We start from the raw sequence: 57,671 nt of genomic DNA on the forward strand, positions 1-57,671 counted from the left end.
CTTGTGGTAATTCAGAAAGCCAGCTAATAATGTCATTAGTATTAATCGATTCATCGTCAATTTTAATTATATCCATTTTATCCTCCCGTTACGGGCGGGAAAAATGCAATTTCATCGCCTGATTGAATAATATAGTTAACATCCGCAAATGTTTGATTCACTGCACATAATACTGTTTTTTCTTTTAATGCCAATGCCCACTTATCACCGCGTTGACTAAGATGCTCAATAAGTTCGGAAATAGACCAGTGTTCGGCATTCAATTCAATAGTATCTATTCCAATTAACTCTCTGGTTTGAGCAAAAAAAATAATTTTATTCATGATGTTCTTTTTCTATGTTTGTGCAACAAAATCCCCAGATTTACCACCTGTTTTTGATAGCAACCTTACTTGTGTTATTACCATATCTTTTTGTACTGCTTTACACATATCATAAATGGTTAATGCGGCAACCGAGGCAGCAACCAGCGCTTCCATTTCAACGCCTGTTTGCCCATTTAATCGGCAAAAAGATTCAATTCTTATACAACTATTATCAATATCTGCTTGAATATTGATTTCAATTTTAGTTAATAATAATGGATGACATAAAGGGATCAGTTCCCAAGTCTTTTTTGCTGCTTGAATCCCGGCAATTCGTGCTGTTGCAAACACATCCCCTTTTTGATGCTTTTCTTCAAGAATCATATTTAATGTTTTTTCACTCATTAGAATTATTGACTCTGCTTTCGCTTCTCGCGTTGTTATTTTTTTTTCTGAGACATCAACCATGTGCGCATCACCACGCTGATTTATATGTGAAAAAAATTCTGACATCTTTTATCCCTTTCATAGTCATCAAAAATCCGATAAGATCAAGATAGCAAATTTTACAACTTGAAACCACTTTTCACATCTTAAAATTAGATTTCATGGCGTAGCTTTTGCGAGTTCATTTGATTTTACGTACAATACGAGTTTAATTTAACCATTGATGTGATTTTTCATGCTTATCGCTCATGTAGCTTTACCTGTACCATTACACCAACTTTATGATTATCAATTAACTATGCCTGCTCAAATTGGTATGCGGGTGAAGGTTCCTTTTGGTCATCGTGATGCAATAGGCATAATTGTTAATATCGATAAACATACCGATGTTGATATTAGTCATTTGAAATCCATAAAATCAATTGTTGATGAAACACCCGTATTTAATGATGCAATATGGCAATTATTAAATTGGGCAGCAAGTTATTATCATTACCCAATAGGTGAGGTGTTATTCCATGCCTTACCCATTTTATTAAGACAAGGACGAGCAGCAAGTAAGGATGAAATTAAAAGATGGCAATTAACTGAGCTTGGTAAGCAGTTCAATATAGACTCAATGCCTCGTGCAACCAAACAAAAACAACTATTATTAGCATTAAAAAACAATACACTACAAGAAACCGACTTCAATTCAGCTGTCTATCTTGCATTACAGAAAAAACAGTTAATCGAACAAGTCCGTTGTTTACCAGACAGTACTGAATGGCAAACTTGCTATTCAACAAATACAACCTCAATTGAACTCAATGCACAACAATCAAATGCTATTCAAAGCGTCAATAAACAGATTGATAATTTTAATGTGTTTCTGTTAGAAGGAGTAACTGGTTCAGGTAAAACCGAAGTCTATTTAAATATTTTATCTCACGTGTTATCAATGGGAAAACAAGCGTTAGTATTAGTACCTGAAATCAGTCTCACACCACAAACCATTACCCGTTTTAAACAACGTTTTAATGCACCGATTGACATTTTACACTCAGGATTGACGGTCAAAGAAAGACTGGGGGTATGGTTAAGAAGTCGTAATGGCGAAACAGCTATTGTCGTTGGAACACGCTCTTCACTTTTTACACCATTTAAAAATTTAGGTATCATTATTATCGATGAAGAACATGATAGCTCTTATAAACAACAAGAAGGTTGGCGCTATCATGCCCGAGATTTGGCAATAATCCGAGCCAAAATTGAAAATGTTCCGATTTTGTTGGGTTCTGCAACGCCTTCACTAGAAACGCTCAAAAATGCTATCTACCATAAATATCAGTTACTCCAGCTTACTGAAAGAGCGGGTAATGCAACGCTGGCTAAACAGTCTATTTTAGATATTCGAGGTTTAATTCTCGATGCAGGGCTATCACAACCATTAATTGAGCAAATCCAGAAACACTTATCTGATAATAATCAAGTCATGCTCTTTTTAAACCGACGAGGGTTTTCACCATTACTGATCTGCCATGACTGTGGTTGGATTGCAGAATGTCCTCGTTGTGACAGACCCTATACTTATCATCACAAACAGCATAAATTGAGTTGTCACCATTGTGATACACCACGAGCTGTTCCTCAACAATGCCCTAAATGTGGATCGACTCACCTTGTGCCAATTGGATTTGGGACTGAACAGTTGGAAAAAAGACTCGAAGTTTTATTCCCCAATATTAAAATTAGTCGTATTGATCGCGATACAGTCAGTAAAAAAGGCGCATTGAATAATTATTTACAGGATATTCAACAAGGCGGAGCCCATATCTTAGTTGGCACTCAAATTTTAGCGAAAGGGCATCATTTTCCAGATGTTACTTTAGTTGGAATTATCGATGTAGATGGAGCGCTATTTTCAAGTGATTTTAGAGCAACAGAGCGATTTGCACAAATTTATACTCAAGTTTCTGGTCGGGCAGGTCGGGCAACCAAAGCTGGCGAAGTTATTTTGCAAACCTATCATCCAGATCATCCACTTCTTAATATTTTATTGAATGAGGGATATCAAAAATTTGCAAGCGTAACATTACAAGAACGTCAATTAACGCAGTTACCCCCTTTTAGCTATCAAGTACTGATCCGTGCAGCAGATCGTAATAATCATTATGCTCCCATTTTTCTACAAAAAATTCATGACTGGTTAAAAGCAAACTGTGATTTAGGTTTATGGCAACTTGGTCCGATGCCGGCAAATCAAGCCAAAAAAGCGGACTACCATCGGTGGCAATTACTTTTACAACATACTAATCGCAAATTGTTACAAGAAATATTGGATAAACTTATCCTCAACATTGAAAAGTGGGGAGAAAGTTCTCGAGTACGTTGGAATATAGATGTCGATCCTGTGGATTATTAAGGTTATAAGCATTTTCCACCAATATGAATTGGTGGAAAATAATATCACAATGCTATTTTCCCGATATTTTTATCAAGAGTAGCTTGTCCGATACCAGAGACTTCTTTAAGTTGTTCAACCGATACAAATGGTCCAAATTTTTCACGATATTCAACAATTTTTTGAGCTTTACTTAATCCAATTCCTGTTAATATTTTTGTCAGCTCTTGCGCTGAAGCAGTATTAATATTAACTTGAATGGTCTGTTTTTGTTCTTGCTTAGTGGGTGATATTGGCGTTGGTTCCGCTAAACTGATTGACGAAAAGATAAAAGACGATAGTAAAATACCAAATAGTGAAATTCGTTTCATATAATTAACCTCTAAAATAGTTACGCAATAAAATTTGCGTTAGCACTATCTCATTTAATTTAATGAAACGATTTAACTTATTATAAAAATGAGAAAAGCCACACAAGTGGCTTTTAGTTTTAACAGTGTCTCTATCAAATTTTCGATGTATATCACAAATTTGAGTTTGGCATGATTTCAATTTTTGCTCTTGAACGCATATCCGTAGCTAAAGAATTATAGGTATTTTGCAAATAATAACGCAGTAAATAAGATGAAACATCTTGCCACTCACCATCTTTAACTTGTGTCAACACCGTGATATAAGCATCATGTTTATTGATATATTCAACCCCATAGACACGTTTATCGGTTGCAGAAGGAACTAAATTAAACACCATATCGACCACTTTCCTATCAAGTTCATTTGAATCTCTTTTCAAGGTATAATTGGTAGAAAATTGTACTTGTTTTGATGTTCCTTTTTCATTCAACTCTTTCACAATATCATCCACTGTTGATTTAAAACGGCTATCAACAATATCATCATAAAGTTTTTGATGTATTTCGTTTTTTACCTCTTCAAATGGTGCAATTCCTTCGGGTTTGTAATCGACAACTTGAATGATAAAATCTGACATGTCTAAATCCCGTCCTACAGGTATTATTTCTGAAATTTTACCCGTCACTTTATCATCAGCAATCATGTCGCTACTAAATATGACATCTCGCACTTCTGGATAACGAGCAATTGAACTTGCATCATTATAATAAGTCCAATCAGTTTCTTTAACGTCTAAACCTGCCTCTTTAGCTATCGCATCGAAATCGTTAGAATGGTTAACTAGCGCTGACTTCATTTTATCTTCTGCATTTTCAAAATGTTGTTGAATTTTATTTTCTTGAAGCTTGGTCTTAATTTGGTATTTTGCATAATCATAATCCATAGATTTAGCTTTTTGTAAATCATCTAGTTTGACAATGACATAACCACCTTCGACTTGTATTGGTTTAGAAACTTCACCAATATTATGTAAATTTGCCTCTTTAAAAGGTTGTGGTAAGTCATCATTATCAGCAAACCAACCTAGTGAACCATTTTTGCCATAAGGAGAAACATCTTCATTCTGATTAATATTCTTCAATACTGTTGAAAATTCGGTACCCGATGATAGGTCTTTGACGATATCTTCAGCTTGGTTATAGTCTTTTACAAAAATCACACTAAACGATTTTTTGGCAGGATAGGTATATTCCTTTAGGTTATCATTAAATTCTTTTTTAATGTCTTTATCATCAATAGTGATAGTGTTTAGATAATCTTGCTTAGCATTTGCTATGTATTTAAATTTAACTCTTTCCTTTCTAAAAAAAGAATTTTTATGCTCATCATAGTATTTTTGCTCATCTTCAGTCGTTATATTGACATCATCCATTTTAACAATAGAAGAACTGATTGGCGCAGCATAAATCGTTCTTGTTTGATCAAGTAATTTTGAAAAATCAGAATCATTTGGTACCACAAAGTCACTATAGATTAATGAACTGATAAGCTGTTGTCGTTGTGCAGCTGCTCGAATAGACTCCGCATAAGCCTCTGGTGTAAAGTTATTTGCCGCAAGAAGATTTAAATATTTTTGATTACTAAACTTTCCGTTTTCAAAAAATTCCTTCTGCTTGCTAATCATTTCTTTTAAACGATCGTCACTAATATTAAGGTTGAGGTCTTTAGATAATTGGTAAGCAAGATAGTTATTAATTTGATCAGCAAGAACATCTCGACGAATTTGTTTAATAAAAGTGCTATCCCCCATCGCTCTTGATGATTCTGCACTAGCCTGAGCCTCAAACTGCGCTCGACTAATCCCTTCACCATCCACTTTCGCTATATATATTTGTTCATCACGTGCACTATTACCGCCACTGAACACACCGGTAAAAATAAAACTTATAATAATTATAGCGAATATAATTTTAACAGCTATATGGTTTGCAGCTGCTCGGATTGTTTCCATCATTTCTAAAGATTCTCCATAAAACCAATAATTAATTTGGCAAGTATAGCATATTTACTAAAATAGGCTATTGTCAGAATGTTAAGCAAAAAAAAGATCAACATGTGTTGATCTTTTTGAAATTAAGATAATTAATTTAATCGAGCTGGCACTTCAACATTTCCTTTTACTTTTTTAATCGCCTTTTTAGTCGGTTGTTTTAAAGTAACTTTTTTGGTAACGGGTTCCATTCCAAATGGGTTGTTTTGAAGTGCAACGGTTATAACATCATCAATCCATTTTACAGGTATAATTTCAACTTCAGATTTAACATTGTCTGGGATGTCTTCCAGATCTTTGACATTATCCATTGGAATTAACACGGTTTTAATGCCACCACGATGTGCTGCAAGAAGTTTTTCTTTCAAACCACCAATTGGTAACACCTCTCCACGCAATGTGATCTCGCCTGTCATTGCAACATCAGAACGAACAGGATTACCCGTTAATGTTGATATTAATGAAGTACACATAGCAATGCCTGCACTTGGACCATCTTTTGGTGTCGCACCATCTGGCACGTGTACATGAATATCACGTTTTTCATAAAAATCACTATTGATACCCAATTTCTCCGCTCGAGAACGAACAACTGTTAATGCAGTTTGAATGGACTCTTGCATAACATCACCTAATGATCCAGTATAGGTAAGTTTTCCTTTACCCGGAACACTGACTGATTCAATAGTTAACAAATCACCACCGACCTCTGTCCAGGCAAGTCCAATAACTTGTCCTATTCGGTTTTCATTATCAGTTTTACCATAATCAAATCGTTGCACGCCTAGGAACTCTGCTAAATTAGCTTGCGTGACTTTCACTTTTTTCAATTTACTATTTAGCGCTAATTGTTTCACAACTTTGCGACAAATTTTGGCTATTTCACGCTCTAAACTTCGCACACCAGCTTCACGTGTATAATAACGAATAATACCGATAATGGCAGAATCTTCAATTTCAATTTCTTTTGATTTCAAGCCATTATTTTCAATCTGTTTAGCAATTAGATGTTGTTTAGCAATATTCAATTTTTCGTCTTCTGTGTAACCAGAAAGTCGAATCACTTCCATTCTATCAAGTAATGGAGCAGGAATATTCATTGAATTTGCCGTTGCAACAAACATCACATCGGATAAATCATAGTCAACTTCCAAATAGTGATCACTAAATGCATTATTTTGCTCTGGGTCAAGAACTTCCAATAAGGCAGAAGCAGGATCACCACGCATATCAGATGCCATTTTATCAATCTCATCTAATAAGAATAATGGATTTTTAACCCCAACTTTAACCATACGTTGAATTAATTTACCTGGCATAGAACCAATATAGGTACGTCGATGTCCACGTATTTCTGCTTCATCACGTACACCACCTAAAGCCATTCGGACATATTCTCGCCCTGTTGCTTTAGCTATTGACTGACCAAGCGAAGTTTTACCAACACCTGGAGGCCCAACTAAACATAAAATAGGGCCTTTTACTTTATTGACTCGTCCTTGCACAGCTAAATACTCTAAAATTCGGTCTTTGACTCTCTCAAGTCCATAATGATCCTTATCTAGAATCTTTTGAGCGGCTTCAATATCTTTTTTAACTTTACTTCGTTTATGCCAAGGAACTTGTAACATCCAATCAATATAACCACGTACTACGGTCGCTTCCGCAGACATTGCTGGCATCATCTTAAGTTTATTAAGTTCAGCCATAGCTTTTTCTGTGGCTTCTTTTGGCATTTTTGCTTTAGTGATTTTGGTTTTTAACTCTTCAAACTCATCAGGTTTATTATCAATATCACCTAATTCTTTATGAATAGCTTTGATTTGTTCATTTAAGTAATATTCTTTTTGCGCTTTTTCCATTTGTTGTTTAACACGCTGACGAATATTTTTTTCAACTTGCAACAAATCAATTTCAGCTTCCATCATGGCAATAAGCAATTCGAAACGTTTTTCTAAATCAGCTGTGACTAAAATTTGTTGTTTTTGATCTACTTTCAAAAATAACGTTGCTGCAATAGAATCTGATAATTGTGAAGGTTCTTTAATTAAACGAATGGAATCAACCACTTCTTGTGTGATTTTTTTGTTGAGTTTTGAATATTCTTCAAAATTAGACAATACAACGCGGACAAGCGCTTCATTGAGATCTTGAGCACGTTTTTTCTCACTAAGTGGTTTAATATTAGCAATTAAAAAGTCATCATCATTTTGATCGACAATATCAACTATTTTAGCCCGCTCTACGCCTTCGACTAAAACTTTCACTGTGCCATCTGGTAATTGGAGTAATTGTAGAATATTGGCTATCGTGCCAATTTCATATAAATCTTCAATATCTGGATCATCTTGCGATGGATTTTTTTGGGTAACAAGAAAAACTTGTTTATCCATTTCCATTGCACTTTCAAGGCAACGTATAGATTTATTTCGTCCAACAAAGAGAGGGATCACCATGTGTGGGAACACAACAACATCACGTAATGGTAAAATAGGCATAATCATTGATTTAGTTTGTTTTGTTTTCATATTGTTCTCTCTGGTAATACAAACTTATTAGGTAGATATTGGGATTGTTTTGAGATATTCAAGCCTATTTTATTATTGTTTAAAACATATTATTCCTTAAAAGCCTTGACGAATTCAATCACTCATAATTTTTAATTTGACTTATACAATTTTTTCATCAGTATACTGCCACTTTCATGGCAGTTTATTACTATCGTTAAGCTAAAAGCGCAGTGTTATCTCGATACACTAGCTTAGGTGCTTGAGATTTTTCAACCGTGTCTTGTTCAACAATCACTTGTTTAATATTTTTTTCTGATGGTAAATCATACATCGTATCTAATAAAATATTTTCAACAATTGAGCGTAAACCACGCGCCCCTGTTTTGCGTTGCATCGCTTTGACGGCTATAGCGTCTAATGCTTCTTTAGAAAACTCAAGATCAACACCATCTAAATCAAACAATGCTTGATATTGTTTAGTTAATGCATTTTTAGGTTCAGTCAATATACTGATTAGCGCATCTTTATCTAGTTCAGATAATGTACCAATCACAGGTAACCGTCCAATAAATTCTGGAATTAAGCCAAATTTCACTAAATCTTCAGCTTCAATTTGAGCTAACAGTTCAGATTCAGAAGCTTGTTGCTTGGTACTTTTAACATCAGCGCCAAAACCGATTCCTGTATTAGTTGAAACACGATTTTCAATGACTTTATCCAAGCCACTAAATGCGCCACCACAAATAAATAGGATTTTTGATGTATCAACTTGTAAAAATTCTTGTTGAGGATGTTTACGTCCCCCTTTAGGTGGAACGGATGCAACCGTACCTTCAATAATTTTTAACAATGCTTGTTGAACACCTTCGCCCGACACATCCCGTGTGATTGATGGATTATCTGATTTTCGTGAAATTTTATCAATTTCATCTACATAAATAATACCACGTTGCGCTTTTTCAACATCGTAATCGCAATTTTGTAGTAATTTTTGAATAATATTCTCAACATCTTCGCCCACATAACCCGCTTCAGTTAGCGTTGTAGCATCGGTCATTGCAAAAGGAACATCTAGATATCGAGCCAATGTTTCAGCTAATAATGTCTTTCCACTACCTGTTGGTCCAATTAATAAAATATTACTTTTACCTAATTCAACATCTCTCGGATTAGAATAGTTGCGTAACCGTTTATAATGATTGTAAACCGCTACAGATAATACTTTTTTGGCGCGATCTTGACCAATAACATATTCATCGAGATGTGCACGAATTTCATGAGGGGTTGGTAAAGGTTTACTGATAAACTCTTCATGAGAAAGAAAGTTTTTAGTTTCTTCTTTTAAGATATCATTACACAAACCAATACATTCGTTGCAAATATAAATAGATGATGGCCCTGCAATGAGTTTACGAACTTCATGCTGACTCTTACCACAAAAAGTACAATAAAGTAATTTTTCGGAATTTGTTTTATTCACTTTAATCACCTACCTAGTCTGTTATTAAGATCGTTTACTGTATATGGCATCCACTAAACCATATTCAACCGCTTTTTCAGCAGACATAAAGTTATCACGATCTGTATCTCTTTCAATCACGCTAATATCTTGACCTGTATGCATCGCCATAATTTTATTTAATCGACTTTTAACCTGCAAAATTTCTTGAGCATGAATTTGTATATCAGAAGCTTGACCTTGAAAACCACCTAATGGTTGATGGATCATCACTCGAGCATTAGGCAAGCAGTAACGTTTTCCTTTTGTACCAGCAGTTAGAAGTAAAGACCCCATTGAACAAGCTTGGCCTAAACAAATTGTACTTACATCAGGTTTGATAAATTGCATCGTATCATAGATTGCCATTCCTGCTGTAACCACACCACCTGGTGAATTGATATAGAGATGAATATCTTTTTCAGGATTTTCGGCTTCTAAAAATAGCATTTGAGCAATAATTAAATTAGCCATGTTATCTTCAACTTGACCCGTTAAAAATATAATACGCTCTTTCAATAAACGTGAATATATATCATAAGCCCTCTCACCCCGAGAACTTTGCTCAACAACCATTGGTATAACACTCATAAATGGTTCTAACGGCATTTTTATCTCCTAATTAAACAAAATAGCCCAAACAGATAATCCTTATTTGGGCTTTAAAGTAATTTTTTTAAACTGAATAAAACTGCTAATTAAGCCATTTGCTGATTCATTAATTCAGAAAATGAAGAATTTTTATCAGTTACTTTTGCACTAGCTAATAACAGATCAACAACTTGATCTTCTAGTGCTACAGAACGGATATTGTCCATCGCTTTTTTATCTTTGCGGTAATATTCTATCACTTCTTTAGGATCTTCATAAGCCGTTGCTATTTCATCAATCAATGTTTGCACACGAGCCTCATCAGCTTTAAGTTTATTACTTTCAATGATTTCACTGAATAATAATCCAATACTGACACGTCGTTTTGCTTCAGCTTCAAATAACTCTTTTGGTAGTTCCATTGGTTGTTTAATGTTGCCACCAAAACGTGATAAAGCCTGCTGACGTAATACATCAACTTCACGATCGATTAACGCAGTTGGAACTTCAATTTCATTATTTTTAACCAATCCGTCGATAACTTGTGATTTGATTTTGTTACGAATTGTCGCATTAAGTTCACGTGTCATATTTTTACGAACTTCAGCGCGTAAACTTTCGATTGTTCCATCAGCAATACCAAACCGTTTAATAACATCTTCAGTCAGCTCAGGAAGTTCAAGCTCTTCAACTTTTGTCAATGTTGCAGCAAATACAGCTGGTTTACCTTTCAAGTTTTCAGCGTGATAATCTTCCGGGAAGGTTACATTAATATCAAACGAATCACCCGCTTTATGCCCAATAATTGCATCTTCAAAACCTGGGATCATTCGACCTTGTCCTAAAACTAATGCAAAATCATTAGCTTTTCCACCTTCAAACTCTTCTCCATCTACTTTACCCACAAAATCTAAAGTCACTCGATTTTGTTCACCTGCAGCTTGTTCTGTTACTTTCCAAGTACCTTGTTGTTTACGTAGTGTTTCAATCATAGTTTCAACATCTGCATCAACAACTTCTGCAACAGGTTTTTCGACTTCAATTTTATCTAAATCTTTAACTTTAACGTCAGGATAAACTTCGAATTCAACGTCAAATGTGTAATCTTCTCCATTTTTATATTCTTTAGGAGTATAAGTTGGAGCACCAGCTGGATTTAATTTTTCTTGAATAATTGCATCAACAAAACTTTTTTGCATTAAATCACTTAATGCTTCTTGTAAAATTGAAGCACCATAACGCTGTTCAACAAGTTTTAAAGGCACTTTTCCTTTACGGAAACCATCAATCCGAACTTTTTTAGCCGTATTAACTAATTCTTTATCAATAGCTTTTTTAATATTTTCAGCTTTAATAGTAATTGACAAACGTCGACCTAAACCTTGTGTTGTTTCTACCGAAACTTGCATCTTTATACCTCGGAATTATTGAATATATTCAGCCCATAAATAAATCATCAATGATATTTGGGCTTAAAAAAATTATAAAATAGGTTGGCATTATACCGACCGAAACTGGCTACGTCGAGCTATTTAATAGTTTCTTCTCAAGTGATTTCAAACGTTTATTTATTTCATCAATATGTAAAACTAATGAAGCGGTTTTTCGCCATATTTTGTTCTCTTGCAATGGAATACCTGATGAATAGACTCCTGGTTTAGTGATCGGGCGCATAACCATGCCCATTCCAGTCACAGTGACTTGATCACAAATTTCCATATGTCCATTGATTACACTTGCGCCACCAATTAAACAATGACGTCCTATAGTCAGACTTCCTGCCATTATTACACCACCAGCAACGGCAGTATGGTCACCTATAATATCATTATGGGCAATTTGACATTGATTATCAATAATCACCCCATTACCAATCACGGTATCATCAAGTGCACCACGATCTATCGTAGTTGATGCCCCAATTTCGACATTATCACCAATAATAACACGTCCAAGTTGAGGGATTTTAATCCATTTACCTTTGTCGTTCGCATAACCAAATCCATCAGAGCCTATAACGGTTCCAGATTGAATCAGGCAATTTTTACCAATAACGCAATTATGATAAACGGTGACATTAGCCCACAATTTAGTGTCGGCACCAATAGTCGTATTTTTTCCTATAAAACAACCTGCTCCAATAATACAACCATCCCCTAAATGTACACCGCTTTCAATAACGGCATTGGCACCAATCGAAACATTAGCACCTAATTGAGCGGTAGGGTCGATTACAGCGGAAGGTGCGATGTCTTTAGCAGGATCAGGTGTTGTATCAAGATATTGTGCTAATTTTGCATAGGCAAGATAAGGATTTTTAACAATCAATGCAGCACCGTGCCAATACTTAAGGCTATCTTCAGTCATCACAATAGCAGAAGCTTTACATTCTGCTAATTTGCTTTGCAATTTTTGATCCGCCAAAAAAGTGATTTGCCCAGATACAGCGCTTTTCATTGAAGCTATACCGGTAATGAGTATATCTGCATTACCGTGTAATTGTGCGTCAAGATAGTTTGCTAGTTGCTCTAAACGACAAGCCAACATTATTTTTTGACCTTTTCCAATACTTTTTCAGTGATATCAACTGCATCAGAGGCAGAAAGTGCTGCTTCGGCTTTCAAAATAAGGTCATATTTTTCAGTAGCAACAATCTCCTTAACTGCATTTTGAATTTGTTTCAATAATTTTTCTGCTTCTTCATTTTCACGTTTACGATATTTTATTGAAAAATCTTTCGCTTTACTTTCAAAATCAGCAATTGTTTTATTCAATTTGCTTTTTTCCGATGCAGATAGTGTTGGGCCATCTTTTTTCAAACGAGCACTTGCGTTCTTCGCTTTTTCTTCTTGATCTTGTAAAGATTTGATTTGTGATTCAAATTCCTTATCTAATGCTTTACCAACGGCTTCCCGTTGAGGCATTTGTTGTAATACAGACATCACATCTATAACACCAATTTTTATTTCTGCATTAGCTATACCTGTAAAGAGAAGCGCTGCACTAAGACTAATAATAGATATAATTTTTTTCACTTTTTTCACCTATGTGTATTTCATTTAATTACAACATGGTTTTACCATGTTGAACCTATGTTAAACTGGAATTGTTGAGACGAATCGCCGTCATATTTCTTAAGCGGTATTGCGTAAGAAAATACTAATGGTCCAAGTGGTGACATCCACTGTACTGCAAGACCTAGCGAAACTCGTATATTTGAAGGAGAACTGTAATCATGCAAATGATTACCTTTTAAGTTCCATTCGGTATCCCAAACCGTACCTGCATCAACAAAGAACGATGTTCGAATACTATCGGAATACTTTTCACTAATAAATGGCGTTGGAACAATTAATTCAGCACTTGCAAACGCTAATGCATTACCGCCTACCGCATCTTTAGATTCTACACATCCTGAAGTATTATTTAAATTACTACAGTTTGCTCTATTAAAATAGACTGCTTTAGGCCCAACAGTATTGGATTTAAATCCACGAAGAACGGTCGAACCACCTGCATAGAAGTTTTCATAAAATGGTAGCTGTTTTCCACCAAAACCATTTCCATAACCTAATCGACCACGCGTTAAGAATACCCAATTATGATCACTATCAAGAGGATAATAAAAAGATGCATCTGCAACCACTTTATAGAAGCGGTTATCAAATATTGGAGCCGTAATTTTTGCGTTAGCCGATACTTTTAAACCTTCTGTAGGGAAATAACCACGATTTAATGAATTATATGTCCAATTCGCATTTAATAATAAATCATTGGTATTATAGGTCATGGAGTGTTTATTTTTAGTGTTTTCCCCCATTGAATGGAAGTAACGCCACATACCATATTGTGGTTTCATATCGGATAATTTCCGATTAGCATACTCACTACCAAAACGAATAAAATTATTTTCACTAATTGGGAAACCTAAATTAGCTGATGCACCCCATAACTTACTTGAATAAACAGATTCATCATCATCATCATCTGCTTTATAAGTATTGTAATAAATACTTCCGCCTAAGCTCACCCCATCAATCGTAAAGTAAGGATTTACAACTGATATCGATGCAGTTTTATCGGTATTTGTCGTATTTACATCGAATGAAACACTATTACCCGTACCTAACCAGTTATCTTGCGAAATACCAGCATTAAAACTAATACCACTATCAGAACCAATACCCACACCAAGTTTGATGCTTCCTGTGTTACGCTCCGTGACTTTATAAGTAATATCAACTTGATCTTCAGCTCCTGGAACACGCTCAGTTTCAACATCTACTGATTCAAAAAATCCTAATCGACTTAAGCGATCTTTACCTAGTTCTACAAGTCCATTACTCAGCCAAGAACCTTCCATTTGACGAAGTTCACGACGGATAACACCTTCACTTGTTATGGTATTACCTTCTATGTTGATATTACGGACATAATAACGTGGCCCAACATCAACAAACATAATTAATTTTACGGTATGCGTTGAATCATCCATTTCAGGTTGAATACTGACTTTTGGATAAGCATAACCAAAATTTGCAAGTAGCTGTTTTACATTATCTTCAATATCAGTAATTTTTTTACCATTATACAAATCACCTGTCGAAACACGTTCTTTTGCTATTTTAGTAATCGCATCCTTATGTCCGGCAAAATCCCCTTTGAAGTCAAAATCAGATAATTTATATTGTTCACCTTCATGAATATTGATAGTGACATAAATACCTTTTTTATCTGGCGTTAAACTGACTTGAGTGGATTCAATATTGAAACGTGCATAGCCTCGATTTAAGTAGAAGCTTTGTAATTCATCTAAATCAGAAGCTAATTTTTGTTTTTGATATTTGCGATCGCCAAGCATGTTCCACCACGGCACTTCATCTCGCAGTGAAAAGCGTGAAATTAGCTCTTCGGACGAAAATGCCTTAGCCCCGACAATGTTGATTTGATCGATTAACGCTGATTTACCTTCTGCGACAACTAGCTTTAAATCAACGCGGTTACGAGATAATGGTGTGACAACAGCTTTAATTCGAGCATTATATTTACCGACGCTATAATAAAAATCTTCTAGCCCTTTTTCCATGGCAGAAAGCATGGTTCTATCAAGTGCGTCGCCTTCCCGAATACCAGAGCTATCTAAATTCTTTTTCAGCATATCATCTTTAATTGATTTATTACCTGAAAAAGTAATACTCGCAATGGTTGGACGCTCTTCAACATGAATGATTAAGCTATTACCATCTCTAGAAATAGTAATATTATCGAAGTTTCCACTCGAATAAAGTGATTTAACAATATGCCCCAAATCAGACTCACTGACATAATCACCAACTTGGATTGGCATATCAAGCAATGCTGCCCCTTGAGTTACCCGTTGTAATCCTTCAAATTTGATTTCTTTTACTACAAAATCATCAACACAAAATGCATTGGAACTATATACTGCTGTTGTGCTAAACAGCAAAGATGCTATAAGTAATTTATTTATTTTTTTCATTGTAAATGTTTATAACCTCATTCCATCACAATCGTAAAACATCATTAAATAGTGCAATCCCCATTATTACCAGTAAAAAAGCAAATCCGAAACGATAAAAACGTTCTTTTGCTTTAATTGATAGACTTTTACCTTTTATTTTCTCAAACAATAAAAAAATAAGGTGCCCACCATCTAGCATTGGTAATGGAACAAGATTGATTACCCCCAGACTTATACTAATAAATGCCAGAAAATATAAGTAAGGCGTGAAACCATAACTTGCTGTTTGCCCTGCGCTTTTTGCTATTGTTATTGGTCCTGATAAATGATTAAGTCCAATAACACCTGTTACTAACTGATAAAAAGAACGAATTGTTAACTGAGTGGTTAACACTGTTTGTTCTAATCCTTTGCCAAACCCTTCTAAACATCCATACTGCTTAATGACTGCTTCCGAGGTAGGATATAGCCCCGCAATACCTTCACCATTTGCCTGTATTGACGGCATTAAATCAAGGTAAAGATTTTTATTTTCACGCTCAATTTTTAATCTTATTAGATCACCTTTCTTTATTATAGCTGAAAAATCATTCCAATCTACATAAGGGTGTTCATTATAACTTAGAATCTTATCACCAACTTGTAAACCCGCTTTTTCGGCAGCTGAATTTGGTATAATTTTACTCACAATTGGATAAATTTCCAGTGTTTTAGGTAACAATCCAAAGGTCTTTATTGCTGATTCTTTTTCAATATCGAAATACCAATGACGAATATCAACACGTTGACTAACTTCTTTTTGATGATTATTACCAGCATTAATCAAATAGGTAATCGTCACATCATCTTGTCCTAAAATAGACATTAATGCAAAATTTACATCATTCCAACTTTCAATCTGTATATTATTAATCTTTTTTAACTCTGCTCCAGAAGGGATATTCACTGTCGCAACAGGTGTATCGGGTATTGTACTGCCTATTTTAACCGGATAGGTAACAACACCAAGCATAAAAATTATCCAATATAGAATGAAAGCTAAAATAAAGTTAGCAAATGGGCCTGCAAATATAATTGCTGCTCGTTGCCATATCTTTTTTTTATCAAAAACCTGTTTTTCTTCGTCGGTTGATAAGTTTTTTGCATTTCCGTCCAGCATTCTAACATAACCACCTAGTGGAATCATAGCAATGACAAATTCTGTTCCACCTGAAAACTTATGTGACCATATTTTTTTTCCAAATCCAATGGAAAAACATTCAACCCGAACGCCACATAGCCTTGCCACGAAAAAATGCCCAAATTCGTGTACTGTAACTAATATACTAATGGTAATGATAAATAACAACAGAGACCAAAGCAAAGTTAATTACCTTATTTAAAATAAATTGAAAGATAATGCTGCAAAAATAGGCACTGCAGCAGTCAAACTATCAATACGATCTAAAATACCGCCATGTCCAGGGATTAAATTTCCACTATCTTTGATGCCTGCTTCACGTTTGAACATGCTTTCAGTTAAATCACCTAATGCTGATGCAAAAATAGCGAATAAAGAACTCATAATAAAACTGGTCAAATTAATTGAAATAAATCCAGTAAAATAGGCAATAAAACTAATAACAATGGCAACAATCACACCGCCAATAAATCCCTCTAAAGTTTTACCGGGTGAAACTTTTGGTGCTAATTTGCGTTTCCCCATACTGCGCCCAACAAAATAAGCGCCAGTATCTGTTGCCCAGACTAAAATAAAGACATATAACAGACAATAAGCGCCGGTATAAGTATTCGCATTATAATTAATCATTCTAAGTTCGATCATCCCAATAAAAAAAGGAACGATAGTAAAAAAAGCAAATACTAATTTTGCAGTGATAGAACCACGCCAATATTTAGCCGTATTTGGGTAGGTAAGAACTAAAAATAGTGCAACCAACCACCAACATAACGAAAGTAATAATAATCCTGAATATAACTTCAATTTTGCAACAATCGGAATGGGTAATAGATAGAGTAAACTTAATAAAATAATAACGACCAAAGCAAATATAACCCTTTGCTGTTTTTGGGTTATTGCTAAAAACTGCGACCACTCAAACGCTGCAAGACCACAAACAAAAATCATAATATAGGTAAAGAGTGATAATGGCGCGAAAAAAAGTGTAATTATAACAATAGGTATTAGAATAATAGCAGCTAAAATACGGTGAATTAACATGATTGCTCCTCCGCTAAAATACCCCCAAAACGACGATCTCGGGTATTAAAATCACTGATTGCTTGATCAAATAACGCCTGATCGAAATCCGGCCATAAGGTATCAGTAAAATAAAGTTCAGCATAAGCAATTTGCCATAATAAAAAATTACTTATTCTGTATTCACCACCAGTACGAATAACTAAATCAACATCAGGAAAATCACCCATTGACATTTCTAACCCCAAACGTTCCTCAGTAATATCATCTATCATCAACTCACCATGTTTTACTTGTATAGCTATATTGCGGGCTGATTGTAATATATCCCAGCGTCCGCCATAGTTAGCGGCAATATTTAATACCAGTCCCGAATTATTTTTAGTTAATGCCTCTGCATTAACTATCATCGTTTGAAGTTGCTCATTAAAACGCGAAATATCCCCAATGATATTCAAACGAATATTATTTTTATGTAAACTTTTTGTTTCTCGGTTTAATGCATAAATAAAAAGCGAAAGTAAAGATGACACTTCATTGGATGAGCGTTTCCAATTTTCACTACTAAACGCATATAAGGTTAGTACTTTGATACCAATGGTTGCGGCATAACTCACAATTTTACGCACAGCTTTCAAACCGGCACGATGACCAAATGCTCGTAATTGATTTTGTTTTTTTGCCCAGCGACCATTTCCATCCATAATTATAGCCACATGACTTGGAATACATCTTTCTTGTGTCATGTAATATCTCGCGTTATATCAATCATGTTTTGACTAAATTTCGTAATATTTTTCAATTATCGTGTACCATAAACGACAATCGTTTTACCGTGTGCAGAGATGAGATGCTGATCTTCAAGCATTTTTAAAATTCGTCCTACTGTTTCTCGTGAACAACCAACTATCTGACCTATTTCTTGACGAGTAATTTTGATTTGCATGCCATCCGGATGCGTCATCGCATCGGGCTGTTTTGCTAAATTTAACAAAGTTTGTGCAATACGACCAGCAACATCAAGAAAAGCTAAATTACTGACTTTTTCTGAAGTCACTTGTAAACGACTTGCCATTTGGCTTGCCAATCGCATCAAAATATCAGGATTAACTTGTACAAGTTGTCTAAATTTTTTGTACGATATTTCAGCCACTTCGCAACTTGTTTTCGCTTTAACCCAAGCACTTCGTTCTGTGCCTTCTTCAAAAAGTCCTAATTCGCCCAAAAACTGACCTTGATTTAAGTAAGACAAAATCATTTCATTGCCTTCATCATCTTTGATTAAAACCGCAACAGAACCTTTAACAATGTAATAGAGAGTTTCGGCTTTTTCACCTTGGTGAATCAGGGTACTTTTAGCTGGATATTTATGAATATGGCAATGAGACAAAAACCATTCCAACGTTGTATCCGATTGTTGCTTACCGATAATCATTCAGTCCTCTCTATACTATTTTGCAATTTACAACTTGTACACTATAACAAAATTACACAATAAATTATATACTCACAATTAAGATAATCCGTTTTTTATTATTGATAAATCGTTGTTATATCACTTATTATATCTACAATATCAGGACTAAATATTTAAGTTTAATTTTTACACAATTTTTGGAAGACAACGATGAAAAATGGATTCGTGAATTTAATTTAAACAACAATTAAATAGTTATGAAAAATTAATTAGTCAAAAAGTATATTGATTGAATTCTAATTATAATCTAACCAACGTGATGATAAAGTAAGTCATCGTAAGCAATATCAATAACCAATGAAACAACCTAAGCATCAAAATTGCTGTGATTGATCTGTGATTCGCTTTAAATGTTCTGAAATCTCTTTTTGCGTTTTTAGTGTCCTAATTTGACTGAGTAAATCTGATGCAGGTGCATAGTATTGCCGAAAATAAGCAAGCCACTGTTTAATGCGTGCTGAGTGATATAACGGTTTCACATCCTCTATCGTCGTTGTTGCGTAACGCATTAATATTTGTAATACATTTTTCCAGCTTAATGGCGCTTCATTAAAACGTATTATATTCGCTAAATTTGGTATCGTTAATATTCCGCGACCTAGCATAATATCGCTTGTTTGGCTCTGTCTTACACAATCTTGCGCATGTTGTATAGAGAAAATCTCACCATTGGCTATGATCGGAATATTGACCCGCTGCTTAATATTTCCTATTGTCTGCCAATCAATTTTATCGGCTTGATAACCGTCCACTTTAGTTCGACCATGAATAACCAACTCATTTGCACCAGCAAGTGCAATGGCGTCAGCAATTTCATAACAGAAAGATTTATCCGCCCAACCTAAACGAATCTTAACGGATAATATTTCGGATGTCCCCATTGCCTGTCTGACTTGCTGAACAATGTTGAAAATTTGATCCGGATATTGCAATAGATATGCGCCACCATGACTACCAACGACGGTTTTAGCAGGACAGCCAAAATTAATATCTATCCCATGCGAGCCTAATTCAATTGCTTTAACGGCATTTTCTGCCATCCACTCAGGTGATTGCCCAAGAATCTGCACACGAACTGGAGTACCGGATGCCGTTTTTCCGCCATGATGTAGCTCGGGACAAAGTCGATAAAAAGTTCGATTGGATAATTTATGATGGGTGATGCGCACAAATTCGGTCACGCAATAATCTAATACATTTATTTCAGTCAAAATTTGCCGAACATGATAATCAAGTACCCCTTCCATTGGCGCTAAAATAATACGATCGATGTTCATTGTGTTACCTATATTTTATTACTGTTACCACAAACCTGACAATCTGGCTGTTTAGACAAAGATACGTGATTAAATTGCATACTTTTTGCATCAATCATCAGTACACGTCCAACCAAAGGTTGACCATAATCAGTCAAAACTTTAATTGCCTCTAATGCCTGCATTGAACCAAACATGCCAACTAAAGGCGCCATCACCCCTGCTTCAATACAAGTCAGTTGATCCTGCCCAAACAATCGACTTAAACAGTGATAACAAGGCTCATTTGCTTGATAAGTAAAAGTCGTTAATATGCCCTCCATTCGAATTGCAGCACCTGACACTAACGGTTTTTTTACTTGGAAACAGCAGCGGTTTATCTGTTCTCTGGAAGATAAATTATCGGTACAATCAATGACAAGATTATGTTGTTTTATAAGGGAAGTTAACGAAACATCATCTAGTTTTTGATTGATAGTATCGATTTCAATATCAGAATTCATTTTGATTAATGTTTGTTTCGCTACATCTACTTTGAGTTGCTTAATATCTTGATGCGTATATAAAATTTGACGATTTAAATTGGATTCTGATACGGTATCAAAATCAACTAGCGTCAATTTACCTATACCTGCACGGCTCAAATAAAGCGAAGCTGTGCACCCCAAACCGCCTAGCCCGATGATCAATACCGCACTATTTTTTAACATTTGCTGTTTATCGATATCAAAGCCTAGTAAGGAAATTTGCCTGTCATAACGAAGTAATTCTTGATCGGTTAGTGCTAGCATAGGGAATCATCATCGTGATTAATCATAAAGAATCTATTATAGCAGAAACTTGGCACAGCAATGTGCCAAGTCATTAACATTATTTATCAAAACTCGCTAAAAAGCTTAAATACTCGTCTTTAGTCATAAGAGGTTTATAGTTTGATAATAATGTTTGGGCTGGTTTTGCATCATCATAAAGCAAATCAATAATGGTACATGCCATCATCTGAGCAGGACGAATATAGGCCATCTCTTCATCAAAAACCGTATAATCTTTCCCATGTAACACACCTCTAACCGATCCTATCCACGGATGACTAACAGGCATAATATGCGATAAATCGCCCGTATCTGTGCTACCGGTCATATGGGGTGCAACGGACACATTTTCTTCGCCAATTAACGCTTCAGCATTTGCTTTCAAAAAGGCATTTAAGGTTGGATCATTTTGCAATGGAAGATAACCCGGTAAATCTTTAATTTCGCAAGTTGCCCCCACAGCCATTGCCCCAGCTTTTAAAGCCTGATTAATTCGTTCATTAGCATCAATCATTGCCGGAACATTACCCGCTCGAACATAGCTTTCCATTCTGACATCACTTGGTACAACATTCACCAAATCACCGCCTTGGGTAATGATTGGATGAAAACGAATATAATCTTTTTCCTGAAACGTTTCACGTATAGCATGAACGCCCATCATCCCCATCATTGCTGCATTTAACGCATTGACGCCAGCATGAGGAGCCGCCGCCGCATGAGCGGCTTCACCTTTATACTTGATTAATTTACCGATAAATCCATTACTTGTGGTTGAAATCTCAATAAATCCGTCTTGGCGATCGTTTGGAACACTGGTTAAATGAATTTGAAGTGCCATATCCACATCATCAAATTCACCCCGTGAAATAAGTTCGGGTTTACCGCCAATATACTTAATTTTACCTTCTTCAATCAGACGATTACGATACGTAATTTCAACATATTCTTCGGCTGGTACCGCAAAAGGAACAACATCACCGGCTAAAAATTGCATGGCGCCAGAATCGATTAATCCCATGGTGACAGCCATCATATTTGCAATTTGTGCATTATGACCACAACAGTGAGCAGCGCCAGAGGTATCATCGGCAGCTGGATGGTCAGCACAGATAATGGCATCAAGTTCACCAATAATTGCGACACTGCATTGGCTCCCTTTTCCCCCTTTTAAACGCCCTTTCACCCCTGTTAACGCCAATTTATTTTTATAGGGCACACCAAGTTTTTCAAAAGCATCTTCAACTTTTTTTGCGGTTTTGTGTTCTTTATAGCCCAGTTCAGGTTCAGCCCAAATTGCCTCAGCAATCGCTTTTATATCCGCTTTACGATTAGCGATGGCACTGCAAACTTGTCGTTTTAGTTCTTCTTTTGTCATATATTAAATCCTACCTAATATTAAATCACACCTTCCCACTTTAAGGTTATTTGTGCAATGATGGCGGCAAAAAGGAAAGTACCGGAAAACACCGCTAATGAAACGGGAATAATTCGCCAAGAGATACTTTTGAATAAAGCAAGATCTTTACCAATGGCTAATCCAGCGTAAGCAAGCACTGGCGTACAAACAGCAAGTAAAGAGACATGATCAGTTATCGCAACAACTTGCTCATGAAATGGAAATATTGGTGAAGAAGCCATGGCCGCCACGACAGATACCCACAAAATAACAGGAAGTTTATTAAATAAAGGCACTTTGCTTATAAAAAAACCAACAATCGATATTGCAACCAGCACAGCTAAAGCTTGTAATGACAGCATAAAATCGACATGATAACCGACTGTATTGCCGGCAGCCATGATAATTGCGACTAAAATCAATAAAAAAACCGTTTCTAAAATCTTCATGATAGTGAACTCCTTTTACTGCTTTGAAAACGAGCAAAAACATTATAGAGAAAAGAAGCAAACGGTAGTGAGAATAACGTATAAATATAAATACCAACTATACTAGACATTAAATTAGCCGTTGTTGCATAAGCTTTGATGTCACTCGCCATATTAGGATAAAGGTCACTTATCGGCGCAAGTGATGCCGCCATCATACTACCACTACCAACCCCTGCCCCCATGGCTAATGCATAAGGATGAAGAATGTCTAATTTTGCCATTATACTAGCCAAGATACTCATCCAAATCGCCCCATAGAGCGTACCACAAACATACATTGCCATGACACCACGACCTTCGGGCGAATCAAGTCCATATTTATCTGCCACAATGGCAATATTGGGTTCACGTGCAACAGAATAGGTTGCCCCGACCGCTTCTCGCTTCATTCCTAACATCATTGCCAACGGTAAACCGAGTAAAATGGTACCTGCAAAATGCCCTAATTCTTGGAAAATCAATGCCAACTTAGCATCATGCAAAATCATATCAATTTTAGGCCCCACCGCAACACCTAACTTGGCAATCAGTAACATTAACGTCACAATCATCACCGAACTAGCATGAAGCATATTTTTATGTTTTAAGATTTTTAATTTAGGAAGACTGATAAGACCACCAATAATCATGGCAAATAGCATAGGATACAACATGATAATCCAGATAGACTGCTTACCAACAAACTCACATACTAAAACAACTATCAGCGCAAGCAAGTGCACTCTATAGTCTTTTAAAATTTCCATCCTTTCACGCCTCTTTACATAAATTTCCGGTCAATAAAACTATCCATGACAGCTATTATCATAATAATTATTATCTTGCACAGCTAATATACATAACCCAGATTACTTGCGTCAACAGGCATCTACCATTAAATACACATAACCAAACAATATATTTCAATGACGCAAAAATAATTAAAGAATAAATCTCAACAAATGCCTTTATAAGGACACTATTTGATTTATAATACCTCATATTTTTTTATAAGATTGGTATTTAAACAGGATATTTTATGCGTTCAATTTATTGTGGTCATTTAACAGCATCTCATATTAATCAAGAAGTCACATTATGCGGTTGGGTCAATAAGCGTCGAGATTTTGGCGGTATGATATTTATTGATATGCGTGATCGCGAAGGGATTGTACAAGTGTTTTTTGATCCTGAATATCAACAAGCTTATCAACTTGCCAGTGAACTACGTAATGAATTTTGCATTCAAATTAAAGGAAAAGTAAGAGCAAGACCAGAAGGACAAGCAAATAAAGACATGGCTACGGGTGAAGTAGAAATCTTAGCCACCGAACTGACAATTTTCAATCGCAGTGATGTGCTGCCACTTGATTTTAACCAAAACAACAGTGAAGAACAGCGTTTAAAATATCGTTATATCGATTTACGTCGTCCTGAAATGACAAACATCTTTAAAACCCGCGCTCAAATTACTGCATTTGTACGTAACTTTATGAATGAGCATGGTTTTCTTGATATTGAAACCCCTATGTTAACCAAAGCCACGCCAGAAGGTGCACGTGACTACCTTGTACCAAGTCGAATTCACAATGGTGAGTTTTATGCACTGCCACAATCACCGCAATTATTTAAACAACTATTAATGATGTCTGGCTTTGACCGCTATTATCAAATTGTAAAATGTTTTCGTGATGAAGATTTACGTGCAGATCGCCAACCAGAATTTACTCAAATTGATGTTGAAACTTCGTTTATGACCGCAGAGCAAGTCCGTGATGTCATGGAGCAAATGATCCGTGAACTTTGGTTACATGTTAAAAATGTGGATTTAGGTCAATTCCCTATCATGACATTTGCCGAAGCGATGCGCCGTTACGGTAGCGATAAGCCTGATTTACGAAATCCATTAGAAATAATAGATGTTGCCGATTTAGTAAAAGATGTCAATTTTAACGTATTCTCAACCCCAGCAAATGATCCAAAAGGTCGGGTAGCACTACTTTGCGTACCAAACGGAGCCCAGTTAACCCGTAAACAGTTAGATGATTACACACAATTTATTTCGGTCTATGGTGCAAAAGGTATGGCATGGATTAAAGTCAATGACCGCAATAAAGGGCTTGAAGGGGTCCAAAGTCCGGTTGCTAAATTCTTTAATGAAACGCAAATGGAAGCACTATTGAATCGAGCTAATGCCAAAGATGGTGATATTTTATTATTTGGGGCAGATAGTTATAAAGTTGTGAGCGATGCATTAGGTGCACTACGATTAAAAGTAGGTAAAGATTTGAATCTGACTGATGAAAATCAGTGGGCTGTGCTTTGGGTAGTGGATTTTCCAATGTTTGAAGAAACGGATGAAGGACTTAGTGCGATGCACCATCCATTTACATCACCAAAAGACTTGACGCCAGAACAGCTTAAAGAAAATCCTGAAAATGCGATAGCTAACGCTTATGACATGGTTATCAATGGATATGAAGTAGGTGGAGGGTCAGTACGTATCCACCGTAGTGAAATGCAACAAGCTGTCTTTTCTATTTTAGGTATTAATGAACACGATCAACGCGAAAAATTTGGCTTTTTACTTGATGCGCTAAAATATGGTACACCGCCACATGCAGGACTTGCATTTGGTTTAGATAGATTAAGTATGCTATTAACGGGTACCGATAATATCCGGGATGTTATAGCATTTCCTAAAACAACAGCGGCAACCTGTTTAATGACCGATGCACCAAGCCCGGCAAATCCTAATGCATTAGCTGAGCTGGGCATTGAAGTTAGCAAAAAATAGTGATGTTTTAATGCAAAAGTTCAAAAAACCTGAATCTGTTTTAGTTGTTATTTACTGTCAAAAAACTTTGCGCTGTCTCATGCTACAACGCAAAGATGATCCCCATTTTTGGCAGTCAGTAACAGGTAGCATGGAAGATAACGAATTGCCTGTTGAAACTGCCATTCGTGAGGTTTTTGAAGAAACCGGCATTGATATTCTGGGTAAAAATCTTAATTTAATCGATACTAACCATACGGTTGAATTCAAGATTTTTCCACAATTTAGGCACCGATATGCACCTGAAGTTGAAATAAATAAAGAACATTGGTTTTATTTACCGCTCGAAAATGAAATAACACCAACGCTTACTGAACATTTAGCTTATCAATGGTTGACAATTAGTGATGCAGCTAAAATAACAGCATCACCAAATAATCAAGAAGCAATTAATAACATTATTCAATTTAACGAGATTAATTAAGGAGTAGGAAATGAAATTAAATCAGTATGCCATTGTGTTATCAAGCTTATTGTTTTTCATACCTAATAGTTATGCTGAAATAAACATTAAAACATGCCAAACCAACAAAACTGATTATATCATTTTCGATGAAATCGATTCGCAAATCGCCGAAAATATTATCGAACACAAATTACATAATCAACCTGAAATAAGAGAAAATACCATCATCAAAGTTTTTGCTAATGAAAACAATGATGACAGAAACTATTGGATTGCTTCTTTTGAGTTTGAAGATCAAACGACCCAATATCTTTTTTATCAAGTAGATGAAAATAAATTTATTGATATCGACCAACAACAATTTGAAACATTATTACCTAAAATTGTGAAATGCAATCAAAATCAACAAGTGCCTATTTATAGTGAAAATTTTGACGCTGACTAGTTGATAATAAAATAACGTTAACATATAGGATGTTGGACTACCTTAAATTAGTGTAAACAAAGGCAGATTAATAGGGAGTAATTATTTTTATGAACTTTACCAATTTTCGTGATTTTTTAAGTTATCTTGAAGAACAAGGTGAATTAAAACGAATTCCCTATCCTGTTAATCCTTATCTGGAAATGACCGAAATTGCAGATCGTGTTTTACGAGCTAAAGGTCCAGCCTTATTGTTTGAAAATCCTATTGGTTATGACATGCCCGTACTTTGTAACTTATTTGGAACCCCCAAACGTGTTGCGATAGGAATGGGGTTAGAAGATACATCACAATTACGTGAAATTGGTGAATTATTAGCTTTCTTACGTGAGCCTGAACCACCAAAAGGCATTAAGCAATTTTTTCATGTGTTACCCAAATATAAGCAAATATTAAATATGCCTGTTAAGCGACGATCGTCTGCGCCTTGTCAGGAATTGATTTTTAAAAATGAAGAGGTTGATTTAACACGTCTGCCGATCATGCATTGTTGGCCCGATGATGTCGCACCACTATTAACCTGGGGACTAACGATAACAAAAGGACCTTATAAAGAAAGGCAAAATGTCGGCGTTTATCGCTTACAATTATTAGGTAAAAATAAGTTAATCATGCGCTGGCTATCTCATCGAGGTGGAGCGCTCGATTTTGCAGAATGGCAACAAGCGCATCCTAATGAAAAATTTCCTGTTAGCGTTGCCATTGGTGCCGATCCTGCGACCATATTAAGTGCAGTCACTCCCGTACCTGATACGTTACCCGAATACGCCTTTGCAGGTCTATTACGAAATAGTCGAACTGAAGTGGTAAAATCGCTATCTAATGATTTAGATGTACCCACTACCGCCGAAATTATTTTAGAAGGCTATATTGATCCGAATGAATTAGCGCCTGAAGGTCCGTATGGTGATCATACTGGTTACTACAACGAAGTCGAAAAATTTGCAGTCTTCACGGTAACGCATTTAACTCGTCGAAAAGATGCGATTTATCACTCTACCTATACTGGTCGTCCACCCGATGAACCGGCCGTAATGGGACTGGCATTAAATGAGGTATTTATCCCTATTTTACAAAAACAATTTCCTGAAATTGTCGATTTTTATTTACCGCCCGAAGGATGTTCCTACCGGATTGCCATAGTCACCATCAAAAAACAGTATCCTGGTCATGCTAAACGTGTCATGATGGGCGTTTGGTCTTACTTACGTCAATTTATGTATACTAAATTTGTTATTGTATGTGATGATGATATCAATGCCCGAGACTGGAAAGATGTTATGTGGGCTATTTCAACGCGCATGGATCCTCATCGTGATACCACATTTATTGACAATACGCCGATTGATTATTTAGATTTTGCTTCGCCGGTTTCTGGGTTAGGCTCAAAAATGGGATTAGATGCGACCAATAAATGGCAAGGCGAAACTCAGCGAGAATGGGGAAAAATCATCAAAAAAGATCCAAAAGTTGTGGCTTATATCGATGAAATTTGGGATAAACTTGGCTTAGAGTAAACAGACTTAATAAGTTCAATTAAACACTCTAAATTGGGTCAATAGCATCGATATTTAGCATTAATGACAAATAGGAATAAATAATTAGCCGTTATAACAAATAAGTAAGCTTATATTGAACGGTAACAACTTATTGAAATATCGATGATTTTGCATTGAACATAACTTAAAATTGATAAAAACTCAAAACAGATTTAATTATCATCTATAAAGTTATTAGTATATAATTAGTAATAGTTTATTTTTTCCATTTTTAGAAATAAGGGGTTATAGATGGACAAGGAAAAAAATGCCGCACCATCATTTCAAGATGTATTAGAATATATTCGTTTATCACGTCGTTTAAACAAATTAAAACGTGAAATATCCGATAATGAGAAAAAAATTCGAGATAACCAAAAACGAGTATTATTACTTGAAAATTTGAGTGATTATATAAAACCAGATATGACTTATGACGAACTTCAAGCTATTATTGCTAATATGAAAAGTGATTATGATGATCGTGTTGATGATTATATTATCAAAAATGCTGAAATTTCAAAAGAACGCCGTGAAATCAGCAACAAAATGCGTAGCTATCGTTCTCACTAACAAATAGCAGATTTACTCCCATTCAATAATGGGAGTAAAGACAATTACCCTAACTCAACCACCGGCTAACTTTACTTTAAAGCCTTTTTCTTCCAGCAAAGATTTGAGTAAATCACGTTTATCGCCTTGAATTTCAATGCTACCATTTTTAACTGCGCCACCACAACCACAACGTTTTTTGAGTTCCGCTGCTATTTTTTGGAGTTGAGCATCATCAAAATCAAATCCTGAAATGACGCACACACCTTTACCTTTACGTCCGGATGTTTGGCGTTGAATTCGAATAATCCCATCCCCTTTTGGTCGAGATTCTTTTACTTCAACCGATTTAATACGACCTTGATCGGTAGAATAAACAAGTGGATTATCAGACATCATGAAATTAACTCTTACTCAAATCAAGGGTTGATAAAATAGTTCGCAATGCTAAAGAAGGATCATCTGCTTGCGTAATCGGACGCCCAATAACCAAATAATCCGACCCTGCGGCTTGCGCACGTTGTGGCGTCATAATTCGACGCTGATCATCTGCATTTGCACCAGCAGGTCTAATACCTGGGGTCACCAGCTTGAAATCACTCCCTAAGCGAGTTCTAAAACTTTGCACTTCTTTAGCGGAGCATACAACGCCATCAAGCCCACAATTTTTGGCTAACAAAGCTAATTTAGTTGCTTGTTCCAAAGGCGAAATAGGGATACCGATTTCTTGAAGATCAACCGACTCCATGCTGGTTAAAACAGTTACCGCGATTAAAAGAGGTGCATCTTTACCATATGGATAGAGTGCGTCTTTCGCCGCTTGCATCATTCGAGACCCACCACTAGCATGAACATTGGTCATCCAAACACCTAAATCAGCAGCAGCTACGATAGCTTTAGCAACCGTATTTGGAATATCATGAAATTTAAGATCCAAAAAAACATCAAAGCCTTTATTCATAATCTGCTTAATAAAATCGGGGCCAGCATGTGTAAAAAGCTCTTTGCCAATTTTCAAACGACAATCGTTTGGCTCAACACGATCAATAAAATTCCAAGCTGATTTAACATCAGCAAAATCAACAGCAACGATAATAGGTGAAGACATAACAGATTTATTCCTTTTATTAATAACTAATCGCTATTTTTTTTAACAAATTCATTTAAATCATTATAAAAGATTTTGGCACTTTCTTTATAGCCTTGCAAGGTTTGATGTACTAAATCTGACCGAGCCAATCCATACTTAGTCCAAAGCTTAACCGAATGACTTCCCCCCATTGCGGCTTGCCAATCCCAAAACAGTGTTCTTTCTGATTTAGCCACTTGTTTTTGAATTGTTTTTACCAAATGATAGGACTTTGGAATTTCAGTTTGATTAATCATTGTATCAGGCGGTGATATCAATAAAATGGCAGCATTCGGCAATAATTTTCGAATTTTACGAATGTTATAGACTAAATTTTTCCGATATTCATTTGCATCTAACGTTTCATCGAAACTCTCGTTTGTGCCATACTCCAAAATAACCAAATCGCTTTTAGATAACAATAATTCCTGAAACCACTGAGGGCGCCATTTTTGCCAAATTGTTTGCTTAGCCCCATTCGAACCAATCGCAGATACAATAACACCCGACTTGTTGGCACGAGTTAACCAAAATCCGCCAATTTCAGTACTGTCTTTACTTTTAATGGTAATAGGAAGCGTTGAAGTAACCGTTGTCGTTTGCCAACCACCAAATTTATCCTTGAAACTAAAGGCAATTTTATCTTTATTATAAATACTTAATGGATTTTTAGTCATTTTCTTTGTTTTAAAAATAAGGCTAATTTTCCATATATCTCTATCGTCTGCTTTAAGAGCCAACTCAATAGAAGCTTGAGAATTAATAGGTTTAGCGATAAAACCGCCCATAGGAAAATCGAGATTACTTAATACTCGACTACTTAACAATTCCCAATTAGAATCTTTCAAACTTACTCGAGTATGGTTTTGCCCCTTAATCCAAACAGGAGGAATCCAGCCGATACCTGCATCACCATATTTATCTTGCATCAACGTTCTAAATTCGCCTGTAAAAAAATCTGCAGCTGTATGAGAATCACCAAATTGGGTGATATTGACAACTTTATGGGTGGAGTCTTGATTATTGACTAATGAATTTAAGCGTAAAACGAATTGTTTAGCATTTGGATCGCCAAAATCAACAATCACAGACTTAGACGTTGGAATACCTTCAGCCATAGTACTAAAACTGACAGTAAACACCACCGAAAAAACAGCAACCATAGTCTTAATGCATTTATTCAATGTGGGATTCCTCTGATAAAGTGGATGTGATATGGTTCAAAATTGCTTGAGCTAAAAGCTTTTGTCCAGTTATTGTAAAATGAATACCATCGTCTATTCTCACTTTAATTTTTTGCTTATTAGTCTCAATATAGCTGTTAAATTGATCGTAAGAACAACCTAATAAGGTATTGGTTTCCATAAAATGTTGATGCGCCTTTTCAACTTCGGATTCATATAAATGGCTTAAATAATTCATTCCGTCATTCAACTTTGGTTTACGCATACAAGGTGGTGAAAGCCAAAGTACTTTTACATTATGTTGATTCGCTATATCTAATATTGATGCAACACGTAAACGGTACTGTTCTTCCCACAATTGCGATTTAAACTTAGCATATTTAGCATATCCCTTAACAGGAAAATCCCAAGGATCATTAGGGCCTAAAAAAATGACGATTAATCTAATAGAGGGATCAGCACTGATTGCATCATTAATTGTTTTTGGCCAATCAAAAGCTTTTGGATAAGCAAGTCCGGTACTTTGTTTACTCAGATTAATACTTTCTATCTTATATTGTTTAAATAACATTTTTTTAACATATGGTGCAACCCCTTGCATTAATGAATCCCCCGCAAAAAGGACTTTATCATTATTAGTTAAAACAATCGGTGAAAGTTCAGTAAAATCTGTATCATTGCTAAGTGTTGGGTTACGTGATTCATCTAATGTTACCGTATTACCTAACGCTTTATTAGTACGAGTACTGTTTAATTGACTTTCAGAATGAGTTTGACTTTTATTAGTAGTTAGCAGGCTATCCCCCTTAATTAACGGTAATTTTTGTTTATTATTTTCAGTTGTGTGATTGGATTTTATTGTTTTGTTTTGCGGGTTATTTTGTTGTAACTGTTTATCAGCAATTGCGTTTGCGGTCACGACATTAGGATGTGTTTGATTATCCTTTTCAATATTCGTGTTTTCTAATTGCTCTGATTCATCCGATTCATTAGTCCATTTTGTCTGATCACTCTCAGTGACATTAGCATCATCAACCATTAACGCCATATCAAAAAACTCAAAATGGTAAGATTGCTGGCAATAAACCAATATTGATTTATGAAACAAAACCATTAAAGCAATAGCTGTCACGACTAACACTATCACAATATAAAATGCTGATAATGTTTTGTTAGTTGGCATTGATAGCATATTACTTAACTTCATAAAATCCTTCAAATTACTGTTCCTTGTTGAAAACTGATCTTAAAAATTTATAAAACACAATTAAAAACTGGCATAAATAAAATCGGGCATACCTGACGGCGCAAAATAAATGACGCACCACAAAATCATTATTATTATTACGGGTAAATATAATTTATTAACTTTAGATAACAGTACCGTTGCCAAATTAGAAAGATTTTTACACATTGGATAAACTAAATAAGCAACCATGATAATTAAAAAAGCCAGCCAATATTGTGGTTTTATCATCAAATTATGCGTTAATGCCATTAAATAGTCCAAAGCATCAGATAAATTTTCACAATAAAAAAACAACCAAGTAAAACAGACATAATGCCAAGTTAATAAACGCGCAATAAAAGGTGAGCGTTGACTAATCACATCACGACCGAAAAAGCGATCACCAATATTTAGTGCCACAATACCAATACCATGACAAATCCCCCAAATAATAAAATTGAGACCTGCACCATGCCATAATCCCGATAAAAACATTGCCAATAAAACATTGATTTGTGTTCGGGTAAATCCCTTACGGTTACCACCAAGCGGAATATAAATATAATCCCGAATCCATTGAGATAAACTTATGTGCCAACGCGCCCAAAAATGCCTTAAGTTCAAAGATAAATAAGGTTGGTTAAAATTAATTGGCAGACGGAATCCTAACAACAATGCAATACCTGTCACCAAATCCGTATAACCTGAAAAATTGAGATAAATTTGCATTGCATAAGCATATAGCCCCACTAATAAATCAATCACACTAAATTCTAATGGGTTGGCAAAAATGGGGTTAACCCATGCATCATTTATCCAGCCACCTAAACAATAAACTTTAATGATTGACATCATGATTAATATAAAAGCCCGATATGGCTCTAAAATTTGGCGAGGTTGGCAAACTGAAATTTGAGGCAAAAAATCTTTAGCCCGATTGATCGGTCCTGCGACAATACTGGGGAAAAAAGATAAAAAAAGCGCAAAATCCCAAAATTTAGCTACGTCAATCTCTTTTCTTTTAACAGAAACTAAATAACTGACAGAATGGAAAGTATAAAATGAAATACCAATAGGGATTAGCACAGAAAATAATGGTAATAAAATAGGGATATGAAAGACGTTAAGTAAAGCTTGAAGTTCTTGTCGGAAAAAATCAAAATATTTAAATAATGCTAAATTACTGATCGATATAACTAAACCAAAAATTAACCATCTTTTAGCATGATGTTTTGAAACCGATATCATCATCGAAATAAGATAAGTAACACAGGTATAAACACCAAGAATTAACGCAAATTGCCAACTATAACTGCTTACAATTAAATAACTTGAAACAAGTAATAAGGCATTTTGTAATTTAGGTAATAAGTTAAATGCCCAATATACAGCAAAAAAAACGATAAACAACAGACCAAATTCAATAGATAAATAACTCACTATAATCCTTCGTTAAAACGTTTACATCTAAAATAATATCCCTCAATACGCCCATAAAAACGATTTAATCGCAAATCAACTCTGATTGAGAAAGAACATAATAAACCAATAATTCTTTATTCAATCCAGTTATTGACAATAACTGACGTCTGGCATTCAACCATAGTTCATAAAGAGCAGTAATTTTTTCATAACTTAATGTTGCCAATAATCTTACCAATGGCACTTGATCACGATTAATAATATACCGTCCAGCTTTTTGTTTTGCTTTTAATGCATCACTTAATAAAGCACAAAACCAACTAATGCGATCAATAAAATGGTCATGCTCAAATGTTACGCCAAGCGTCCAAAAATCATGATTAGGAATAACACTCAATAAATTTTCACAAAATACTTTACGTTGTTGCCATTTTGTAGGATCCAATAAAGTTTTTGCTGTTAATGGCGCATTTTCGCTTAATAACAAGGCTGACGCAAGTTCATTATCACTATAATGTAAACCCTGTTTATTTTTCAACCAATCCATAGACTGCTCAAGCTTAGGTATCGGTAAAAAATAAGAAAAACAACGACTATAAATAGTTGGTAATAAATGACTATTATGATCGTCACTTAAAATAAAATAAGTATTTGCCGGTGGCTCTTCTAACGTTTTCAATAATGCATTTGCGGCGGCTTCGGTCATTAAGGCAGCATGTTTAATCCAAATCACTTTATTACCGCCTTGCTGTGATTTTTCGTAAACTTTAGCGGTAATACTTCGAATCTGATCGATACCGATCGATTGCTTACCTTGTTCGTTAGTTATCTGATAAAAATCAGGATGATGATGAGACAAAAATAGCTGGCAGCTATGACATTTTAAACAAGGGGCTAGATCGCTTGATGCTTGGCATAATAAACGATTTGCTAATTGCTCGATTAGCTCATCTTCACCACTGCCTTGAATATAATTAATCAATAAAGCATGATGGGCACGATCATGTAAAATACTTGTCGCTAATTGCTGATAGGGCTGTATAAGCCAACTATATCCATTCTTGATCATGCGTTATTAACCTGTATTGATGATAACCATGCAGTTAACACGTCTTCAATTTGCTGTGTTACCGCATCCATTGATTGACTAGCATCAATAGTAATTATGGTAGCATCTTGATTAGCAAGCTCTAAATAACACTGACGTATACGTTTAAAAAAGGCTATAGCTTGCTGTTCAATCCGATCTAATTGTCCACGTGATTTAGCTCGCATTAAGCCAATTTCTGGATCAATATCTAAATATAATGTTAAATCGGGTTTAAAATCCCCTAAAACTTGTTTTTTTAAAGTTTCAATAAAGTGCCTGTCAAGCTGGCGCCCACCACCTTGATACGCCTGTGTTGATAAATCATGGCGATCACCTATAACCCAATTACCTTTGTTTAGCGCAGGTTTAATCACGTTTTCAATAAGTTGAATACGGGCAGCATATAACATCAATAATTCGGCTTTATCGGTTAGTGGTTCATGTTGTAAACCATTTTTAATAATATTACGTAACGCTTCAGCAATCGGGGTTCCACCCGGCTCACGAGTAAACTGTAAATTCTTCACATCGTGTTGCTGTAATACATGAGCAACAGTATTAATTGCTGTGGTTTTTCCTGCACCTTCAAGTCCTTCAATGACAATAAATTTGCCGGTCATACTTATTTCCTAAATTAATTAAGCTGATGAACGAGTGAACATAACGCTATTGTACGCTATTTTTAACGATTATTTTAGTTCGTATCGCAAATACCTTGTTAATACTTACCAAGAATGAATCCTATTTAATAGACCGACAGAGTAGAACATACTATTTACTAATTCGCGATTCGTTTATAACATCAAAATAAATCAAAATAAAAATAGTTTGATGTTGTTCATTAATGGAAAATTTTTGTGTATGTGAACTTTATATTTATTACCTTGTCAAAAAAAATACTGATTGTTTTTTTTGCTACTTATCATTTGTTTAATAAATAATTCATCGTAGTATTAATGAGCAATCAAAGCAGTGTTGAGAAAGAAAAAACGTTTTTAGATAACATAAAATCATTAGGCGTACTTTCAACCATATCTGAACAAGAATATAAAACAAAATTAATCTGGAATAGCAAGGAATGAAAAAAATACTTCTACTATTAGTCACATTTATGTCACTAGTAACATTAACTAGTTGCAACAAAACACCTTTAGAAAAGGTTTTAAAAGATGTAAAAAACAATCATCCTAAAACCATAACACTCTCTGATTATACTAATTTTAAATGGGATGAAGTTTGGTTAATCAGTGGCAGTATTGGTGGAAGGTATATCATATTAATGCGAGAAAAAAATATTGATGTTAAGAAAGTAGAATCTTTTCCAAATTCTAGATATGGAATAGCTCAAGAATTCTCTAATACAGCTGTGTATGTATATAATAACAAAGTAGTTTATTACGAGTTCCCTCCAGATGCCAGAGATTATGTGGCTTTGGCTTCAGAGGGAGCATTAGCTCTTTTAGATTTTAAACTAGAAAGAGGACAGATTATGGTTGTTTCAAGTAATAATTCCGAATGTGAAGTAAAAGATGGAGATTTAGTTCCCATTAAGCCGATTAAGCTCTATGAAAACATGGATGAAAAATTGAAATGATTCCTAATGCATTAATCAATGAATTAGCCATACTAAGTATTAGATTATGATCGTGAAAAATGTGTATAGAATCAAGCAACCTATTCTCTCACTGTTAGAACACATTTTAGCAACAGTTTATCCCTATGTGTATAGGGAACACTTTAGCTAATTCGGATTGTGTTAAATTTAATTCGGTTTATCCCTATGTGTATAGGGAACACATCAACCATAATATTGGTTGTTAACGATTTAACGGTTTATCCCTATGTGCATAGGGAACACAATATGGAGACATAAACAATGGCAATCATTCGCGGTTTATCCCTATGTGCATAGGGAACACATTTATTGTTAGCGTCTGTGGAATGGCAGACCCGGTTTATCCCTATGTGCATAGGGAACACCTCGATAATTCGCCCTCTGCATCGTTTAAACGCGGTTTATCCCTATGTGCATAGGGAACACTTGAGGCCGATCGTATTTGTAATCCGAATGATCGGTTTATCCCTATGTGCATAGGGAACACAGTGATATCGTTCATTAGAATATTGTTTCCATCGGTTTATCCCTATGTGCATAGGGAACACTGTCAGCGACAAGCTTTAAGCCACCAGCAATACGGTTTATCCCTATGTGCATAGGGAACACTCTAATTATAACTTATTGTTTATTAATTAAAATAGAGAGGTGTAAAATTCTACCGATTTATTGATGTTTTTTTAGGCGATTGGTTTTAATAAGCATCAGGAATGTAATTTAATATTTATCATAATGTTAACTATGTTTAAAAAGATTTTTAAGTAGAGCCTGCTTTTGCAACTCCTCGGCGCACCGACCGATTTTGATAGCAATGGTATATTTTACTTTTCGGTAATTGATTTTGACGAATGGTTAAATGCTGATCTTGCCTTTATTTGGGCAAGTATTTAGCATCAATTTATGTTTAATCCTATAACTATCAAAACTAACAATCTGTACGCATTATTATTTATAGATAACTAATTTTATTAAAAATATTTTTGCACATTAACCATTACCATAATCCACCAGTTTGCCTGTCTTTTCGTCACGTACGCCCCATTCTAAACGGCTGTCTAATATGGCTTGTTGTACTTTTGGTGGGTAGTCCGATAAGGTGGTTTCTTTCGGGACTGGTTTGCCTGTTTTTCCTGCTTGACGAATCACTTTCGGCCAACGGGGTTGCCAGCACAAGCATTCCGAAATAAAGTAGCCCACGGTGTAAAACGTTAATAAAATTAAAAATACTGGGATTAATAAAATATACATCCAAAAAGTAGGCGCATTTTTTGCTGCGTGAATCATCGGGCTTACATGACCACTAAAACCGTGGAAAGGCATAGGTAAATGGGTGCTTAAACGGGGTTTAGGCAGATTGTCCCGTCCGTGCTCCATATAACGGCGGATAAATTCCCATTCGTCTTTATAGTCTTGTGGGTTATAAGTGTTTTTGCCAATGCCGGCGGAGTGAGCAATCGGAAAGCAGGTTTTATACGGGTGAAAGCTCATTAAATTAACCATATTGGTACCCCCCATATCCGAGCCTGTTTCGCCAAAGTTCGACGGCATAATATGTTCCCATTTAAACACCACCGTACCACCGCAGTATTTAGGGCGCTGAATATAGACGGTTTATCCCTGTGTGTACAGGGAACACAATTGGTGGTAAATTTAATTTCGATGAAAAAGCGGTTTATCCCTGTGTGTACAGGGAACACGCCTAGATCTATTTTAAAGTCGCCCCCCTGCCCCGGTTTATCCCTGTGTGTACAGGGAACACTGGCAATTCATGGGATTTGATACGGTAAGTTGAGGTTTATCCCTGTGTGTACAGGGAACACCCAGGGTGGCCTGGAGTTCGACGGGCGATATGCGGTTTATCCCTGTGTGTACAGGGAACACTAAACGTAGCTATTTGTTTTATTTAAACTTATAGCGACCATAAAATTCTACCAAATTTTTTTAATTTTTAAAGAACTTTAACTTATTGATTTTCAATAGGTAAAAAAGATACCAATCTGAGTCCATCGAGTTCTACCGGCACTCTTCTGTTGGTACCATAAGTTTGGAAGTCAAATCCAGATTCAGTATTGGTTGCCCAAGCAAGTACAACATTACCTTCTTCAGCAAGTTCGATGATTTGTTGCCAAATCATCTCTCTTATCGGTCTGGAAATATCACCTATGTAAACACCAGCTCTGATTTCTAATAACCAAATAGCTAAGCGTCCTCTTAATCTGGGTGGTACATTTTCAGTCACCACAACACACATACTCATGATTAATGGCTCCTAAAGCCACTATCGGCAAGTGATTGAGGTTCTGGAATCGCAGGTGGTACTACATCATCAGGAGGCGGTGGAGGTTCAATACCTCCAGCGGATAATACCTCTTCAATCAGTGGAATTAATGTCGCCAATGTTTTTTGACTTCTAAAAATATCGCGACAAGCAATGCGCACTTCACGATCAGGGTCAGCTCTATTTTTAGCAGCAATTTCAAACGCTTTGGGTACCACTGTTTCAAATTTTATAATATCGGCAATATCATAAACAAACGAGAGCGGTTTTCCGCTATGCACAAAACCGATAGCTGGTGCATAACCAGCTGCCAAAACCGCTGCTTCGGTAATACCATAAAGACAAGAAGTGGCAGCACTGATACATTGATTGACCGTATCGCCTTTTTGCCAATCTTTTGGATCATATTTACGTCCATGCCACTTAACACGATACTTTTTGGCTAGTAATGCATAAGTTGCACGTACACGAGCGCCTTCAACACCTCGTAATTGTTCAATAGAACGTCGGCTAGGAGCCGGTTCGCCAAATCGCAGTTCAAACATTTTTTTGACAACTTTTAGACGAAGTTCATCATCCAAAGCTAATTTTGCTTGATAAAGTAATTTGTCTGAACGGGCTCCCCCAGGCTGACCTGTCGAATACATTCTGACGCCAGCCTCACCTACCCAGACTAACAGTGTCCCCACAGTTGCGGCTAATCTAACCGCTGCATGTGATACTCGTGTACCGGGCTCAAGCATGATACAAGCAATAGATCCAACGGGAATGTGGGTTCTAACGCCTGTTTTATCTATTAATACAAAAGCACCATCTAAAACATCAATTTGTCCATATTGTAGGAAGATCATTGATGTTCTATTTTTTAAAGGAATAGGATTCAGTGGAACATACACCATATCAAATATCCTATTGACAGTGTTTGATTAAAAATAGCCCACAGCCAAACCCTTTGCTTTTACCAATACCTTGATAGAGTGTAGCTAAAAATAGTTTTGGATCAGTAACAGTTAAAACCCCTTCAAAATCAACACTATTGTAACTAATCGGTTTAAGTCCTGACTTTTTATTAAGCAGATGTTGATTATAACTGATAACATTACAACAGACTGCCGAATGATCACTTTGTTGTAATGAAAATCCACGTTTTTCACTTTGCTTAATTAACCAATCTATAGCCGCTTGATATTGCTGAGCTTTGATCTCATTCGATGATAATCCCTGTTGTTTAGCCTGATACTTAGCGTTCATCATCACATCACAACGTTTTCCTTGTTTCATGACAACAGGATTGGCACGTAATAAAAAACTTAACTTCATTCCTGTTGTTAATTGCGGTGCATAAGGTTTTGTATCAACTTTAAATAACTCATGATTAGCAAGCGGTGCAACTTCAGATAAAAGATAAAACAGAGGTTTTTTAGTCTTCTGATCTTTATGAAATAAGAATGGACGTTTATTTTTATCAGGAAACAGTTGCCATAACCATTGATGCATAGCATATTCACCAGCAGACCACCATTTTTGTTGCATCACATAAGGAAGCCGTTCAAGTTTTAGCTCGACTTTCGAAAAATACATCTATTCGCTCCTTTTTAAGTGTCCTGTATATTGCTGACGATTGATAAATTGCCAACGCTTCCGATTAATGGGCTGATCTTGTCGAAGTTGTATTTTAATTACGTCAAAATGCGCTTCTTGATCAGGATGATCCCAATAGTATTCGTTAGCATCACTATCAATTAAATACTTTAGGACAGGATCAGATTGATGATATTGATGATAATGCTCATCAGCAAAGACAAAAGCATCACTAAGTAGCCCTTCATAAATTACGGGTGCTAATGGCAATGACAATGGCGAGTTTTTCCTGCCCACATAAAGTGGAAAGACAGGCGTTAATAATGCTTGCTTTATCTGATCTACAGAATAAGGAGCGCCTTTTGTTTCGGTAATAATAATTTGATAATAGACATCGTTGTAATATTCACGCTTTGAAATTAAAGTTTCAAGATCTTGAGGATTACGGCGTATTTCATCAAATCGTGTATAAAATACGTCTTTTTTATTCGCTTTTGGCATCTGATTAGTATGAAAATCACTAAACCAACGACTCTTATCAACAAAAGGGCGAACTGCAACATAATAATGCTGATTGAAAGCATTAATACACTCATCATTACGCCGAATACCTAATGCTGCCGCCAAAAAACCTAATACAGCCGAGCGGGAAGGAATAATATTGCTGTGGCGAACTTCGCCAACAGCCGGTTCCCCCCACGATGTGAGCGGTGCATAAATCTGAAAAATAAGATGTTTTATCATCTTGACTGCTCCTTATTTTTCCGCAACAAACTTTAATGCAGCTGCAAGTGTCCCTTCTCCACTTTCAATATTGAGTTTGTAGCGATCATCGGCACATTGACCATAAACTTGATCAAACTTATCCAATTGTTGCTCTAATCTTGTAATAGCATCATTCACCATATCTTGGCTACGGATAGGATTGAAGTAAGCAACAGCAAGTGAACGTGGTTGCTGAGTACCTTTTTCAATCAATAAATAAGAGGTATAAGCACGTGATGCAAAGCTATTTTGCATACCTGTAGGCGCCACTTTTGCAGCTGATTCGGTTAATGCTTTTAGTGTTTTTTCAACCAATGCTTCATCACCATTTAGGTTATTAAGGAGTAAATCACGACTAATACAGATATAAGTATAAAACAGTGCAGAGGCAAATCCACGTTGGCCTAAATGCCCTGAACTCGCATCTTTTTCTTTATTATTTAAATCATCAACAGCAGTGAAAAAATCATCTTCGATTGTGACTGAGCTAACTCCTAGAGCATGAGAAACCTGACAGGCAGCATCCACATTAAATGCAGGACTATCCGCTAACATTCGACCAAACAAGGCTATGTCAACACTGCTATTTTGTTTGCGTAATAGTTTAACTTCGTCATCTGTTGGAATCCTTTTTTCGCTAATTAATTGTTTAACTAACGAGGCAATTGCGTGTTGTTCATCGTTACTGATATGAACTAACTGTTCAATCTCGATATTAGTCAGCGGATCTTTTGGTGTTTTTTCATTTTTAAGTTTACCAAATTGTCCTGCAATTTTAATGGCACTTTCTTTGGCTATTTTTTCAGGAATTCCTTGTTCTTTCATTGGATTAAAAACCCAATCTCTTGCAAATCGACGTGAACGCACACCAATATGATCACTTAAATATTGATAAAAACAATCTGAGGTACGCCATGCTCTTTTTAAACTTTGAGAAGAAATCCGTAGACGATCGCTATTACCCATTACAGCAGTTTTAGGTCGTCCAACTTCATCACGATTTAAATTAGAAGGGGCATAAGCCGTTAGTAAATGTAATTGAATAAATGTACTCATATTAATTATTCCTTAGAAGTTTTTTTAGTTGAGTTATAATCCATTGCCCAACGAACAGAAAGACGTTTAAATGGATCAGAATTGGAAGGTAAATTTTGTTGACGTTCATGCCACTCTTTTACCCATAAAAAGATGCCATCAGCCAACGAAAAGAGATTGACACCATTATCACCACGTATTTTTATCGCTTGAATTAAACGACGACAAAACTCATCGGGCGTTTTGCTCGCTAAAAGTTGATCGAAACGAAAACGGGATAAAAAGTTACGTTCACCCCCTCTAACTTTTTCACTTAATTGTGCAGCAAAAGGCGCATTGTCATTATTGGCATTGGCAAACGAGGCTACCCATGTAAAATAAGCTAATGCTTCTAAATGAATCGGATCATCACAGGATAATGTACTATTTTTATCGAATAAAGCATCCTTCAAAATAGCATAACCTTCTTGTAACATTATTTTATGAAGCAACGTTGTACGACGTAGCTCTGCACGTAATTGTCGTCCATTATAAGTACCTCCATTAAATTCACATAATCGTTGTTGCAACATCGAAAACCAATCATCAATGATTTTTTTGTGATTTTCATTGAGAAGAATCGACTTTCTCATAAAGCTGTTTGACATCTTTTTCTCCATTTCACAAGCAAGGCTATTTGCTATTTTAATTTTCCCGAAATACGTAAGTTTAAAAAAATCAGAACACAACACTTCTCTGGCACTAATCTTAATATAATATTCTTGTTTCGTTTTATTATTTCTAAAGTGTTTTAAAGGTTGATTAGGATCGCCAAATGCGGCTTTATCATAGATTTGGATAATATAATGTAATAATGTCTTAGCCCAATCAACTAACAATGGTTGCCGACCACTAGAATTATCTTTTTGTTCAATTAATTGTTTTACCAATTGATAAAATGGCAATTCCGTTTCTTTCCAAAAGGCAATTTCAAGGATGACTGTCTGCTTATTGATTGTCGTCATCGCTTTACGCAAAATCGGTAATGTATCTTTACTGAGAGCTAAAGCTTGTGCGATTATCTCTCTTAAATCACTGTTAGGATCCGCCAAATCTGGGTAGACAGGGAATGTGTGTTCATACCAACAACGGGCTTTCATATTGTCGAAATCGTAACCAAAACACCATAAATGATAGTGTTGTTTATCTTTAAAGTTTCGATCAAGATGAGAGGTAACCACTCTAGCCGAATGCGTATCATCATTGGCACTCACCATACCTAACCAATCTCGATATATTAAGCCGCCCGGTTGCCCTTTAATGGCAAGTTGCTCACCTGTCTTTTTATCTGTTCGATAGGGTGTTAGTGGATGTAGCCAATGTTGATATTGAATGCCATAATTTTTGGTTTGATATTGGGTAATTAGTTGTGTTGAGGTTTCACCACAAATGTCACATTGCCCTTGCTCAGTTTGGTGAAAATCTAACTCAATTCGCCGAGGCATTCCCCAAAAAGCTTGGCAGTAATTAGCTTGTTCAGGAAATAGACTTAAATTTTTTGGTGGTTCACTGGTTTGCGTTGGCGCTAACCAAGGAAAAACTGATGCATCAAACTGCTGCGGTTTTTCTTCATCATCTAAAGGGATCACATTTAACCACAATTTTTTCCATAATGGAGTCGGTTTATTCAGTTCAGGCATGATTAAAGTCGTGATAGGTCCTCCACCACGCAAACTCACTCGATGTCCTTGACCACCCGACGGAGCATTAGTTTGCAAAGTGAATAGCGCCATAGCAGCACAGTGTGGGCATATTGCCTTGACGAAATCTCGTTTAATAAAGTGATCGGTATTTCGTTTTAATGCATTCTCGCCCGGGGCTTCAACCAATAAACCCGAAATAGGAACTTTATTCCCATTTAACGGTGCAAAATCTTGCATAAAAGAAGGTTTTGTTGCGCCAAATTGCATAGCAGTTCTGACTTGTTCAAACGCTTCGGTTAGTTGTTGTAATGAAAAACCATTATTCCAATATTTTCGCCACTCTGAATTATCTTCGGGTGATAGTGTTGTTTGTAATAAACCAATCAAAAACTGGTAAGCCGCACCTTGAAAATCAGGTCGAAAATAAGCTAAATCTGATATAGTTTCATCAACCAGTTGGCTAGGTTGAATTTTACTAAGATGACCATCGAAATGAACAACCGGTATCCATTTTTCGTCTAATAAAGATAAAGTAGACAAATTTTACTCCTTTATTTCATATAAAATCGATGTCATGATCTGACACCGATTATCGTTATGAGATTATAAAATAACACACAAACAGAATTAATTTATTGATTTTAAAAATGAATGTATAACTGTATTTTTCATTTTCATCTATTTTTTTAGTGAGTTTAAAAAAACAAGATAATTCGTTAAAACGTCCGTAATTTTTAGTTTTAGTCAGTAATTGATAAAAGAATTTTAGAAAATTCACATTATCTCCTTTAAAAATAATATTGTTAAAACATTAGCAATACATGTATACTCAAGGAGCACTAATCCATGGGGGTTACATGAAACGCCAAACCTGTTGGCTATCTTGTAACCAACCATGATTAATATACTACAATAAAAAATCATTGCAACAAAAAAATTAAAGACGGAAGATACGAATTAAAATTTTCTTCTCAAATTACTATCTCAGTATTGTTATGATATAATATTTAATGTTCCTTATATTAATAGGGTTAAACCAACGGAAGATAAAATTTACAATCAGTTCCCCACTATCGTGGGGATTTCCTATGTTAAAATCACCTAAACTTATTTAACCCAAAAATTACATATTTTACGATAAGTTAATGTTAAAAATGTGATCAAGCACAAATCTTTAAAAAATTTTCATTTAATAACTTGTATTGTTTGTTGATTTAATTTTTTTACTTAGCTTTCTAACAATTAAAATCACGCACATTATGTGCAACCTTAGAACGGTAAAATCTTTAACATTACTTATATTAAACTAGCGACATTAAGTCGGTTTGCCACTATAATTGCTTGTTAAAAGCTATTGTGAAACTGATATAAAAAGTAAAAGCTGGTAGATAAATCTAATGTTGAGAGAGTTATGAATTCTAAAAATAACACTAAATTTCCACTAAATAATCATCAAAATCCCCTAGACAATCCTCATCAGCTTGATAATGGGCAGGTAAAAACCAAAGTATCCTTGATTTTTTCGATCATTAGCAAAATAACGCCGTTTTCAATGTTATGGATCAGTTTTGTTTTAACTTATGGGGTAGTTTGTATGTATACGAATGCGGTTGGACAAGATGAGTTTTACCGCTTTATCTTCTTTTTACAAAAACCCGTTGTGGTCGTCCTTAATTGTGTAGCACTTTTGTCGGCACTGTTACATAGCATAATATGGTTTATCAAAGCTCCTAAAGCATTATCATTAACGACTGATAATAAGCAAACTCAAGCTTGGTTACTTATCGCCTGTTTATGGATAATCACAATTGCCGTATCAGTGTTATTAATTAAATTGATATTAAGATGAGTGGTGTTTAAATCATGAAAATTCAAGAATCAGAAACTAAACATTCGAATAATACTGTTATCAAAGGATTATATGCCTTAGGCGGTACGTGGGCAGCTGTTTTTGTTCCGGTTGTAATGATTATCATTGGATTGATTATTCCTTTTGGCGATGCTCAAACTCGTTCCTATATTTTAAAATTAGTTAGTAGCGAACCAGGTAAAATCTTTTTGCTGTTGATGATATGCTTACCCATTTGGTGCGCATTACAACAAATTTTAACTATTTTGCACCTGTTTAATATTCATCCTAAACGTGAAAAACTGTTAACTTTTGGTTTGGCGCTGGCTTGGACAATTCACGCTATTTTTATTTTGTTTATCAGAACATAAAAATTGAAATTGCGATTAGCGTTATTAGATGATAACGCTAATGGTTTCAAGATTAATAATAAGTGATTTGTCTAACGATGTTTACTTGCTTATCTGGTTGAAGTTTATTTACTCTATTTGCTGAAAGCCAATCTTTTTTATCATTGACGGTGAGTAATTGAGTTATATAGTTAGCTGACTCCTTACCGTCTGTAAAATTAGTAGATTGAATTGACGTTAAGCGATTATTTTCATATTGATAAGAAAAATCACTTTCATTGCTTAAACCATTACTAAATTGAGTCACCATTTTTGCGAGTTTTTGATCTTGATATTCATACGTAAATAATGAAACACCATTCAAATCATTACCGGTATAGTTACCTTGCTCATCCGTTTCTTTAAGTTGCCAATGCACATTTTTGTTAACCAAACAATGATTGGTATCATATTGATAACTATCATTTTGAATAAAAATAAAATCAACCGCTTTTTTAACTTGATGAGACTGAATAATTTTACCGTCTTTATCAGTCGTAAACTGGGTAATACTGTTAGTTTTATCTTCAAAATCTTCGATAATATTTTCCCAACCAGTATTTATTTTTTGGAGATGTTCAGAATATAATCGTTTATTTTGAGCTGAATACAGCTCATAATGACTTAACGTAATTAGTCCATTTGGATCATATTCTAATGAATGATTGGCATTCGTTTCATTCTCCTGCATACCTATTTTTTGGGTCGTTGTCGTTCTAATTTCTTGCTTTATTCCCTTTGCAGGTGTATCAAGATAATCATAAAGTTGGAAAATATAATTATTGGCTTCAACTTGATTTTGAGTAATATCATCACGACAATTCAGCGCTAAGACATTAGTTGAAAACAATATGGATAATGGTGCGATAAAAAAAGGTAGTCTTCGTTTTTGCATAATTTATTGATTAAGTTAATTTTAGATAATTTGTAAAAATGCGTGTTAATGTGTTAATTTTCATCATTACTCTTTTCGCATCAACAACGCGTCTGCCCAATTGACTTGATTTTTTAGTTTTTTATTTTCTTTTTCTTCTTGCTCATTGATTTTATCTGAATAAATCAGTGTTTTATTTTTTGCTTTTAGCTTCATCGGTTTATCGAAAAATGATAACAAGGTTTTTGTATATTCATTTTCGGGTTCAGAAAAAACTTTTTCACACAATCCTTGTTCGACAATTTTCCCTTCTTTCATGACAACAACATGATGACACATAGAATAGATTACGCTTAAATCATGACTGATAAAAAGATAACTTAGTTGATACTTTTGTTGCAATGATTTAAGTAAGTGGATAATTTGTTGCTGAATAGTATGATCTAAAGATGAGGTTGGCTCATCTAAGATGAGTAATTCTGGTCGTAAAATCAATGCTCTGGCAATAGCAATGCGCTGACGTTGCCCTCCTGAAAACTCTGTTGGATAACGAAAACGCATTTTTGGGTCAAGACCAACTTCAAGCATGATATCAATCACAGCCTGTTCACGTTCAGATTTACTTAGTTTTTTATAGGTTAACAATCCTTCACTAATAATCTGCTCAACATTAAAACGAGGGTTAAGCGATGAAAAAGGATCTTGAAACACCACTTGAATACGACTACGGAACGGGAGTAATTTTTTAGCGGTTAAATGATCAATATGGTGACCATCAAATAAAATATCGCCGTCAGATTTTATTAACCGAAGTATCGCCATTGCCGTTGTGCTTTTACCTGAGCCTGATTCACCAACCAGCCCCACGGTTTCCCCTTGATGAATGACAAAACCGACATTATCAACAATTTTTTTCTTTTTACTGCTAAATAAGCGTTTTTGTGTTGTTACCTCAACATTTAGATGATTAACACTAAGCAATATCCCCGGTGTTTCAGGTAAAACGATAGGTTCACCACTTGGTTCAGAGTTTAATAATGTTTGAGTATATGGATGTTGCGGACGTAAAAAGATACGTTGTTTATTATTATATTCAACGATTTGACCTTGTTGCATTACCGCCACTTTATCCGCTAATTTTTTTACAATACTTAGATTATGCGAAATAAATAGCATACTCATATTTAGTTCTGTTTTTAATTCTTTTAGTAACTGAATAATTTGCGCCTGTACAGAAACGTCTAAAGCCGTCGTTGGTTCATCAGCAATTAATAGTTTAGGATGTGTTAATATTGCCATAGCAATCATAACTCGTTGCCTTTCTCCTCCTGATAATTGATGAGGATAAGCTGACAATTTATTTTTAGGCTCTTTGATTCCAACCCGATCAAGATATTGCAATATTTCGCTTCTTGCCTCGTTACGTCGCATGCCTCGATGCAATGATAAAACTTCATAAAGCTGCTTTTCAACAGTATGCAATGGATTAAGAGATACCATTGGTTCTTGAAAGATCATACTGATTTGATTACCTCGTACTTTACGAAGTGATTTTTCACTGGCATGCAGTAATGAATTCCCTTCAAACAAAATATCCCCAGTTGGGTAAACTACTTGTTCTTTACGCAATAAACGTAAAATCGACAATGCCGTCACACTTTTACCCGACCCTGATTCCCCAACTAATGCGAGTGTTTCTTGTTCATGAATATCAAAACTGATATGACTGACCACTTGCGAAGTGAGATGAGCTTGTCTTTTAAATGCAATACTTAAATCTTGTACAGATAATAAAGGTAAACTCATTGATACACTCCTTTGTTTGGATCGAATGCATCCCTTACGGCTTCACCAATAAAAATCAGAAGGGAAAGCAACGTTGCAATAATTAGAAAAGCGCTAATGCCAAGCCAGGGGGCTTGCAAATTATTTTTGCCTTGTAGTAGTAACCGACCTAACGATGGCGAATCAATCGGTAAACCAAAGCCTAAAAAATCAAGCGATGTTAATGTGGTAATCGAGCCACAAAGAATAAACGGTAAATAGGTTAAAGTTGCCACCATGGCATTAGGTAAAATATGACGAAACATAATTTTATAATTTCTAACGCCCATTGCTTTTGCTGCACGGATATAATCAAAATTTCGTGTACGTAAAAATTCTGTTCTTACTATGCCAGCTAATGCCATCCAACCAAACAAAACAGTGATACCCAGTAACCACCAAAAATTAAGCGGTAAAATGCTTGCGAGAAGAATAATGACAAATAGGACAGGTAATCCGCTCCAAATTTCGATAAAACGTTGCCCAATCATATCGACTTTACCACCATAATACCCTTGTATAGCCCCAATGATGATGCCGATAATCGAGGTAAAAAGTGTTAAAAGAATGGCAAAAAACATCGATATGCGAAAACCATATAAAATATTAGCTAAAACATCAAAACCGGCATCTGTTGTCCCTAGCCAATGCAATGCAGAAGGTGGCGTCGGAAAGGTACTATTAGTATCGTAAATTAATGTATTATAGGTATAACGAAAAGGTGGCCATAACATCCAACCGTTTTGTTCTATTTTTTCTTGTAGTTGAGGATCTAAAAAGTTAGTTTGCGTTTCAAACTGTCCACCAAATTCAGTTTCTGGATAAAAATGAAAAATAGGTGAATAATAGTTATTCTGGTATTTGATAAAAATTGGTCTGTCATTAACGATAAAATCTGAAAATAAACTAATAACAAAAAAAATCAAAAATAGCCAAAGCGAATAATAACCACGACGATTATGTTTAAATCGTTGCCAACGTTGTTGATTAATAGAGTAGTGAGTGGTCATTAATTACGAGCCTCAAAGTCAATACGTGGATCAATCACCATGTAAGATAGATCACATAACAATTTAGTGATGAGTCCAATTAAGGTAAATATATAAAGTGAACCAAAAATTACCGGATAGTCACGTTGTATAATCGCTTCGTAGCCTAATAATCCTAGACCATTAAGCGAAAAGATAATCTCTATTAACAACGAACCGGTAAATAAAATGCCAACAAATGCAGCAGGAAAGCCTGAAACAATCAGTAAAGTCGCATTACGAAAAACATGCTTATATAAAATTTGTCTTTCGCTTAAGCCTTTAGCTCGAGCAGTAATGACATACTGTTTTCGAATTTCATCTAAAAATAGATTTTTAGTTAACATCGTCAACGAAGCAAAACCGCTGATCACCATAGCAATGGTTGGCAAACAGATATGCCAAGCATAATCCTTTACTTTTCCCCAAAAATCGAGTTGGTCAAAATTATTTGAGATCAATCCTCGAAGCGGAAAAATATCCCAATAACTGCCACCGGCGAACAATACAATTAATAAAACAGCTAGTAAAAAAGCAGGTATTGCATAACCAATGATAATTAACATACTTGACCAAAAATCGAATGCAGTACCATCTTTAACCGCTTTACGAATACCTAAAGGGATAGAAATCATATAAACAATTATCGTACTCCAAAGCCCTAAAGAAATCGAAACAGGCAAGCTTTTAGCAATCAATCCTAAAACCGATTCACTTTTAAAAAAACTATTACCAAAATCAAAGGAAAGATAATTTTTGAGCGTATCAATGTAACGTTCAAAAAGGGGTTTATCAAAGCCAAATTGTTTTTCAATCATCGCCACAACTTGGGGATCAAGTCCTCGGGCACCACGATAATTTGACTCATTTTTTTGATGCAATGACGACGATGCAGAACTTTCACCACCGGGTAACAAACTTTGTCCACCATTGGCATCATTTTCTATCATAGCTAAGGCTTGATCAACTGGGCCACCTGGTGCTACTTGCACAATAAAAAAATTGATCGTTAAAATGACAAACAGTGTTGGAATAATGAATATCAATCGACGAATTAGATAATTGAGCATATCAATGTTCCTTATTCTTAGATAAATTAGCTGCTTTATCAGCATCATACCACCAACTATCCACGCCTATTGCATAAGTGGGTTGGATGTCTGGTTGCCCAAATTTATTCCAGTAAGCATAAAATGTTTGGCTATTATACCACATGGGGATCATGGGGTATTCTTGAGTAAGAATACGATCAAGCGCTCGTCCTAGTGGAATTAGTGCTTCTTGATTATCGACATTCTTGGTGATTTCGGCGATGATACCGTCAATGGCTTGATTATGTAAACCTGACCCATTCCATGACGAATTCAAATACTCACTCCCCCAAAGAATCATCAGATCCGACGTTGGATAATTCACTGCCCCATAATTACGAGCCATCATATCATAATCACGTTCTCGCATACGGCGTAAGTGCTGAGCCGAATCTAACAACGTAATTTTCATTTTAATACCTAGTTGTGCTAAGCTTTGCTGAAATGGAATAGCATATTTAATATCTTCACCAAGGTAAGCAATAAGTTCAAATTCAAACGGTTGCTTTGTTTGTGCATTGACAAGCACGCCATTTTCAATTTTCCAGCCAGCTTGATTAAGTAATTGAGTGGCTTTTAATAAATTTTCACGATTAAAGCCCATCCCGTCACTTCTAGGCAATGAATAAGTATCACCAAAAGCACGTTCGGGGATAATATCTTTATAGATATTAAGCCATTTTAGCTCTTGTTCGGTAGATATTCCTTTTGCAGCATAAATTGTATTTTCAAAAAAACTGGTTGGTCTTTTATAACTGTTATAGTAATAAGCACGATTTAACCACTCAAAATCAAATGCTAACGTAATCGCTTCACGAACTTTAATATCTTTAAACAGATCTTTTTGTAAATTAAAGGCTAACCATCTGGTATCGGTGGCAGTTTTTATCGGCTTTTCCTGCTTGATGATATCGTTTGTGTCAAAATAATGGCCTTGATATTGTGTAAACCAATTTTTAGGTTGAGACTCGCCCCGAAAATCATATTCACCGGCTTTAAAGGCTTCTAATGCAATACTGCTATCCATATAGTACTCAATACGTTTTTCATCAAAATTATCTAACCCTTTATTAACAGGTAAATCTTTTGCCCAATAGTTAGGATTTCGCTGATAAATTACATACTGCCCCATTTTATAATCGCTAATATAGTAAGGCCCACTGCCAACCGGTGGGGTCGTTAAGGGTTCAGAAAAATTAAGATTTTGCCAAAAATGCTTAGGAATAACTCGCATACTGCCGACAAACGAAAATAATTTTTCACGATCGGATTTTGGCAATTCAATACGAACTCGATAAGTATCTAGAGCCTTTACCGTCACGCCTTGATTATAGACTTTATATTGAGGCACACCTTCTGTCATAAATTTATGAAAGGTAAATTCCACATCTTCAGCAGTTATTGGCTGATCATCTTGAAAACGCGCATTAGGATTAATTAAAACCTCAGCCCAGCGGTAACTATCAGAATAAGTAATCGACGTTGCTATCAATGGATAAAAGCTAGTGATATCATCTGCGGTATTCGTAAAAAGGGTATCATATAGTGCACCTGAATTTTTTTCGGGCGCACCACGACTGGCATAGCGATTGAAATTATCAAACGAACCAATCTCAGCTAGTTTAATAATTCCACCTTTCGGCGCATTTGGATTCACATATTCTAAATGTTCAAAATTGTCAGGATATTTAGGTTCGCCTAATAACGAAAAAATAGTTTTATGATAAATCTGTTCGTTCGTTTGAACGGCGTTGCGCACTGCCATTTGCTGACGACTATCTGAAGACTGTTCAGCTGCTTGTGACGCTTGTTGAGTTATTTTGTCTTCTGTTTGATTGGCATTAACAGATTGAGGAATAATAACAAATCCACTCATACAACAAGCAATGAGTACTGATTTTATTTTGGGTTTGATTTGACGAATCATCCTAATTTAATTCCTGTTTTAATCAATTTTAAATTTATTTGTTAGCGCAAAATTTTATTGTCATCGGTAATGACTAAAATTATTTACCCTCATCATTTAAAATATTCTATTTTGCAAAACTACAATTAAGTGAGCAAAATCTAAATATTAGCACTAAATTCACCCTGTACAACAACCATTATAATCTGACTAATTAATTAATCATCAAAAAAGTTTAACATTTACTTTATGTTTCAGTATAAAAGATTTTGTTTCATTTTTATACTAAACAGATTATATTAACAAACTAAATTTTTCAAAATTTAATGAAAATTATTAAGTTAAATAAGTTTGTATAAAAAAACGGACTAAAACAGTAGCAAAACAATCAAGGAATACATTTAGTGACTCAGCCATTTTATCAATATTGGGGCAAATACCATCAAAGTTCTGACAACAATAGTTATCACTTACTTGCTTACCATAACTTAGATGTCGCCGCGTGTGGTTATCAAATAGTTAAACAAAATTTATTTAACTCTTCACAATTATTTGAACAAATTGGTTTTTCTGCGAAAGATATCGATCAAGCAGCGCTTTGGTTTGCTTATTTTTTAGCTTGGCATGATATTGGTAAATTTGCGAATGGATTCCAAGCATTATTTAAACACAATCATCCGCAGCTTGTCAGCGTCGATCCATCTAAAAGCTATAATTCCAGACATGATTCGCTTGGTTTTTGGTTATGGAATAACTCACTTAAACACCAACCAAACCTCAAGCTTGAACAACATAGTGAAGATATTGATGAATTATATGACACATGGCTGCTTATTATGACGGGACATCATGGCAAGCCACCAGAACGAGGTGCAGATGGTAATTTATCATTTAATGAACAAGATAAACAATCGGCTTTAGACTATATTATCGCACTGAATCAATTGTTTATTGTCGATAACAATCTAGCACACTATGCTTGTCAATTTTTTGACATAAATTATCATAAAAAATTAAAACAAATAAGTTGGTTAATTGCGGGTTTAACCGTAATTAGTGATTGGCTTGGTTCAAATGAACAATTTTTTCCGTTTTGTTCACAGCCCATGCCACTTGATGAATATTGGCACAATCATGCGATGTTGAAAGCAGAAAAAGCCATTGCCACTTTACCAACAGCATCGCCAATCACCCCTTTTAGTGATATTAAAAATTTGTTTCCTTTCATTGAAAAACCAACACCACTACAGCAACAAGCGTTAACCTGTCAACTTTCTGATAATGGTGCAGAGCTTTTTATTATGGAGGATGTGACGGGTGCAGGAAAAACGGAAGCGTCAATGATTTTAGCCCATCGGCTTATGACAGCTAAAAAAGCACAGGGTATATATATTGGCTTACCAACGCAAGCAACAGCTAATGCTATTTATCAACGTACCGCTCAAGTCTACGAACAATTATATCAAGCTGATAGCCATCCTTCGCTGGTACTGGCTCATGGGTCTAGCTATATGAATCCGCATTTTACTCAAACAATTTTAAATCACGATGAAATTAGCCAGCAAAAATACCCTAAAGGTGAACAATCGGTGAGTGGAGAATGTAATGAATGGTTTGTTGATACTCGAAAAAAATCGTTATTAGCTGAAGTTGGGGTTGGCACGTTAGATCAAGCATTAATGGCAATTATGCCTTTCAAACATCAATCGTTACGTTTATTAGGATTACGCCATAAATTACTGATATTAGACGAAGTTCATGCTTATGACAGTTACATGGTAAAATTACTCGAAAACTTATTACATTACCATGCGTTACAAGGTGGCAGTGTTATTATTTTGACAGCAACATTACCTTTTTTTCTGCGTCAAAAACTACTCGATGCCTTTTATAAAGGCTTAATTGGCAATAAACAAGCTTTAAAATTAGAACAGTCATTACCTTTTCCACTCATGACACAGCTTAATCATAACGGCTTAGTTGAACAAGCGATTGAAACCCGACAAGAAGTTAAACGCCAAGTAAATATCGAATGGATTAACAATTTTGAAGCAGGAATAGACAAAATCAGTAAAGCAATACAACAAGGTAAAATTATTTGTTGGATCAAAAACAGTGTGCAAGATGCAATTAGTCTATATCAACAAATTCAACTCAATTTACAACTGGATCATACACAAATCCTACTTTTTCATAGCCGTTTTGCGTATTGTGACCGTTTGGAAATTGAAGAAAAAACATTACAATGGGCTGGAAAAACATCGAATCATCAAATTCGTGCAGGAAAAGTCATTATAGCAACGCAAGTGATTGAACAATCCTTGGATCTTGATTTTGATGAAATGATCAGCGATATTGCCCCGATAGATTTATTAATACAACGAGCTGGACGTTTACAACGCCATATTCGCGACAAACAGGGTAATATCAAGTCATATGATGTAAAAAATCAATCGTTTGATGAACGCCATCCCCCTACCCTAACCGTGCTTGCCCCAGATTGGCAAGCTGAACCTAAAGCGAATTGGCTTGACGAACCAGCCTTTCGAAATACCAGTTATGTTTACGCTAATCCGGCTCATTTATGGTATACCCAAAAGACACTATCCGAGCAAGGTTGCATTAAAATGCCGGATGATGCAAGGCAATTAATCGAATCCGTTTATAAACAAGGTCTTGAACCACCAGCAGGATTACAAAAAGGTTATTATGGTGCTCAAGGGGCTAATTTAAGTAAATCGTCAATCGCCAATCAAAACGTATTAAATTTGAATGAAGGTTATAAACGTGATCCAAAAATGGGATGGGATAACGAAGTCGAAGTGGCGACTCGTTTATCAGAAGATAGCGTTGATATCTATTTAGCTTATCAACAAAATGAAAAAATTATTCCTTACTCTAGTCATAGTGAATACGCCTGGGAGCAAAGTCGAATTTCGCTAAGACGTGCAAAATGGGAAAAAATTAAAAATCAGATCCCTCAACTTGATCAAACGAGTTTAGAAAAACTCAGACAACAAATACATAGACCAACAGCGATAATTGTTTTACTCAATGAAAAATCAGACTTTTATTCTAAAAAATTGGGGTTTATCTAGGATAAAATTTTATTCGATTACGGTACTTATTCATTTTGACGTATTTTTTAATAATTATCTGTTTACTGATCAAAATAGGTAAAAAGGAAGTATGTATTAATTGTTTAATTTCTTTTAGCGATAGGATTCGTAGGAGATTTTAGGATTATGGTTTTAAAATTTATTTTATGTAAAACTTTTCATAATAGCGTTTAAACTACCCATTGCTGGTCATACGTGTTTTTATGCATATAAGAAGCAACTAAAATCAGTTACGATATTGTTTTATACAATAGAAGATATTTTGTGTGTAAAAAAGATTGTTAATTGAATGTTTGATACCATTAATAATAAATTTCACTGTTATTTTAACCAACAAAGTTAATCCTTAGTGATAAGGATTAACTTTTTAGTTTTCGTTAACAGTCATTATCAACTTTTGGTTGTTCAAATTGATAGTTTGCTGTTTATATTTTCATGTCAGAAATCATTTAAAATTTAGCTTAATTTTCATCTTTCCAACATTTTTTGGTAATTGGGTAATGTTTAAAATAACCATAACCAAAATTTATTTTTTCCATATGCCCTTTATTTCCTTGACTTTTCCATGCATCATATTCTTTTTTCGGATTTTTTCCTCTAATTATTATCGCACTGTAACCTCGTCGCCAATCTTTGTTTGAGTAATAGGTTCCATCACAATGATAAGTAGGTAGTTTGATATCAGAATAGGCATGGTTGGCTAATGCTTCACAGTAATCTGGTAATTTTGCAATGGTTCTTATACTATCCCCTTTTTTATCTTGCAAGTTGTTTAATTCGTCAGCTGTACAATCTGTTTTTTGGTTTGGAATAATATCGTTGACTAGGTTATTTAAATTTTGGTCATCATTATCAACCGGACACATTGCTAAAAAAGATTTTCTTGCTGTTAGCGTTTTTGTCCAATTGAAAATCCCTCTGGTAATTACTTTTATTGAAAAGAATTTTTTAAGATAAGATGTACATTCACTCGGCCGTGTTACTGAAGATAAACATAAAATAACACCACAAGCTATTGCTTGGTCATTAGAAAGATCTTTTTGGTTTATATTAAATCGATTTTTTTTGTCATTAGTAAAATGAGTCAGGTTATCTGATATTCCCACGTTTTCGCGATAGTCTATATCGTTTGTGTTAGCAGGACTTGAGCTTGTAACTATTGTTGATTCTTTAGTTTCGGCAAGCCTATCGATTATACTTTTGTCATCTTCTTTTAAAGATGGGTTGTTTTTTTCAATGAGTTGTATTTTCTCTTTTAGATCGCTAGCTTTGAGCTGATCTGTTGGCGATATATGTTCTTTTGACATAATTGTTTTATATTCAAACCGGTATCTATCTAAGTCTTCTTTTTCATCAGCAAAACTGTTTAATGAAAAAAAAGCAGTCAATATGATAATTGTCTTGAAATAGTTCATTTTTTTCATAATATTACCTGCTTTTATAGTAATTGAATGTTATCAATTTTGTTTTTTGATATACATTTGTGTTTCATTGTTTTGTTCATTGAATAACATCTTTTAATACGCTTATTA

General features: G+C 35.3%; 51 protein-coding genes and 2 CRISPR repeat arrays (1 of these 53 cut by a window edge). Of the genes, 10 read left to right on the forward strand and 41 right to left on the reverse strand.

Going from position 1 to position 57,671, the window contains the following annotated elements; all coding sequences use genetic code 11:
* The 3 genes in view from moaE to moaC are tightly spaced (at most 12 nt apart) and all read right to left on the reverse strand, a layout consistent with a single transcriptional unit that may run on beyond the window.
* Positions 1 to 76, reverse strand: the start of a protein-coding gene (moaE, locus tag A9G10_RS07700; protein WP_065558953.1) for a molybdopterin synthase catalytic subunit MoaE. Its footprint begins 368 nt before the window's first position; only the first 76 of its 444 coding nucleotides appear in the window; it begins with the start codon at positions 74 to 76; its stop codon lies off the left edge, out of view.
* Position 77: 1 nt separating this feature from the next.
* The gene (moaD, locus tag A9G10_RS07705; protein WP_065558954.1) at positions 78 to 323 is read right to left on the reverse strand and encodes a molybdopterin synthase sulfur carrier subunit; all 246 of its coding nucleotides are present in this window, start codon (positions 321 to 323) and stop codon (positions 78 to 80) included.
* A gap of 12 nt (positions 324 to 335) precedes the next feature.
* Positions 336 to 818 (reverse strand): cyclic pyranopterin monophosphate synthase MoaC, encoded by a 483-nt coding sequence (gene moaC / locus A9G10_RS07710; RefSeq protein ID WP_065558955.1) that lies wholly within the window; start codon positions 816 to 818, stop codon positions 336 to 338.
* A gap of 169 nt (positions 819 to 987) precedes the next feature.
* Between moaC and priA the strand changes: the two genes are divergently transcribed.
* Positions 988 to 3,156 (forward strand): primosomal protein N', encoded by a 2,169-nt coding sequence (gene priA, locus A9G10_RS07715; RefSeq protein WP_065558956.1) that lies wholly within the window; start codon positions 988 to 990, stop codon positions 3,154 to 3,156.
* Positions 3,157 to 3,200: 44 nt separating this feature from the next.
* Here priA and A9G10_RS07720 read toward each other — a convergent pair whose 3' ends face one another.
* The 18 genes from A9G10_RS07720 to A9G10_RS07805 form a co-directional block, all read right to left on the reverse strand.
* On the reverse strand, positions 3,201 to 3,506 hold the full coding sequence (locus A9G10_RS07720; protein WP_065558957.1) for a ComEA family DNA-binding protein: 306 nt from the start codon (positions 3,504 to 3,506) through the stop codon (positions 3,201 to 3,203).
* Between the two features lie 152 nt (positions 3,507 to 3,658).
* Positions 3,659 to 5,503, reverse strand: coding sequence for a SurA N-terminal domain-containing protein (locus A9G10_RS07725; protein WP_065558958.1), 1,845 nt, complete (start codon positions 5,501 to 5,503; stop codon positions 3,659 to 3,661).
* Between the two features lie 128 nt (positions 5,504 to 5,631).
* On the reverse strand, positions 5,632 to 8,067 hold the full coding sequence (gene lon / locus A9G10_RS07730) for an endopeptidase La (protein WP_081299143.1): 2,436 nt from the start codon (positions 8,065 to 8,067) through the stop codon (positions 5,632 to 5,634).
* Positions 8,068 to 8,263: 196 nt separating this feature from the next.
* Complete coding sequence (gene clpX / locus A9G10_RS07735) at positions 8,264 to 9,538, reverse strand: ATP-dependent protease ATP-binding subunit ClpX (RefSeq protein WP_065558959.1); 1,275 nt, start codon at positions 9,536 to 9,538, stop codon at positions 8,264 to 8,266.
* Positions 9,539 to 9,553: 15 nt separating this feature from the next.
* Complete coding sequence (clpP, locus tag A9G10_RS07740; protein ID WP_065558960.1) at positions 9,554 to 10,156, reverse strand: ATP-dependent Clp endopeptidase proteolytic subunit ClpP; 603 nt, start codon at positions 10,154 to 10,156, stop codon at positions 9,554 to 9,556.
* A gap of 89 nt (positions 10,157 to 10,245) precedes the next feature.
* Entirely contained in the window at positions 10,246 to 11,547 is a 1,302-nt protein-coding gene (gene tig / locus A9G10_RS07745) for a trigger factor (protein ID WP_065558961.1), read from the reverse strand.
* 109 nt (positions 11,548 to 11,656) lie between these two features.
* On the reverse strand, positions 11,657 to 12,685 hold the full coding sequence (lpxD, locus tag A9G10_RS07750; protein ID WP_065558962.1) for a UDP-3-O-(3-hydroxymyristoyl)glucosamine N-acyltransferase: 1,029 nt from the start codon (positions 12,683 to 12,685) through the stop codon (positions 11,657 to 11,659).
* On the reverse strand, positions 12,685 to 13,173 hold the full coding sequence (locus tag A9G10_RS07755; protein WP_065558963.1) for an OmpH family outer membrane protein: 489 nt from the start codon (positions 13,171 to 13,173) through the stop codon (positions 12,685 to 12,687). Before A9G10_RS07755 ends, lpxD begins: the two co-directional genes overlap by 1 nt.
* A gap of 41 nt (positions 13,174 to 13,214) precedes the next feature.
* Complete coding sequence (bamA, locus tag A9G10_RS07760; RefSeq protein WP_065558964.1) at positions 13,215 to 15,638, reverse strand: outer membrane protein assembly factor BamA; 2,424 nt, start codon at positions 15,636 to 15,638, stop codon at positions 13,215 to 13,217.
* Between the two features lie 25 nt (positions 15,639 to 15,663).
* Positions 15,664 to 16,983 carry an RIP metalloprotease RseP gene (rseP, locus tag A9G10_RS07765; RefSeq protein ID WP_065558965.1) on the reverse strand — a complete coding sequence of 440 codons (1,320 nt, stop codon included), beginning with the start codon at positions 16,981 to 16,983 and terminating at the stop codon, positions 15,664 to 15,666.
* A gap of 15 nt (positions 16,984 to 16,998) precedes the next feature.
* Positions 16,999 to 17,841, reverse strand: coding sequence for a phosphatidate cytidylyltransferase (locus A9G10_RS07770; RefSeq protein WP_065558966.1), 843 nt, complete (start codon positions 17,839 to 17,841; stop codon positions 16,999 to 17,001).
* Entirely contained in the window at positions 17,835 to 18,566 is a 732-nt protein-coding gene (locus A9G10_RS07775) for an isoprenyl transferase (protein WP_065558967.1), read from the reverse strand. The genes A9G10_RS07770 and A9G10_RS07775 overlap by 7 nt, the downstream gene beginning before the upstream one ends.
* Before the next feature lie 56 nt (positions 18,567 to 18,622).
* Complete coding sequence (crp, locus tag A9G10_RS07780) at positions 18,623 to 19,255, reverse strand: cAMP-activated global transcriptional regulator CRP (RefSeq protein ID WP_065558968.1); 633 nt, start codon at positions 19,253 to 19,255, stop codon at positions 18,623 to 18,625.
* Between the two features lie 356 nt (positions 19,256 to 19,611).
* A complete protein-coding gene (dusC, locus tag A9G10_RS07785; RefSeq protein ID WP_065558969.1) occupies positions 19,612 to 20,574 on the reverse strand; it encodes a tRNA dihydrouridine(16) synthase DusC in 963 nt (320 codons plus the stop codon).
* 8 nt (positions 20,575 to 20,582) lie between these two features.
* On the reverse strand, positions 20,583 to 21,344 hold the full coding sequence (locus tag A9G10_RS07790) for a molybdopterin-synthase adenylyltransferase MoeB (protein WP_065558970.1): 762 nt from the start codon (positions 21,342 to 21,344) through the stop codon (positions 20,583 to 20,585).
* Between the two features lie 79 nt (positions 21,345 to 21,423).
* Positions 21,424 to 22,743 (reverse strand): amidohydrolase, encoded by a 1,320-nt coding sequence (locus A9G10_RS07795; RefSeq protein WP_065558971.1) that lies wholly within the window; start codon positions 22,741 to 22,743, stop codon positions 21,424 to 21,426.
* Between the two features lie 20 nt (positions 22,744 to 22,763).
* The gene (locus A9G10_RS07800; protein WP_065558972.1) at positions 22,764 to 23,213 is read right to left on the reverse strand and encodes a hypothetical protein; all 450 of its coding nucleotides are present in this window, start codon (positions 23,211 to 23,213) and stop codon (positions 22,764 to 22,766) included.
* Positions 23,210 to 24,001, reverse strand: a complete 792-nt coding sequence (locus tag A9G10_RS07805; RefSeq protein WP_065558973.1) for a DUF3100 domain-containing protein — start codon at positions 23,999 to 24,001, stop codon at positions 23,210 to 23,212. The genes A9G10_RS07800 and A9G10_RS07805 overlap by 4 nt, the downstream gene beginning before the upstream one ends.
* Positions 24,002 to 24,273: 272 nt before the next feature.
* On the opposite strand from A9G10_RS07805, the gene aspS reads away from it, so the two are divergent.
* The 5 genes from aspS (at position 24,274) to tmaR (ending at position 29,071) form a co-directional block, all read left to right on the forward strand.
* Positions 24,274 to 26,031, forward strand: a complete 1,758-nt coding sequence (gene aspS, locus A9G10_RS07810; protein ID WP_065558974.1) for an aspartate--tRNA ligase — start codon at positions 24,274 to 24,276, stop codon at positions 26,029 to 26,031.
* Positions 26,032 to 26,041: 10 nt separating this feature from the next.
* Entirely contained in the window at positions 26,042 to 26,494 is a 453-nt protein-coding gene (gene nudB, locus A9G10_RS07815; protein ID WP_065559034.1) for a dihydroneopterin triphosphate diphosphatase, read from the forward strand.
* Positions 26,495 to 26,504: 10 nt separating this feature from the next.
* Entirely contained in the window at positions 26,505 to 26,921 is a 417-nt protein-coding gene (locus tag A9G10_RS07820) for a hypothetical protein (protein WP_065558975.1), read from the forward strand.
* Positions 26,922 to 27,010: 89 nt separating this feature from the next.
* Positions 27,011 to 28,477: a 4-hydroxy-3-polyprenylbenzoate decarboxylase gene (gene ubiD / locus A9G10_RS07825; RefSeq protein WP_065558976.1), complete on the forward strand. Its 1,467-nt coding sequence runs from the start codon at positions 27,011 to 27,013 to the stop codon at positions 28,475 to 28,477.
* A gap of 273 nt (positions 28,478 to 28,750) precedes the next feature.
* Positions 28,751 to 29,071 (forward strand): PTS system regulator TmaR, encoded by a 321-nt coding sequence (gene tmaR, locus A9G10_RS07830; RefSeq protein ID WP_065558977.1) that lies wholly within the window; start codon positions 28,751 to 28,753, stop codon positions 29,069 to 29,071.
* 54 nt (positions 29,072 to 29,125) lie between these two features.
* Here tmaR and yciH read toward each other — a convergent pair whose 3' ends face one another.
* From yciH to tmk, 7 genes are all read right to left on the reverse strand, one after another.
* Positions 29,126 to 29,449: a stress response translation initiation inhibitor YciH gene (gene yciH / locus A9G10_RS07835; RefSeq protein ID WP_065558978.1), complete on the reverse strand. Its 324-nt coding sequence runs from the start codon at positions 29,447 to 29,449 to the stop codon at positions 29,126 to 29,128.
* Positions 29,450 to 29,453: 4 nt separating this feature from the next.
* Positions 29,454 to 30,158, reverse strand: coding sequence for an orotidine-5'-phosphate decarboxylase (gene pyrF, locus A9G10_RS07840; protein ID WP_065558979.1), 705 nt, complete (start codon positions 30,156 to 30,158; stop codon positions 29,454 to 29,456).
* Between the two features lie 26 nt (positions 30,159 to 30,184).
* Entirely contained in the window at positions 30,185 to 31,363 is a 1,179-nt protein-coding gene (locus A9G10_RS07845; protein ID WP_143425982.1) for a GDSL-type esterase/lipase family protein, read from the reverse strand.
* Complete coding sequence (locus A9G10_RS07850; protein ID WP_065558981.1) at positions 31,356 to 32,570, reverse strand: SGNH/GDSL hydrolase family protein; 1,215 nt, start codon at positions 32,568 to 32,570, stop codon at positions 31,356 to 31,358. The genes A9G10_RS07845 and A9G10_RS07850 overlap by 8 nt, the downstream gene beginning before the upstream one ends.
* 60 nt (positions 32,571 to 32,630) lie before the next feature.
* Positions 32,631 to 34,031, reverse strand: a complete 1,401-nt coding sequence (locus tag A9G10_RS07855) for an MBOAT family O-acyltransferase (protein ID WP_065558982.1) — start codon at positions 34,029 to 34,031, stop codon at positions 32,631 to 32,633.
* Positions 34,032 to 34,095: 64 nt separating this feature from the next.
* Positions 34,096 to 35,082, reverse strand: coding sequence for a DNA polymerase III subunit delta' (holB, locus tag A9G10_RS07860; RefSeq protein ID WP_065558983.1), 987 nt, complete (start codon positions 35,080 to 35,082; stop codon positions 34,096 to 34,098).
* Positions 35,079 to 35,723 carry a dTMP kinase gene (tmk, locus tag A9G10_RS07865; RefSeq protein ID WP_065558984.1) on the reverse strand — a complete coding sequence of 215 codons (645 nt, stop codon included), beginning with the start codon at positions 35,721 to 35,723 and terminating at the stop codon, positions 35,079 to 35,081. The genes holB and tmk overlap by 4 nt, the downstream gene beginning before the upstream one ends.
* A 458-nt stretch (positions 35,724 to 36,181) precedes the next feature.
* Here tmk and A9G10_RS07870 point away from each other — a divergent pair, with 458 nt between their 5' ends.
* The gene (locus A9G10_RS07870; protein ID WP_065558985.1) at positions 36,182 to 36,697 is read left to right on the forward strand and encodes a hypothetical protein; all 516 of its coding nucleotides are present in this window, start codon (positions 36,182 to 36,184) and stop codon (positions 36,695 to 36,697) included.
* 113 nt (positions 36,698 to 36,810) lie between these two features.
* Positions 36,811 to 37,328: direct repeats of the CRISPR family, unit length 29 nt; unit sequence CGGTTTATCCCTATGTGCATAGGGAACAC.
* A gap of 377 nt (positions 37,329 to 37,705) precedes the next feature.
* Here A9G10_RS07870 and A9G10_RS12610 read toward each other — a convergent pair.
* From A9G10_RS12610 to casA, 7 genes are all read right to left on the reverse strand, one after another.
* The gene (locus tag A9G10_RS12610) at positions 37,706 to 38,266 is read right to left on the reverse strand and encodes a DUF6708 domain-containing protein (RefSeq protein ID WP_065558986.1); all 561 of its coding nucleotides are present in this window, start codon (positions 38,264 to 38,266) and stop codon (positions 37,706 to 37,708) included.
* A gap of 59 nt (positions 38,267 to 38,325) precedes the next feature.
* A CRISPR array of direct repeats spans positions 38,326 to 38,599; the repeat unit is 29 nt.
* Between the two features lie 82 nt (positions 38,600 to 38,681).
* Positions 38,682 to 38,975: a type I-E CRISPR-associated endoribonuclease Cas2e gene (gene cas2e / locus A9G10_RS07880; protein ID WP_065558987.1), complete on the reverse strand. Its 294-nt coding sequence runs from the start codon at positions 38,973 to 38,975 to the stop codon at positions 38,682 to 38,684.
* Between the two features lie 2 nt (positions 38,976 to 38,977).
* A complete protein-coding gene (gene cas1e / locus A9G10_RS07885) occupies positions 38,978 to 39,895 on the reverse strand; it encodes a type I-E CRISPR-associated endonuclease Cas1e (RefSeq protein ID WP_065558988.1) in 918 nt (305 codons plus the stop codon).
* 10 nt (positions 39,896 to 39,905) lie between these two features.
* Positions 39,906 to 40,577: a type I-E CRISPR-associated protein Cas6/Cse3/CasE gene (gene cas6e, locus A9G10_RS07890; protein ID WP_065558989.1), complete on the reverse strand. Its 672-nt coding sequence runs from the start codon at positions 40,575 to 40,577 to the stop codon at positions 39,906 to 39,908.
* Positions 40,578 to 41,321, reverse strand: coding sequence for a type I-E CRISPR-associated protein Cas5/CasD (gene cas5e / locus A9G10_RS07895; protein ID WP_065558990.1), 744 nt, complete (start codon positions 41,319 to 41,321; stop codon positions 40,578 to 40,580).
* A gap of 12 nt (positions 41,322 to 41,333) precedes the next feature.
* Positions 41,334 to 42,398: a type I-E CRISPR-associated protein Cas7/Cse4/CasC gene (cas7e, locus tag A9G10_RS07900; RefSeq protein ID WP_065558991.1), complete on the reverse strand. Its 1,065-nt coding sequence runs from the start codon at positions 42,396 to 42,398 to the stop codon at positions 41,334 to 41,336.
* A 5-nt stretch (positions 42,399 to 42,403) separates the two neighbouring features.
* Entirely contained in the window at positions 42,404 to 44,599 is a 2,196-nt protein-coding gene (gene casA, locus A9G10_RS07905) for a type I-E CRISPR-associated protein Cse1/CasA (protein ID WP_065558992.1), read from the reverse strand.
* A gap of 871 nt (positions 44,600 to 45,470) precedes the next feature.
* Between casA and A9G10_RS07910 the strand changes: the two genes are divergently transcribed.
* Positions 45,471 to 45,908, forward strand: a complete 438-nt coding sequence (locus A9G10_RS07910) for a hypothetical protein (protein WP_065558993.1) — start codon at positions 45,471 to 45,473, stop codon at positions 45,906 to 45,908.
* Between the two features lie 14 nt (positions 45,909 to 45,922).
* Positions 45,923 to 46,279: a fumarate reductase subunit FrdD gene (gene frdD / locus A9G10_RS07915; RefSeq protein ID WP_065558994.1), complete on the forward strand. Its 357-nt coding sequence runs from the start codon at positions 45,923 to 45,925 to the stop codon at positions 46,277 to 46,279.
* Positions 46,280 to 46,331: 52 nt separating this feature from the next.
* Here frdD and A9G10_RS07920 read toward each other — a convergent pair whose 3' ends face one another.
* From A9G10_RS07920 to A9G10_RS07940, 5 genes are all read right to left on the reverse strand, one after another.
* The gene (locus A9G10_RS07920) at positions 46,332 to 47,192 is read right to left on the reverse strand and encodes a hypothetical protein (RefSeq protein ID WP_065558995.1); all 861 of its coding nucleotides are present in this window, start codon (positions 47,190 to 47,192) and stop codon (positions 46,332 to 46,334) included.
* A 66-nt stretch (positions 47,193 to 47,258) separates the two neighbouring features.
* Positions 47,259 to 48,977, reverse strand: a complete 1,719-nt coding sequence (yejF, locus tag A9G10_RS07925) for a microcin C ABC transporter ATP-binding protein YejF (protein ID WP_065558996.1) — start codon at positions 48,975 to 48,977, stop codon at positions 47,259 to 47,261.
* Positions 48,974 to 50,005, reverse strand: coding sequence for an ABC transporter permease (locus A9G10_RS07930; RefSeq protein WP_065558997.1), 1,032 nt, complete (start codon positions 50,003 to 50,005; stop codon positions 48,974 to 48,976). Before A9G10_RS07930 ends, yejF begins: the two co-directional genes overlap by 4 nt.
* Entirely contained in the window at positions 50,005 to 51,093 is a 1,089-nt protein-coding gene (locus A9G10_RS07935; RefSeq protein ID WP_065558998.1) for a microcin C ABC transporter permease YejB, read from the reverse strand. Before A9G10_RS07935 ends, A9G10_RS07930 begins: the two co-directional genes overlap by 1 nt.
* Before the next feature lies 1 nt (position 51,094).
* Complete coding sequence (locus A9G10_RS07940; protein WP_065559035.1) at positions 51,095 to 52,879, reverse strand: extracellular solute-binding protein; 1,785 nt, start codon at positions 52,877 to 52,879, stop codon at positions 51,095 to 51,097.
* 545 nt (positions 52,880 to 53,424) lie between these two features.
* On the opposite strand from A9G10_RS07940, the gene cas3 reads away from it, so the two are divergent.
* Entirely contained in the window at positions 53,425 to 56,118 is a 2,694-nt protein-coding gene (gene cas3, locus A9G10_RS07945; protein WP_218837362.1) for a CRISPR-associated helicase Cas3', read from the forward strand.
* A gap of 482 nt (positions 56,119 to 56,600) precedes the next feature.
* On the opposite strand, the gene A9G10_RS07950 is transcribed toward cas3, so the two are convergent.
* Positions 56,601 to 57,563, reverse strand: a complete 963-nt coding sequence (locus A9G10_RS07950; RefSeq protein WP_065559000.1) for a TrbM/KikA/MpfK family conjugal transfer protein — start codon at positions 57,561 to 57,563, stop codon at positions 56,601 to 56,603.
* Positions 57,564 to 57,671 lie beyond the last annotated feature (108 nt).

The organism is Gilliamella sp. wkB308, assembly GCF_001690185.1.
Classification (GTDB): domain Bacteria; phylum Pseudomonadota; class Gammaproteobacteria; order Enterobacterales; family Orbaceae; genus Gilliamella; species Gilliamella apicola_I.

Coding starts and splice junctions, on each gene's coding strand:
- moaC (WP_065558955.1), bottom strand. CDS start 818: ATGTCAGAATTTTTTTCACATATAAATCAGCGTGGTGATGCGCACATG.
- A9G10_RS07795 (WP_065558971.1), bottom strand. CDS start 22,743: ATGACAAAAGAAGAACTAAAACGACAAGTTTGCAGTGCCATCGCTAAT.
- A9G10_RS07805 (WP_065558973.1), bottom strand. CDS start 24,001: ATGGAAATTTTAAAAGACTATAGAGTGCACTTGCTTGCGCTGATAGTT.
- lpxD (WP_065558962.1), bottom strand. CDS start 12,685: ATGTTGGCTTGTCGTTTAGAGCAACTAGCAAACTATCTTGACGCACAA.
- A9G10_RS07720 (WP_065558957.1), bottom strand. CDS start 3,506: ATGAAACGAATTTCACTATTTGGTATTTTACTATCGTCTTTTATCTTT.
- A9G10_RS12610 (WP_065558986.1), bottom strand. CDS start 38,266: ATGCCGTCGAACTTTGGCGAAACAGGCTCGGATATGGGGGGTACCAAT.
- A9G10_RS07910 (WP_065558993.1), top strand. CDS start 45,471: ATGAATTCTAAAAATAACACTAAATTTCCACTAAATAATCATCAAAAT.
- yciH (WP_065558978.1), bottom strand. CDS start 29,449: ATGATGTCTGATAATCCACTTGTTTATTCTACCGATCAAGGTCGTATT.
- priA (WP_065558956.1), top strand. CDS start 988: ATGCTTATCGCTCATGTAGCTTTACCTGTACCATTACACCAACTTTAT.
- aspS (WP_065558974.1), top strand. CDS start 24,274: ATGCGTTCAATTTATTGTGGTCATTTAACAGCATCTCATATTAATCAA.
- A9G10_RS07725 (WP_065558958.1), bottom strand. CDS start 5,503: ATGATGGAAACAATCCGAGCAGCTGCAAACCATATAGCTGTTAAAATT.
- A9G10_RS07940 (WP_065559035.1), bottom strand. CDS start 52,879: ATGGCAGTGCGCAACGCCGTTCAAACGAACGAACAGATTTATCATAAA.
- cas5e (WP_065558990.1), bottom strand. CDS start 41,321: ATGATAAAACATCTTATTTTTCAGATTTATGCACCGCTCACATCGTGG.
- frdD (WP_065558994.1), top strand. CDS start 45,923: ATGAAAATTCAAGAATCAGAAACTAAACATTCGAATAATACTGTTATC.
- A9G10_RS07920 (WP_065558995.1), bottom strand. CDS start 47,192: ATGCAAAAACGAAGACTACCTTTTTTTATCGCACCATTATCCATATTG.
- ubiD (WP_065558976.1), top strand. CDS start 27,011: ATGAACTTTACCAATTTTCGTGATTTTTTAAGTTATCTTGAAGAACAA.
- A9G10_RS07800 (WP_065558972.1), bottom strand. CDS start 23,213: ATGAAGATTTTAGAAACGGTTTTTTTATTGATTTTAGTCGCAATTATC.
- moaD (WP_065558954.1), bottom strand. CDS start 323: ATGAATAAAATTATTTTTTTTGCTCAAACCAGAGAGTTAATTGGAATA.
- cas1e (WP_065558988.1), bottom strand. CDS start 39,895: ATGGTGTATGTTCCACTGAATCCTATTCCTTTAAAAAATAGAACATCA.
- bamA (WP_065558964.1), bottom strand. CDS start 15,638: ATGAAAAAAATAAATAAATTACTTATAGCATCTTTGCTGTTTAGCACA.
- pyrF (WP_065558979.1), bottom strand. CDS start 30,158: ATGTCTTCACCTATTATCGTTGCTGTTGATTTTGCTGATGTTAAATCA.
- cas6e (WP_065558989.1), bottom strand. CDS start 40,577: ATGTATTTTTCGAAAGTCGAGCTAAAACTTGAACGGCTTCCTTATGTG.
- A9G10_RS07935 (WP_065558998.1), bottom strand. CDS start 51,093: ATGCTCAATTATCTAATTCGTCGATTGATATTCATTATTCCAACACTG.
- crp (WP_065558968.1), bottom strand. CDS start 19,255: ATGATTATCGGTAAGCAACAATCGGATACAACGTTGGAATGGTTTTTG.
- A9G10_RS07850 (WP_065558981.1), bottom strand. CDS start 32,570: ATGAAGTTAAGTAATATGCTATCAATGCCAACTAACAAAACATTATCA.
- nudB (WP_065559034.1), top strand. CDS start 26,042: ATGCAAAAGTTCAAAAAACCTGAATCTGTTTTAGTTGTTATTTACTGT.
- A9G10_RS07775 (WP_065558967.1), bottom strand. CDS start 18,566: ATGACACAAGAAAGATGTATTCCAAGTCATGTGGCTATAATTATGGAT.
- lon (WP_081299143.1), bottom strand. CDS start 8,067: ATGAAAACAAAACAAACTAAATCAATGATTATGCCTATTTTACCATTA.
- A9G10_RS07790 (WP_065558970.1), bottom strand. CDS start 21,344: ATGCTAGCACTAACCGATCAAGAATTACTTCGTTATGACAGGCAAATT.
- tmaR (WP_065558977.1), top strand. CDS start 28,751: ATGGACAAGGAAAAAAATGCCGCACCATCATTTCAAGATGTATTAGAA.
- A9G10_RS07870 (WP_065558985.1), top strand. CDS start 36,182: ATGAAAAAAATACTTCTACTATTAGTCACATTTATGTCACTAGTAACA.
- A9G10_RS07770 (WP_065558966.1), bottom strand. CDS start 17,841: ATGTTAATTCACCGTATTTTAGCTGCTATTATTCTAATACCTATTGTT.
- A9G10_RS07950 (WP_065559000.1), bottom strand. CDS start 57,563: ATGAAAAAAATGAACTATTTCAAGACAATTATCATATTGACTGCTTTT.
- tmk (WP_065558984.1), bottom strand. CDS start 35,723: ATGACCGGCAAATTTATTGTCATTGAAGGACTTGAAGGTGCAGGAAAA.
- holB (WP_065558983.1), bottom strand. CDS start 35,082: ATGATCAAGAATGGATATAGTTGGCTTATACAGCCCTATCAGCAATTA.
- clpP (WP_065558960.1), bottom strand. CDS start 10,156: ATGCCGTTAGAACCATTTATGAGTGTTATACCAATGGTTGTTGAGCAA.
- yejF (WP_065558996.1), bottom strand. CDS start 48,977: ATGAGTTTACCTTTATTATCTGTACAAGATTTAAGTATTGCATTTAAA.
- A9G10_RS07820 (WP_065558975.1), top strand. CDS start 26,505: ATGAAATTAAATCAGTATGCCATTGTGTTATCAAGCTTATTGTTTTTC.
- dusC (WP_065558969.1), bottom strand. CDS start 20,574: ATGAACATCGATCGTATTATTTTAGCGCCAATGGAAGGGGTACTTGAT.
- cas7e (WP_065558991.1), bottom strand. CDS start 42,398: ATGAGTACATTTATTCAATTACATTTACTAACGGCTTATGCCCCTTCT.
- A9G10_RS07930 (WP_065558997.1), bottom strand. CDS start 50,005: ATGACCACTCACTACTCTATTAATCAACAACGTTGGCAACGATTTAAA.
- tig (WP_065558961.1), bottom strand. CDS start 11,547: ATGCAAGTTTCGGTAGAAACAACACAAGGTTTAGGTCGACGTTTGTCA.
- cas2e (WP_065558987.1), bottom strand. CDS start 38,975: ATGAGTATGTGTGTTGTGGTGACTGAAAATGTACCACCCAGATTAAGA.